Consider the following 47981-nt stretch of genomic DNA (forward strand, 5'->3'; position numbering starts at 1 on the left):
TCGCTGCACAGCCGGAGGTAGGAAGGAGTTTCAATTCTACGGAGTTGACCTACGACGAAGCCATTCGCGCACTGCGGGAGTACGTCGATGAGGCGCACGAATATGGCGTCGCTTACGAAGTGGTTGTAGCTACTCTGGAAAAGCATAGCTTCGGGCTGTCGGGCCGCGGAGCTGTTCGCTTGCTGGAGACCGGCCTAATCATGGGGTACAAAACCGAACGACCGGAAGATTCAGAATTCGACTTGAGGAAATGATTCGCCGCAAAGAATCCACCCGGGACTTATCGACCAAATCGACCACTTCCGCGCGACGCACAAGGTAATCCGATTCCTGAAGCCGGAGCTTCTGGACCTCATACTCAACTGGGCACAAAAGCGGGCAGGAATGGTGACTATACGCAAGCTCGGGAATTCGACGCCAACGGCGCTCCGGGGGCATACAAAATCCTCATCAACACCCTTACATTCCCAATCCTACTGGAGGAACTCCTCAACGGGGTCCGGCAGAACCATACATTTGGTAACGTTTATGAACACGTTCATTGTCACCGATAAACAAGGGCAGATTCTACTACCTCTCCCCGCGCTGGTGCAGCGGCTGGTGTTCCTTCCGGTAGCGTTATGGGTGTTTCGGGAAGTAACAATTAGGCACCCTCAGCCTTTTGGTCTCTGCGTGGCAGAGTTTGAGCGCCTTACTCGTGAGCTAGCACTCGGTTTTGTGGTGAGTGATCTAGATTTTCGGAACTTTCTGAAAGCGGACTTCCAACTACTGGACGGCTACACGACGCATACCACGATCGGTCTCTCCACAGCCCATCATTGACATTAGAATGCGTTGATACGACGCAGTGGGAAATCGTCACGAAATCGGATGCCATAGCGAAGGAGCTACAAGGGAGGGGCTTCAAACGCTGACAAAGGCCACTTGCCACAAAGAGTCTAAGAGGGGCTGATTTTGAGCGCTGGCTTCAAAATCGTCTAGGTGCGACTCGTGGCAACTTTAAGGTTGGAGGAAGGGAGTTTGATGGAGCGGTGGACTCAAGGTGGCTTGAAGCGAAATCGGGCGCTTACTGGGAGAATTACACTCAACCCGGGCCTGGCTTCGACAAATTCAAATCAGATATCGGCTCAAAATTGCGCGTCGCTTCCGATCATGGCGCAAGCTTGGAAGTGCATTCCAATAGTCCCATCCCAAAACACGTTAAAAATTGGCTCAACGAGAAGGGTGTCAGATACTTCGAGCATTAATTGGAAATAATATGTCTGTAGACGCTGGTTTGAGCCTTCAACTGTCCTGTAAAAACGGGTTACGCTCTATTGTTCAAGCGTTGCTCTCCTCCGAGTGGGGACCGCATGCCGAGGGGTGGCATTGTGTCCCGCTCGACCAAGATACGTCAGAATGGACCCTACTTGGAAACAACAGTCGAGAGATTGAAATGTTGTTCAGTGCTAAGATGGCTGCAAAGCAGGTATTTGGAATTCGCCTCTGGTGGAAGGGAGGTGAAACCGGAGGAGAGTTCCTTGTTTTTGAAAGCGGTGAGATCGTCTTCAGTCCTACAACAAACCGAGTTACCCTGGATGGGCGGGTTACGGATGTTTCATGGTACCTCGAGAGGTTGCTTCCAGTGTTCCAACGCAGCCCCGGCGTTGTGGTAGATAACTGGGCTTGGCGAGAGACTAGTTAGCGAGTATTCGCCGCAGAGACAGCAGCCGGCGCTGGCGATGAAATGGTAACGGTGTTTCGCGGCGTTAGCGGACAACACCCTCAGTTCCAAAACGCGATACAAGGCAGGGCGATGCCGTGGGGCGGGCACGCCGACGCTGCACTTCTCAACGCCGGCAACAACCGGAGCATCTTCACGTCATGGAGCACCGATTACTGAACGGCCGTTGACTTCGCATCTCCAAGATGGGCCGGGCGGCGTTGTCTTACGCCAGACCGTGCCCAGGTCATTGTTGATAAGGTCGCCGGACGTCCTCGGTTAATTTGAAGTCCTTCGCAGCGGCCCAGTCAGCGGCGCAACGCCAATTATCCTAAGCCCATGAATAAGGACGAACTTTTGACTTTGTTTGGTCGCTGCGCTCAGGACTCGGTGCTGTTCGCAGTCGCCCAGGAAGCATCAAGGCGGCTCGAAGCTTCCAGCACGGCACGCATTGTCGTCGGAGAGGCGCAACCTTGCGATGAGTTGCTTCGCATCTACACCGGGCGGCTGAAACGCAAGACCGAGCGGAATGAGCAAATCACTGGTCTGAAAGAAACAGTCGAGACGTTCGCCAAGTGCAGTGGCCAACTTCAAGGCGGCTACGTCGAAACGGGTAATGGGCTGATTTATTTTTGGACCGACGCCGCTGGGAACTTGGCGGGTTGCGTGTTGTAGAATCCCAACCGGCTGTCCCGCCAGCGGCTTCCACTTTGGCTGCTGAAGTTGTCACTGCGGTCGAGGTGAAGGGGTAAGGTGCTCTGTCGTGAGATGCTTGCCTGTGCCGGTTCTCTCATGGGTTTCGTGCCATGTGAACCTGCCCCCTGATGTTCACGCTGTGACCGCGCTTTCACGCGTGCGGAATGAGGCCGCTGACTGCTCACGGAAAGTGACCCCGGGGGTGGGTCGGCTGATCCCTTAAGCGGCTAAAGAAAGAGTCAACTGGGGTTGGCGTGACGGGCGACGAAGGTCTGTAAGCAAGATGCCGTTTGGCGGGTTCGTCTGAAATCGTCTCCCGAGCAGTCTTTTGCCATGTGTTTTGAGTGTGACTCAGTGTGGCTTGGCGAGCAACACGTCTCAGATCAAGTCGGAACTACTTTTGATAAATATATGCGTAGCCTGGGAAAAGTAGGCGATTGGAAAATTCTTGAGAAAATCGCCGTAATCGAATGACCGTAAGCGGTGATTTGGCGGCCTCCTATGCGAGATCGCCACGGGGTGATACAGACTGGGGATGAACGAAGCCAACTCCATCCCCCGTCGCGGTCCCGAAGCTCTTGCCCACCGCTTACCCCTCCTTTAGCATCCTGGTCGATCTACGAGCCAATTTTCGCGTGTCGGCTTACAACAACTTCCAGTTCCTCGAATTGCACGGAGGAGGCCATTGGAACAACCGCTGCGCAATCGGTTGTATCGGGTTGTTCGGAGTGGACACCCAGCCCGTGAAATCCGATTGGGGTCGAAAAAGTGGCCCAGAATTGCCCCAGGCAAATTTTGAGCTTGCGTAAGTATGGTGGGCCCAGTTGGATTTGAACCAACGACCAAACGATTATGAGTCGCCTGCTCTAACCGCTGAGCTATGGGCCCAACCAAAATTCTCCTCCCGCCGCTTCATTCCCGCTTCTAGGCTAACTGCGCTTCTCGTCGGCATCGATGAACTCGAAAAAAGTCTGAATGTCGTCGCGCGCTCCCAACCCCGCTTGCTCCTTCCGCAGCTTCAATAAGGCGCGCAAACTCTCGTCGTTCTGGCGACCGTGATTCAACGCCTGTTCCCGGAAGGCGGACTTCTCGGCGTCGGTGCGTTTCACGTTCTTGGCGACCCAGTCGGCTACCTCCCCGTCCGTGATGGTTGCCTTAACCACAGCGATGAATGCCTCGGCTTCGAGGCCCGCCGCGTTCAGCCACGCCAGATCGAATCCCTTCTTGCCTAGGTTGCCTTGATAGTCCGGATGTAGACGCCCGGCCAAATGCAGGCGGATCTTGTCCACGAAGCGAGGGAGATAAATCCAACCCGACATGGTCTCGCGGGGACTTCGTGGATAGATCAGGGTGCTGTCCGACATTGCCTACATAGTTCCGACGGCCCGCCGAACTGTCAATCTCAGGGAATGGGGGGGAGGGGGATGCGGCAGGGCAATTAGAATTGGGATGAGTCTCGTAAGGGAAACGTCACCCAGGTAGGGAGACACTCCGTTGAGCCCACGAGGGCTCCAGGCACCGTTGCACACGGAGGGTTACCCCCGAGGAGGGCCTCCAACCCTAGATTGTCCCACTGCGCTTATCGCCGCGGCTCCTTCAACCCTTTCAAACGTGGGGCATGCATGGGCTCGACGGAGTCTCTCCCTACCTTGCGGTCATGACTGCGTTCACCTCATTCTCAGCCTCTGGGTTTAGGGGGAAGGTTGAGCAGCCCTCTGCCGCTTTTGTCCCGGGACGGAGTCGTAACCCCCGGGATTTTACCCACTTCGAACCATACCTGGGGATGTGGGGTGTGATCATTTCTCGGTGAGGGCGTATCCGCCCCAGGAACGATTCCCGACTCCGTCGGGTCCTGAAAAGCTGTAGAGGGCTACAGCACTCCATAGTCACACCTGGGGAGGTTAAGGTATTACCCGTTCGACGCGGAGCAGGCGGCTGGTGTCGGTGCCCAATAGAGTGAAATACTCCGTAACGGGGAATGCACCCGGGATGCTCTCGATCTCGGTGTAGGGACCTTCCGGATTGACGCTCTCGAGGATTCGATAGGTGGCGCCGGCCAACCCCGGCCAGCTCAATCGCAAGATCTGGCTGCTCCACGGCGACACATCCAAACGGAACGGAACATCGACCGCGAGAGGTTTGGTGTGCATCACCTGCTCCACTGAATTGGGCACCCCATCTGCATCCGGATCCCCGCTCCCGGTTGACGCGAGATTCCCAAAGTGGGAGGCCTCCCAGCTGTCCTCCAGTCCATCGCGATCGCTATCCCGAATGGCGACGCCCGAGACGGTGAGGTCCGCACGCAGCACGTTCCCCACGTTTCCGGGTTCCTGATCGCTCACTTCCAGCTTCCAGGTTCCGGCAGTGGATTCGTAAAAATGGGCCACGCTCGAGTAGGTCCAGTCGGCTGGGCCTGCCGAGGAGTCGTTGTTGAGCCGCTGAAGAATGCTGCGGGTGCCGGATGGTGATACGAGGGTGACGCGTAGATCGCCGCGGCGGGAATGGTCTGTCTGCAGCCGCACCTTCACATGCTCCGAGATCAGGGTGTTGGTGATCTCGACGCTGCAGACCGTCGCTAGGAGTCGAAGTCGAACCCGTAGACTGGAGTTGGTGGCGATCATCGCAGCGAGATCGGTTCCTGCGGAGCGGCCCATCATGACGGCTGGGACTGTCGCAAAATCCGTGGACAGCATTTGCGATCGCTCGGTCGTGCCTTGGTTATTGTAAATGAGCACCAATTGCGCACCGGCAGCGGCACAGTTCTGAATTTTCTCCGTGAAGCTGTTTCCGCCGCGCGACACCAAGGCGGCGCGTCCGGTCAGGGAATCGAGGGGCTGGTTGGCCAGTTCAACGGCGGTGATGGGCAGCAGCGCCGTGGGGACGTCCGCGTGGGCGCCGAAGGTGGCTGTGACGGGGATCGAAGCGAGACCCGCCGGCACGTTCGTGCCCGTTACCTCGACCCGGAGCCCATCGTCGGTAATCGCCTTGGTCGAACCCACATTGGTGGCGAAGGTTCGCGTCACCGTTGTGAGCGTGGGTCGAGAGGTCCACTGAAGAGCCCGTTGCACCGCCGCTCCGGCATCGGGAATGCCATAGCCCAGATTGTAACTGACGCGGAGTCCGGCCCCGTTGGTCAACAAGAGCGGATCCGCCAGATCCAGGTGGCGACTGGAAAGCAATAGCGCCTGCTGCACGTCGCGATAGCTCAGGGTCGGATTGGCGGAGAGCATCAGCGCCACCACTCCGGAGACCAACGGCGTCGATCCCGAAGTGCCGGAGAATCCTGACGTGCCGAACCGATAGTCCGCAGAGTCGTTGAGTCCAACCGACGCATTGGCTCCTGAAAAACCAGTGAGATCGGTAGTCACCAGCGAGGGGAAGCTGGAGTCCAGGTTGCTGCTGAAGCCTTCCGCCACCTCGGCGCTCGGCGCGGCGACCAACACACAGGCGCCTGGGTTGCTGTAGCGCGTGGTCCGGCCGTCGCTGCGAGCCGCGGAGACGGTGATGACTCGGGGATCGACGGCATAGCCGTCCGCGTTGGCATCGGCCAGGCTTTTGCGTCCATTGCTGGAGGCGCGAACGATGAGGACCCCGCGTCCGTCCCGACCACTGAACACCGCATTGCTGATCCCAATCTCCTCCAATGGAGGGATAGGATAGAGCGCTGTTCCTCCCGCCCCCCAACTATGGTTCTGCACATGAACGATATTGGACTGCGCTTCGAACATGGACTTCATCTCGACGGTATCGGGATCGAGAACCGACCCTTTGAAGATCACCCAGCTGGCGAACTTGGCTCCTGGGGCTACTCCTGAGACGCCGCGCTGATTATTGCCCTGTGCCCCGATCAAACCTGCCACTGCGGTGCCATGCGAGGCGGTGCTCAGCGAAGGCCCGGCGTTCGGGGTGCCATCGCCAAAATTAAAATGCGGGCCCAAGGAAAAGGGGTCGGCGAGATCGGGGTGGGTCAGTTCCACTCCGTTGTCCACCACGGACACGAGAACATTCTCCCCTCGGGTAGTGGGCCAGGCCGCGCGAATGTTGAGATCCGCCCCCAGATGCGCCGCTGCGGAGTTTCGGTATTCCAGATGCCATTGCTGGCTGAAATAGGGATCGCTGGGGGCGGGAGCATACAGGTCTTGGAGGCTGAAAAGAGCTCTTGCCGCCGGAAAGCAGGCGATGACCTGAGGGAGGGCGTGTAGTTCCTCGGCTTGGATGGCTGCGATCCAAGCATCAGGGGCTTCGAGAACCCACCATCCGGGGTGGATTTCCCGGGGGAGTCGGAGCGGACGTGTGCCAAGCAGGGGTGCGATGGCGGTGCCTGGAGGGACAGCGAGGACCACTCGACGACCTAGCTCCACAGGTTGATCCGGGCGATCTTCTGGCCAGGCGTAGATCCATTGGGCGGTTTGACTGGTGGGCAAATTGGCCCCGATGCCCAGGGGCGCGACATAGGTTCTGCGCTGTGGTTCGCTAAACTGGAATCGATTGGGGGTGGCGCTTGATGATCGTAACTCGCTAATCATCAAAGCGATAAACGTCCCGACCGCTAGGCACAACTTCTTCATGTCACAACACCGATGGCCGGAACCTAACCCGCTTGGGTCCTCCGTTCCAGGGGGAAAGAGACTAGCTCCCTGCTATCGCCATCGTCAGAAGCCTGCCTCGGCTTGAGTTTTCCGAGGCTCGTCACCTCGTTTGTTGCACGGACGACGGGGGGGAATCGTCGAGCAGGACCGCAACTGACCCTACAAATTCCCTTCACTTTAAGATTGCAGGGGTTCCCCAGCTCACTAACCTGAGTGGCTCGAGTTAGCGGTTAACCGGAATTTATTGTGAATAGCGAATACTGTAAGCAAGCCTTGGCAAAAGTGGGAAACCCCAACGTTCTCATCAACTTGGTCTCGCGTCGTGTGCGCCAGCTCAATTCCGGGGGCGGCGGCCTGAGCCGTCCTCTGATCATGGACACGCAGAACATGGGGGCCGGCGACATCGCCTTGGTGGAACTCATCGAGGACAAGATGGCGTTTGAGACCCCGTTGCTGAGCAAGGCATCGGAAAACGTGCCCAGCAAGAAGCGCAAACGCGCTCCCGGTGCGGCACAGCATCCTAGCGCCGTGCGCTAAGGCCGTGACCTGAGACGCTCGCCCTGTCGCGAGCATCTTCCGGACCCCGATTCTGGCTCGGCAGGGTTAAAACCCTGTGGTGGATTCAGGACCGCGTAGGGCCTTTCAAACCTGCTCCGCGGTCCAATGAGCATCGACACCTCCCTGTGGCTGATATTGTCTCCAATCCGAAGGCTCGCCGCGACTACCACATCTTACACACATACGAGTCAGGTATTGTGCTGCACGGAACGGAGGTCAAAACCCTGCGAGCGGGCAAGGCGCAGATCAGTGACGCATTCGTACGTGTGGAGAAGGGGCAAGCCTACTTGTACAACGCCCACATCGAGGAATATCTCTTTGGAAATCGGGTCAACCATGTTCCCAAGGCGGTTCGAAAACTCCTGCTTCACAAAAGCGAAATCCTTAAGCTCGAGGGGTATTCCGGTCAGAAGGGGCATGCGATCTTCCCCCTCTCTTTCTATTGGAAGAACGGCAAGGTGAAGGTTCTGTTGGGGGTTGGGAAGGGCAAGGCTGAATTTGACAAGCGCGACGACATCAAGGAGCGCGAGTCGGATCGTGAGCTCAAGCGGTTGACCATGAAGCATATGAAGGGTCGCTAGCAGCAACCACCGCCGACGTGATGTGACGGCCGTTGTGAGGTTCGCGGAAACATCATCGCATCACGTCGACGGTGGTTGCTGCTAGACGGCATTGACGAGTGTGGGGTGTGGTAGACCTCTGCCGCTTTCCGGCTCCCCCGGAGGGGGATCCCAGCTTCGCTGGTGGGGACTAAAACGGTAGAGGTCTCCAGAACTATAAACCTCGTCGGACCGGTTCCCGATCAACTCTCGCCCTGCCTTACTGGCGTTTCCCATTCAAGCCCCAACGGAACTGATCGCACTCTCTCGTCTCCGTTTCCCCACCCACTCTCGCTTGAGGGTTGAAATCGCAGAAACGTTTCCCTAGCCTGACCGCCATGTTACGGGTTGACGCCGGTGCAACGTGGTATTTCGTGGCAACTTCGGGGTCCTGAGAACTTTATGAAACGATTTTTGATGCTTCCCGCGGTTCTTCTTGGCGTGCTTTGCTTCGTCACCGGATGCAAGCCCACCGCCTCCACCTCTTCCGGTGCGGCGGATTCCGTCATCAAGATTGGAGAGTTCGCCTCCCTCTCGGGTAGCGAGGCTTCGTTTGGACGATCGTCCCACAATGGCACGCTGATCGCTATTGACGAGCTCAACGCCACGGGCGGCCTGCTCGGGCGGAAAATCGAGTTACTGACCGAGGACAACCAATCCAAGGACGGTGAATCGGCAACTGCGGTGAAGAAGTTGATCTCGCGGGACAAAGTGATCGCAATTTTGGGTGAGGTCGCCTCGGGTCGTTCCTTGGAAGCCGCCCCCATCTGCCAGCAGTTCAAGATCCCTCAAGTATCACCATCGTCGACAAATCCCAAGGTGACCCAGATGGGCGACTACATCTTCAGGGTCTGCTTCGAGGATCGCTTTCAAGGCGGGACCGTGCTGGCCAAGTTTGCTTTGGAGAGTCTGCAGGCCAAGCGGGTTGCAATCTTGACTGATGTGAGCGCGCCCTACAGCGCCGGACTTACGACTTATTTCAAGGAGCAGTTTGTCGCCAAGGGTGGCACCGTCGTGGTGGAGCAAAAGTTCACCAAGGATGACAAAGATTTCAAAGCGCAGCTGACGGCCATCAAAAGTCAAAACCCAGATGCGATTTTTCTTCCCGTCTACTATGGCCCAGCGACTTTGATCGCGCTTCAGGCCCGCGAGCTGGGCATCAAGGTGCCCTTGTTCGGTGGCGATGGATGGGAGGCTCCGGAGTTGGTGCAGGGGCCAGGAGCAGCGGAGGCTCTGGATGGCTGCTTTTTCTCGACTCATTTCGCGCCCGACCAAGATTCACCGCAGGCCAAGGAGTTCGTGAAGAAGTATGAGGCGCGCTTCAACGCCAAACCCGATGCGATGGCCGCGCTGGGATACGACTCGGCGATGGTTCTGGCCGATGCGGTCAAACGGGCGGGATCTACTGAAGGTTCGAAGCTGCGAGATGCTCTCGCTTCCACTAGAGACTTCCAAGGGGTAACCGGCAAGATGAGCTTGGATGCCGATCGGAATGCCCGCAAGCCAGCCGTCATCATACAGCTCAAGGGGGGGAAATTCCTTTACAAAGAAACGGTTAACCCCTGAGCGAGTAGAGCGCGGGCATCCCATTTTCAAACCACCGGATGACGGAATTCTTTCAACAGCTGATCAATGGGTTGTCCCTCGGGGCGATGTACGCGCTGATTGCCCTGGGCTACACTCTCGTCTATGGTGTATTACGGTTCATCAATTTTGCCCATAGCGACGTCTTTATGGTTGGGTCATTTGCCGGCTTCTATCTCGGCCGAGGTGTCGCGGAGGCCTCGCTGCTGAACGGGCTGTTGGTGATGATGGGAGCAATGCTCATATGCGCGGGGCTCGGGATTCTCATCGAAAGGTTGGCTTACCGTCCGCTTCGCAATCGATCCAAGCTCACGGTGTTGATCACGGCGATCGGAGTTTCTCTCCTCCTGCAAAATGCCGGACAGCTCATCTTTGGAGTAAATCCTCGTCCGTTTCCGGAGACATTTCCCTCACGTACCTTTGATTTGTTGGGCGTGGTGATCTCGAGCAAGGATATCGTCGTGCTGACGGTGACCTTGGCGCTTCTTGGTGTTCTGGAGTTTGTGGTGCACCGGACCAAGGTCGGGACAGCCATGCGGGCGGTGGCATTCAACCCTCAGGCGGCGACATTGATGGGTATCAACATTGATCTCATCATCAGCTTTACGTTCGGTTTGGGCTCGGCGTTGGCGGCGGCGGCGGGGATACTCTGGGCCTACAAATTTCCTAAGATTGATCCTTTGATGGGTATTACTCCGGGGCTCACGGCTTTTGTTGCTGCGGTGTTTGGCGGCATCGGCAGTATCCAAGGCGCTGCGCTGGGAGGACTCATGATAGGAGTGATCGAGACTTTGGTCCGGGGTAGCAGGTGGTCGACCTGGACCGAAGCGATTGCGTTCATCCTTCTAATCCTAGTGCTGCTGTTTCGGCCGGCGGGTTTGATTGGTAAACTTCAACCTGAAAAAGTCTGAGATGCTGCCCTACTCCCGGATCCTGTTATTGATCGCGCTCGTCTTGAGCGGGGTGCTGGGGTTTGCGCAGGATCGGATTGATGCGTATTTCGTGGACGTGCTGACCCGCATTGGCATCAACATTGTTTTGGCGGTCAGCCTCAATCTCATCAACGGGCATGCGGGCCAGTTTTCCCTGGGGCATGCGGGCTTTATGGCCGTTGGAGCCTATGTAGCGGCGGCACTTACCATGTTTGCTGGCCCGCTGCTTTTTGGGTCGAGCGCGGCCGGGTTGGGGCCCACCCTTTGGTTCCTATTCGCTTTGTTTGCGGGCGGTGCCATTGCCGCTTTGGCGGGTTTGGTCGTTGGGGCACCTTCTCTTCGCCTCAAAGGCGATTATCTTGCCATCGTGACCTTGGGCTTCGGACAGATCATTGCGGTGATCTTCCGCAACATCGAATCGCTTGGCGGAGCGTTGGGATTGAATGGCGTGCCTGCACAGACCAATTTGTTTTGGGTATTCGCTGCGGCCGCGGTGACCATTTATACCGTCACTTCGATCGTGAATAGTACTTATGGGAGGGGATTCTTGGCGACACACGACGATGAAGTGGCGGCTGAGGCGATGGGTATCGATACCACGCGATGCAAGATAGTGGCCTTCGTGGTCGGTGCCTTCTTCGCTGGCATCGCGGGCGGCCTTTACGGACACTTCAATCTAACCATAAATCCCAAAGGCTTCGATTTCACTCGGAGCGTGGAGATTGTGGTGATGGTGATTGTGGGTGGGATGGGGAACACCGCTGGAGTGATTTTGGCGGCTGCTTTGCTGACTTTGCTGCCCGAAGGGCTACGGGTTCTGGCAGGATATTCATTGCCGTTTCCGGGAACGCCTGAAGGGTGGTCCCTTCGCTGGGTTGGCGAGGCGCGACCATTGCTCTACTCAATGTTGTTGATTGGGCTGATGTTGCTTCGGCCTCAGGGGATTTTGACTTGGCGGCGTCGTCCCGCCTCGGCTGTGTGAGCAATCCTCTTCTCCAGCTCGATCAGGTGACGATCCGCTTCGGCGGTCTGACGGCGGTTTCAGAGCTTGATATCTCCATCGGTGAAGGAGAGTTGATCGGGCTGATCGGCCCGAACGGCGCGGGCAAAACCACCGTATTCAACCTGATCACGGGCGTCTATCGTCCTACTGAAGGTAGCCTTCGGTTTGGCGGTGAGTTGAACCTTGGACTGAAGCCGCATCAGATCACCTCGCGTGGCATCGCGCGCACTTTCCAGAACATTCGGCTCTTTGGATCCCTCTCGGTGCTCGACAATGTGCGGGCGGCACTGCGAATGCACCAGGAACACGGGTTGCTGGCAGCGCTTCTGCGCGGCGGGCGCTTTGCGGCGTCGGAAGCGGCGGTGGAGAAGGAGACGATGGAGCTTCTGGAGATTTTCGGGCTAGCAAGAAGCCGACATTCGCTCGCGAGAAATCTTCCTTATGGGGATCAGCGCCGACTCGAGATCGTTCGCGCGTTGGCTACCCACCCCAAACTTCTCCTGTTGGATGAGCCCGCCGCGGGTATGAATCCCACCGAAAAGCAGGAGCTTATGAGGCTGATCCAGTTTATCCAGGGAAAGTACCGGATTGCGGTCTTGTTGGTGGAACATGACATGCCAGTCGTCATGGGGATCTCCAAGCGAATTGTTGTGCTGGACCACGGGATGAAAATTGCTGAAGGGACCCCGCGAGAGATTCGAAGTAATCGCAAGGTCATTGAAGCCTATCTCGGAGAGGAACATTCCGGTGAAGGAGACTAGTGATCATGTCCCCAGGACGAAGGTCTCGATGCTCGAGGTTCAGGACTTGCGCGTCTCATACGGAGCTATTGGAGCGCTTGGCGGCGTTTCTCTCCAAGTTCAGGAAGGGCAGATCGTTTCGCTGATCGGTGCCAATGGTGCCGGCAAGACTACCCTGTTGCGAACCATCTCTGGCCTGCTGCGTCCACATTCGGGAAAGGTGGTGTATGCAGGTGAAATCATCACTCAGCTTCCCGCTCATCAGATTGTTCGCCGCGGGCTGTGTCACGTGCCGGAAGGCCGCATGGTGTTCGCCAACCTGACTGTGTTCGAGAACTTGAAGATGGGCGCCTATCTCCAGACCGACAAGGGTGTGATTGAGCGGGAGTTGGAGTTTGTGTTTCACACATTTCCCCGCCTGAAGGAGCGCTTGAAACAGCTCGCCGGGACGCTGTCGGGAGGCGAGCAGCAGATGCTGGCGATTGGTCGGGCCCTGATGGGTAAGCCGCGCTGCCTGATGCTCGACGAGCCTTCCCTGGGAATCGCTCCGCTGCTGGTCAAATCCATTTTCGAGAAGATCGTTGAGATCAACCGTGAGCATGGCATCACCATATTGTTGGTGGAGCAGAATGCGAACCTCGCCTTGGAGGTTTCCAGTTACGCCTATGTTTTGGAGACTGGGAAGGTCAAGCTGCAGGACGATTCCAAGACGCTGAAGGCGAATCCGGAGGTTCGGGCGGCCTACCTTGGGGGGGCCTAGGTTTACTTGAGGGGATCGAAATGGCGATCTAACCGGTTCATCGTCTTCACCACATCGAGCATCGCCTCTCCCTGAACCGGCACCACGCTACCATCGAAGAAGGAAAAATTCGCGGAGCGGTTGTGCATGAGGAACATCTCCCCGGCGGTGTTGTACTTATTCACCGGCTCGAACGCGGCATCCGACATGGCAAACGGGTTCTCGTTAACGAAAAGCACTTTCTCGCTGGGAGCCGTTACCCAGCCCAACTTCAGTTGGCCGCGGGTGAATCCGCTGTTCTTGCTGAGCTTGCGCTCGGGGTTGAGATAGCCGTTCAAGCTGTAATTGACCCGCAGCGCCGCCCCAATGTCATCCGAGGAAGGGCACCGGTAAGATTTGAACACCCGAGAATCTGCCTCGTTGAAGATTTCTTCCCGAGGATAGTCGGTGACATAGTTGAAAATCGAACCGGACTCGGCGTGGAAAGGAAATTTGGGGTCGGTCCACTTCGAGGCTGTCTTGCTGGGTAGTTCACCTGGCCCGCCTACGACCCAGTCCGTCGGCCGCTTTTGGTAGGTCTGCTTGGTTGTGGATGGCCCGGTCGTGGGAAGCTCGTCCTCCTTCTCATGCGCATAGGAGAAAACCCCATACGTCAATTGTTTCATGTTGTTGCGACAGACGGTCGAACGAGCCTGCTCTCGGGAGCGAGTCAGCGCGGGAAGCAGTAACGAGGCGAGCACGGCAACAATACCAATCACGGTGAGCAACTCAACCAACGTGAAAGCGTCTCGATAAGCTGCACCTAAACAACTCTTCTTTTCAGAAGAAGAACGACAACTGGTTATGACAGGTCGGTTCATGGTGCTTGGGTTTGTTGATTGCACACATCTTTAGGGAATTAGGTGGAGATTTGCAAGGGATAAGTTTTCACAACTTATCCCCAGGTTGTCCCCTTGCCCAGAACCCTACGGCCCAGGTCGCGGGGATCCTCCTTGCGGCCGTCCACGGCCGCCTTCTGGAACCCCTGACGTCCTGTACCGCTTTTGGACAGCATACATCGGGCCGCCCGCTCGTCGAGTTTAGGGGGTAGGCACCCAATTCGCTGGTCGTTCGACCAAGTGGAGCAGGTTCCCATCGGCGTCAGGGAAGAAAAGCACGCGGCCACCGCCTCCGGCGGGCTTGATAGGCTCGGAGAACACGACGCCGCGCTCCGCCAGATGGGCCTGGGCGGCTTCGATCGACTCCACCCGCAGGGCGAGGTGACGCCACCCCCCCAATCGATTGTAGCCGGTCTCGGGCACACTATGACTCCCGGGGTAGATCTCAATCAGAGCCCCCCCGGGCAGAGCAATCAGGTAAGCCGGCGGATTTTGCCCGTTAGTGTAGACCACGGTGGCTCCCAGGCTGTGTTCATACCAGGAACAGAGCTGAACCGGGTCTTTGCTGGCGAGGCCGATATGCTCCAATGAGAGGTTCATGCTGTCATTCAACATCATCGGCTTCAGGAAGACACGTAGAAATACGATGGTGAACATGTGAAAGTACCAGGCAACCTCGCCGATGCTCTCCCACCCCTGGCGGCCTTGACGGTGTTGGAGGGCTTGAGCTACGTTGCGCGCACGTTCAACAACTTACCTATGCAAAACTTCTTCCCGATCCCTAATGTGATCGAACAGACCGGCCGCGGCGAGCGGGGCTACGACATCTATTCCCGGCTACTGGTCGATCGCATCGTGTTCCTTGGCACCCAAGTCGATGATAATGTGGCGAATGTCATTATCGCCCAGCTGCTTTTTCTCCAGATGACGGATCCTAAGAAGGACATCCACCTCTACATCAACTCTCCGGGTGGGAGCGTGACGGCGGGATTGGCCATCTACGACACCATGCAATTCCTCACGTGTGACGTGAACACTTATTGCATCGGGCAAGCGGCCAGCATGGGAGCTGTTCTCCTCTGTGCCGGCACCAAGGGCAAGCGATTCTCCCTGCCGAACTCAAACGTCATGATCCATCAGGTGCTGGGTGGCGCCGAGGGGCAGGCGAGCGATGTGGAGATCCGGGTCAAATACATGCTCAAGCTCAAGCAGCGCTTGAACAATATCATTTCCAAGCACACCGGCCAGACCTACGATACCGTGGAGAAGGCGTGCGACCGCGACAACTTCATGAGCGCCGAGGAAGCCAAAGCTTTCGGCCTGGTGGATGAGGTCGTGGTTTCCCGCAAAGAAGTTCCTGGTCTGCCGGACAAAACCTCGGTCACATCCTAAACTAAACAAATCCAATGGCGCGACCCTCTAGTATTACCTTGTGCAGTTTTTGCGGCAAATCTCATGCCGAAGTGAAGAAGCTCATCGCTGGGCCTGGCGTTTACATCTGTGACAACTGTGTTGTCCTGTGTAAGAACGTCCTCGACCGCGAGATGGCGACTGAGGTGAAGAAGGCCGCCGCGCCGACTCATCAGGTCCCTAAGCCGCTCGAGATTCGGCGGACGCTGGACCAGCACTGCATCGGGCAGGATCACGCCAAGAAGACGCTATCGGTGGCTGTTCACAACCACTACAAGCGGATTCTGCAGGAGCCGGCCGCCCGGTCTCCGGACGAGGTGGCGCCCGCTCGCCACAACGAGGTGGAGATCGAAAAGAGCAACATTCTGCTGATCGGAAGCACCGGCAGCGGCAAGACGCTCCTGGCCCGGAGTCTGGCCAAGATTCTCGATGTGCCCTTCGCCATCGCCGACGCCACGACTCTCACCGAGGCTGGCTATGTCGGCGAGGATGTCGAAAACATCATCCTCCGCCTGCTCCAGAATGCGGAATACGACGTGAAGCGGGCTCAGCGGGGCATTGTCTATATCGATGAGATCGACAAGATCGCCCGCAAGACCGAAAACGTGTCAATCACCCGCGATGTCTCGGGCGAGGGTGTGCAGCAGGCGCTGCTCAAGATCCTGGAGGGAACGATTTGCAATGTTCCCCCTCAGGGCGGGCGCAAGCATCCCCAGCAGGAATACATCCGGGTCAACACCCAGAACATCCTGTTCATCTGCGGCGGCGCCTTCGTCGGCCTGGAGCAGATCGTGCAGCGTCGGCTGGGCAAGCGCAGCATGGGCTTCCGCGCTGGCGAAGAGGTGAAGAATCACGAGATGACCCGCGAGGAAATGATGGCTGCGGTGGAACCCGAGGACCTCATCTCCTTCGGGTTCATTCCGGAGTTCATTGGCCGGTTGCCAATGCACACCTCCCTGCAGCAGCTCACCGAGGATCAGTTGGTGTCCATTCTGACCGAGCCTAAGAACGCCCTGGTGAAGCAATATCAGAAGCTGCTGGCGATGGAAGGTGTGGATCTGGAGTTCAGTCCCGACGCGCTCAAGGAGCTGGCCTGCCAGGCTCACCGGAAGGGCACCGGCGCCCGCGCTCTGCGCAGCCTCATCGAAAAGCTCATGCTGGAAGTCATGTATGAGGTTCCTAGTAACGACGACATCATGGGCGTGAAGATCAATCAGGCCGTGGTGAAGGGCGAAGCGAAGGCGACTCTGCGTCGCAAGAGCGATCAGGCGGCCGCCTAACTCACACTCCGTCACTCGCGGTTCGTTTTTCAGACCCGGAGGCAGCGATGCCTCCGGGTTTTTTTTATGTGCTCGGCCGGGACGGGAAGGGGCCCGAGTTTTAAACCGCGATGGGCGCAATGGACGCGATGGGGGACCCGGAGGGAAGAGGAATGAGAACTCTTTTTTCCCCTTTAGACATAGCGTCACCCGTTGTCGGAGTCAGCATTACTGAGCGGTCCAGCCGCCGTCGACGGCGAGCATGCTGCCGGTGCAGTAGCTGCCGGCGTCGCTGGCCAAGAAAATGGCAGCGCCCTGGATCTCCTCCAGTCGCCCCCAGCGCTTGAGGGCGGTGGCCCCGACCAGGAATTGCTTGGCTTCGCTGGTTTCGGCGATCGCCGCGTTCATCTCCGTGAGAAACGGCCCTGGACAGATGGCATTTACAGTAATGCCCTGCGGAGCGAGTTCCAGGCTGAGCGTGCGGGTCATCTGGACCACCGCGCCTTTGCTGGAGGCATAGGGGGTGCGGCCCGCGAGGCCCACCAGCCCGAGGGCACTGGCGACATTGATGATTCGCCCGTGGTTCCGCTGTTTCATGAGGGGCGCCACCGCCCGGCAGCACAGCCAGGTGCCCGTGACATTGGTGGCCATGACCTGATGAAACTGTTCCAGGCTCAGGTCTTCGATGGGGCCACGGATGTTGATACCCGCACAGTTGATCAGGATATCGATCTTACCAAACTCGCGTCGGGCGGTTTCCACCATCTGCTCAACCTGAGGCTGCGAGGTGATATCGGCCTGCAAGCCGAGCGCGCGGGTGCCATGGTCCTTGGCTATGCGGCTTGCGGTTCGCACCGCCTCATCTTCCTTCCGGCTGACCACCATGATCTCCGCGCCGGCCGAAGCCAGGCCGGCCGCCATGGCCTCGCCCAGGCCGCGGGAGCCGCCCGTGATGACTGCTGATCGACCCTGGAGCTGAAACTGCTGAATTCCTGGGAGCATGGGGTTTGGGGGAATGGGGACAATTTAAGACTCGGGAGGAAGGAGGAGGAGATTCTCCGGGCGGACATACACACTCAGCGGCGATCCGATCTGCCGCAGCGCCTGCGGGTTTTGCTCGAACGCCTTGATGATTTTCCCTGTGGCGCTCGCGAGACCGTATTGCTCGATCTCTCCCAAATAGCTGAGCTGGCGGATTTCCGTACGGAACGAATTCTGGGACCGTTCGCCGATCTCCACCGCTTCCGGGCGAAAGCCCAGCAGAACGGAGTCGCCTGGCTGGAAGGCCGGCTGGCTGGAAGCTTCGAAACTCCCCAGTTCGGTCGTTACTGAGCAGTGGGTTCCGTTGGATTGCTGAACGGTGCCCGGAAGCCAGTTGGTTTCGCCGATGAAGTCGGCAACGAACCGATTGGCCGGAGAACGATAGATCGTTCGAGGGTCGCCGACCTGCTCGAGGCGGCCATCGCGCATCACGGCCATGCGATCGGCCAGCGACAGCGCTTCCTTTTGGTCATGGGTGACGTAGATCGTTGTGATCCGAGTCTCCTGATGGATGCGTCGGATCTCCTCGCGCATCTCCAGACGCAACTTCGCGTCTAGATTGGACAGGGGTTCGTCGAGTAGCAGGAGGTCCGGTTTGATCACGAGCGCCCGCGCCAGGGCCACTCGCTGTTGCTGGCCGCCGGACAGCTGATTGGGCGAGCGGTCGGCGTAGGGCAACATCTGCACAATGGAAAGCGCTTCGGTCACACGCTGGTCGCAATCCCGCTTGCCGATGCCTCGAGCCTCCAAACCGTAGGCGACATTCTTCGCCACGGTCAGGTGGGGCCAGAGCGCATAGTTTTGAAAGACCATGCCGCTATTTCGCTCATGGGGCGGGACCCCGTTCATCAGCCGGTCTCCGAACCGAAGTTCACCCTCGTCGGGCTGATAGAATCCCGCCAACGTGCGGAGGAGCGTGGTTTTCCCGCATCCGGAGGGCCCCAGCAGAAAGAAAAGCTCCTGGGATTCGATGCGCAGGTCTATCCCGTGCAGGACGGCAGTGCTTCCGAAGCGCTTGGTGAGATGAGTGATGGTAACGTTCACCGGGTTTATGCTGCCCCCGTCTGTAGCGGCTCAAGTTGGGCTTTCCAAGCTCAATGTCAGCGGCGGTCGGCCAGGCCGCGGTACTTCTCCTGAGCCCAGCGCTGCCACGTCACTTTCAATGGCAGCCGATAGGAGTTCGATTTCCAATTGCCTTGCGCGAGAGCCATCAGCTCCGGCTCGGTCAAAGGAGGTCTTCCGAGTTCCTCCACTTCCTGGGGTTTCGTCCCTCGCGCCAGCACGGCCTGCCAGGCGGCCTGCAGCTCGGCATGGGTATCGATAAGCAGGGCTCCAAGCAGGGCTGGAAGCACCTCGCGTCGGTCGCGTGCTAACTTTCCGTTGTATTGGAAGGTCTGGGAGCGCGCGAAGGGCGAACTGCCGATGTTACTGCCCTGGGGGTATCGTTGGTAGAGATCACTCCGGATTGGGAGGCGTTCGATGGAATTGAGGCGCGCTCCCTCAGGATGGCCCCGAGGAAAGAACCACAGTTTCTGCCCGGGTTCACCGAGTGCGAAATGGAGCCAGCGCTGCGCGAGCTTTAGGTTTGGCGCGCCCTTCAGGATGGCGATCGGGTCTGGTGCCAGGGTGGCGAAATCCTCGGGGATGATGAAGGTGAGGTTGGTCTTTCCCGCGTAGGCGACTTGGCTGAACCCGTAGAAATCGATGGCCAGCCCATAAGCCGTTTCCCCGATCGTGACATCTTTGGCCGTCGTGGTCGAAACCCGGTCAAATTTACGCGCATTGCCGGCCATTTGGGTGAGAACTCGCCAGCCCTGGTCCCAGCCATTGAATTGGAGAATTCCCTCGAACATGACCATCATCGTGCCGCTGTTGCGCGGGTCGCCGGCCCCCACCCAACCTTTGAGGCGCGGGTCGGCCAGGTCGGACCAGCGATGGATTTGCGGCAGGCCAAGCTGGGACTGGACGCGCAAGTTCTGCAGGATGCCGAAGCTCGAGATCGCGGCTCCATACCAACGATGTCCCGGATCGTAGAGATCAAGCCCGTGCAGCTTGGCCGGGATTGGCTGCAGTAACTCCGTCGGAAGGTCAACGATTTCGAGCAGGCCTTTTTGGGCCAGCAAGACGTATGGCTCCTGGCCTCCACCGAAAAAGGAGTCGACCCCGATCCCGTTCGGCTTTTTCCCAAATTCGGACTGGATGAATCGCAGGGCCTCCGAGCTGCCACCCACATCACGCCACTCAATTTTCACCCTGGACCCGTGGGTCTTCAAGTGCCAGTCGGAAAAGGCCAGACCGAACTCCTGGCGGATCGACTCGTTGTGGGGGGAGATGACCACCAGGTCGCCAGAGCCCGTCTCGGCAGCGTTGAGGGGGTGGGCGGAGACCGTCCACAGCAGAAGGGCAATGCCTTTGCCAACTCTGGCCGCGCTGATCCAGTTACCGGTCATTTCGCGAGCTCAAGCTGCGCGAGATCATGATCAGACGCAAGAGTTCAAACACGGCCGATGCGAGAGCGGCGACGTAAGTCAGCGCGGCCGCCCCCAGGACGCTGGAGACGCCGCGGAGTTCGTGCGGGCTGATCAGCCCCAGGCCGATCAGCTGCTTCTTGGCGCGGCTGCTGGCGTCGTACTCCACTGGCAGGGTCACCAGCTGGAAGAAGGTCATGGCGGTGAAGAGGGCGATGCCGATGCCCATGAGGGTGGAGCCCCAGCCCCCGGCTACCCGTCCTCCGGCGAGGAACATGCCGATCATGAAGGCGAACATGGCGCCGTTGCTGGCAAAGGTAACCACGGGCACCAAGGCCATGCGCAGGTGGAGCGGGCCGTAGGCCGCCTTGTGCTGCAAGGCGTGTCCGGCTTCATGGGCGGCCACGCCCAGGGCGGCCAGCGATCGGCCATGAAAATTCTCACCGCTCAAGAACAGGGCCTTCTTGATAGGATCATAGTGATCCGTGAGTTGGCCTGGAGTCTCGTAAATTGGCATGCTGCGCAATCCGACGGAATCCAGGATTTGGCGGGCGGCCTGTGCTCCGCTTAGTCCCGATTCGGCCGGGACTTGCGAATAGCGTCCGTACGATGAGGAAAGCCGCGCCCGGGCATAGAGCCCGAGCAGGAGCCCTGGAATGAGCAGTAAGTCCCAGGCGCTGAAGCCATAGCCCATCATAAATGCGAGCATCGGTGTCATATCCGTCGTATCGTCGTATCGATCCCAGGTTTATCGCCCGTCTCGCCTTGAGGGCGCCGGGACTAGTGTGGACTAGATAGTGTCCCCCGCCAAAAAGGCAAGGGGGGAGGCTACCGATTTTTGTAACCGGGAGGAGGGGCTAGGAGTCAGACAGAGGAGCAGTGGGCGCAGGGAACCCGGGAGACGCACCGGGCGCGGCGGGATGAGACGCGAAGAATAGCGGCAGCGCGGTTGGAGCTACGTGAGTCCAACCGCGCGAAAGCAGGCTCAATTGCTGGAGACTTGAACCGGGCTCTTGCGCCATTTGTCGGTGATGGCCCAGAGGTTCTCGGGGTTGACCGATTGGCCGAATGGCAGGTAGCGGGCGCTGCCGTCGACGAAGGCATAGTTGGAGCCGCCCGAGCCCTTGAGGGCGATCGAATGTTTGGCATGGTCCAACTCCTCAAAGTCGTTACCGGCGCTCGACTCCAAGAAGTCCATGTAGAAATGTCGGGAGCTGATCTCCTTTTCTCCATAGATAACGGTTTCGGTCGGGCGGGTGACACCCGACTCGTCCATCTTGGTGCCGTTAATCTGAGAGAACGACCAACCCTTGTCGCGGTTCATTTCCAGATAGTAATCATTCCAACCATTCATGATGTAGCTGCGCGGAGCGGAGTCGGCGATCATGTTCTTGGCGGCCAGCTCGGTATGACTGGCGGGGACCCCGGGTCCATCCGACGGGCAGCGAAGAATCTTCACCTCGTGATAGTCCTCGTACAAAGATTCGGGCCAGGCATTCGGCACTTGGCGGGTGGGAAAACGACCCTCGTGATCTCCGGTGTACATCGCGGTGGCGATGCCCAATTGCCGCAGGTTGTTGAGGCAGCTGGTGCGTTTGCCCGATTCCTTTGCCTTGGAAAGCGCTGGAAGGATCATGCCGGCGAGGATCGCGATGATCGCGATAACTACCAACAGCTCAATCAAGGTGAAGCCCTTGGCCGTTGAGAATGTGGATTTGCAACTTCGCTTCATACGTTTGTTTTCCGTTTTGATTCGATATGGGATCTCGCCTTGGTCGCGAGCGCCCAGGGCTGGTGATGGGTTGCCTTCCGGCGGCTGCTCCCATCTGTTGGCCTCTGCGGATTCGATCTCTCGAATAATCGGCACCCGACACCGTCAACTGAAACTAATATGCAGAAGCGAACGTCCGTCTTGCTGAGCACTGTCCTGTTACTCGCTGTGCTCTACGTCAGCTATTTTACCGACTGGTTTGGTCGTCAAAGTATTCAGATCATTGTTCAACATCGCCCGATCCCCCAGAGGGCGGACCCGGCGAAGAACCTGGATGCCCCGCCCGTCTTTCCTGTTTCGTTTGCCTTTAGCCGCAAGTATGAGCTGACCTCGTTGAAAGTGGTGAAGACGGAGGAGTTGGCCTCGCAGAAGTTCCCGACCCCGCTCTGGCACCTGGTATCTGAGACAAACTCAGGCCCCACCAAGGCCATGGTCTACGGAATCGCTCCGCGCGGCATGCGGCCGGCCGTTGAAGACGCCCAGCCTGAGCCGCTCGTGGCGGGGGTGAGCTACACTCTGTTGGTGGAGGCAGGAAAAATGAAAGGCTCCACCAATTTTGTGCCCCTGAAGGCTACGGTGGCTCGGCGTTAGTCTGCGCTGACCGCGGCCGCTTAAGGATTGCGGCTGCGGTAGTAGCTTTGGCCGGGCTGGGCTGTCGGCTCGATGCGGAGGGGGGAGGCGGCGCCCTCCACGGCGGTGTAAGGTCCCGCAGGTTGCGTGGCCGACTCCAGGGTTCCGGTGAACTGGATGACGAGCGCGGTGCCGTCGCGTGTTGCCTGGAGCGAAGGGCGATTCTGGCCTAGCCCGATGACTCGCAGATTGTCGAACAGGGTATAGTTGTCGACACTTCCCACCGAGCCGAACGAGTCCATGTGCCCGAGCATCAGAGTTCCAGAGGTGTAAGGAGCCGCCGTGCGGGTGAACAGGTTGTTGCCATTGATGAAGAGCGTGATGCTGTCTGCCACCTGTCGGACCTCCACGTCGACCCACTGGCCGGAGGCCGCGCCAGCGGCAGCGTAGGGCGGGCGAGTGAAGACAGAGGCGAACTCGGTGGCAGTCCTGTTCAGGAAGGTGGGGGCAGCCGTGGGATTGCCAAGGTAGCTCACATAGCTTCGGCCGCCGCCGCTCGCACTCCCATCTGTCTCGACTGCGAACCAGACGCCGTCGCTCCCCGCCAGGCCGTGACGATTCGTCGCCGTGCCGCTATGGTTCACGCCAAAGATGGCATGTTCAGTGGTGCCGGCCACCGCCGGGTTGTAGTGCACGAACATGTCGAATCGGACCGAGTAATCGCCGTTCAGTGCCAGGCCGATGGGATAAAGATTCAGCGCGGCGGCCGAGGCGGTGGCGTCGTTCTTGTTCACCGTCGCTTTCAATCCGCGAGTGGTGCCGCTGCCATGAGGTGAGGCGGGTATGCTTTCCGCGCTGTAGTCATGGCTGATTTCGAATTGATAGTCCTCCACGCCATTGGCGGCATTGAAGGAGAATTTCCATTGCCCCGAAACGTCATTGTCGAAGTCCTCGTTGAACAGAACCGTCCCTGAGGGTAGGTCGTCATCGGTGATGGAGGCGCTGGCGGAAGGGTTGGTGGCGGCGACCACATAGCCCTCGCCCTGCTCCAGTGTCAGTGTGACGGATTCCCCGCCTTCGATCTCGGAATCATCCTCGGGTGTGAGAGTGACGATGGCGGTGGTGCTGAGGGCGGGAATGGTCACCGTCAGGTCGGCTGCGGTGTAGTCGGCTCCGTTCTGAGCAGTGCCGCTCAGGGAGAACTGGACGGTCAGGTCGGTGCTCTCATCCCCGTTTCGAGTAACCTGGAAGGTCATGGTGTCCAGATCCTGCCGCTCATAGCTGAGAGCGTCGAGTGCGACCACGCCAACCGAAGTGATGTCCCCATCGTCGGCGATCTCCACCTTTCCGCGAAAGGGCGCGCCGACCTCGTATCCGGATCCGGCCGCCACATCGACTAGCACGGTCTCCAACTTCTCGCCCTTGGCGTCATCGAGGACTTGGACGTCCACCGTCAGAACATCGGCATTCGCTGGAAAGGTGACCGATTCCGGCAGGGCTTGGTAGTCGGAGTCTTTCGTGGCGGTGCCTCGCGTGCTGAGATTCACGGTCAGCGGCTGTGTCAGGTCCCCTCCCGAGCGACGGAGGATCACACTGGCATTGTCTCCGGACGGTTCGGTGGCGGTGGTGTCGCCGTTCTCCGCGGTGACGACGGCGATGGCTGGTCCGTCCAGCGTTTCCACGCGCACATTGTCATAGAGCACGAACGCCAGGTTCGCCGGGGCTGCGATCGAGGGGAAGAGGTCGGTGTAGCCCAGCATGATGTTGCCGGAAGTCCAGGCGGAGGTGTTGCTGCGCCGGGCCATTTGGTAACCGTTCAGCACCCAGATGACTTCGTTGTTCTCCTGTCGCACCTCCACCTCGATCCAGTGCTTACCGATGGATCCTTGGGATTCGTAGGCCGGGCTGGGAAACATCACCGCCAAGGGATGGTCGGCGGGCAATGTAAAATTCTCCTGTTCGATCCCGCCGGCGCCATCCCGGTCCAGGAATCCCCCGGCGGCGCCCTGCAATTCAGTCAAGGCTGCGCCGGGCACTCCCTCGTAGGCTCGATAATCCCGGTTTGCACCACCTTCACCGGTCGCGGCAAACACCAAGCCATCGGTGTCGGTGCCGAATGGCCAGGTCACCTTGTCGCCGACATGGTTGATGCCAAACAGGCTGAACTCGGTCGATCCCGTGCCCCCGGCACCGAAGGCGCCACCCGGATAGTTTATCCACATGTCGAAACGGAGGACGAAATTCCCGCTGAAGCTTTTGTCTTTGGGAAACACCGTGACCGCCGCGCGATCTTGGATGTCATCCGCTTTGTTCACGGTCAGGCGCAGGCCCCGGGTCGAACCTCCTGAAGAATGGGGGGCGGGGGGTATCCCTTGGGTGCTGTAGTCAAAGTTGAAGCGAGCCTCGAAGTCGGAAGGTCCGGTTTCAGCGCCATCGAACACCAGCCAAGCTGCCGAGCTGTCAGCCTCAAAGTCATCTTGAAACACGGTGGCAGCGCTAGCATTCCAGGCCCACGAGCTGATGGCCAAGGCAGGCAGAAAAGTGAGCCCTTGACGGATGGATCCGGGGAGATTTCTGATCATAGCAGGGTTTGGTTAACGCAACATCAGTTAAAGGACACGACTCAAAGACACGACCCGAGAAGCTAACTTGGAGCGAAAGGCCAGGTTCGGGGAGCACCCGCGAGGTCCACGGCTTTTAACGATCCACGGTTTTTATCAGGGATCGGGCGGCTTCTGACAAGGCAAAACGGCCAGGTTTGAGGCGGCAGGGGGACTCGGCTTTAGCAGGGTTCTTTGCCGAAGTATTTAGCCACGGCCTGGCTGCGGGACCGAACGTGCAGGCGCTCGTAGATGCTTTTGACGTGGCTGTTGACGGTGGAGAAGCTGATGCCCAGCCGTTCCGCAATTTCCCGATAAGATGCCCCTTTGGAAAGCAGTTCCAGAACCTCGCACTCCCGCGGGCGGAGCAGGGCGGTGACAGCTTCGCCCTCCGGGCGGATTTCCTGAAAAGATTTCACCACCCTCCGCGCGATCTCGGCGGTCATCGGGGCTCCGCCGGCGTGAACTTCTTCGAGTGCCGACATGATTCGAGTGGGTTCGGATCTTTTCAGCAGGTAACCGCTGGCTCCCGCCTTGAGCGACTCGAAGATTCGGTCGGTGTCTTCGTACACCGTCAGCATGAGAAACTGAGTCTGAGTGCACTGGGGTTTCAGATGACGGACACATTCGATGCCCGACATTTTGGGCAGGTTGATGTCGACCAGCGCCACGTTAGGCCGGCTCTCTGGAAGGAACCGGAGCGCATGCTCGGCATTGGGATGAACCGAGACGCACCGAAAGCGTGGGAATCCTCCCAGCAGGGTTTGCAGGCTGTCCCTCAGACCAGAGTCATCCTCAATGATCGAGACAGTGATTTTCGGTGTTGGAAGGTTCACGGAATAGCTGGAACTCATGGTACTGCTGGGGTGAGGTTGGTGAGAAAAAGTGTTCATCATCTGGATCCTTCCGTGGGGAGGGGAAACCGGACTTCAATCCGGGTCCCTTGCTTTTTCCGGCTGTCGAGATCGAAAGAGGCGCCCACGCTTTCGGCACGCTTCCTCATGTTGGCCAGTCCATTGCCTGCCCCGGCGGCGTCCGCGATGTTGAAGCCGTCGCCGTCGTCGCTGATGACGACGCGGCCCTCCTGTGGACCGTGGCTAAACTCAAGCCGGATGCAGTTGCCGCCGCTGTGCTTCACCGCGTTGTTCAAGGCTTCCTTGGATACCAGGAACACGTTGTGACGAAGCTCGGACGTCAGTGGAAGCGGCGGGATGTGTGGGGGCATCTGCAGCTCGAAGCGCAGGCCGGACGGGGTGATGAGATCCTGGGCGGACTGGACCAGGTAGCCCGCGAGTTGGTCGAGCGAGTTCTTGCCCGGGCTGACCGCCCAGACAATCTCGTCCAGGCTGCGCACCGCATCCCGCGCGAGGGCGGAGATCTTGGGGAGTGGGGACCCTTCCCCTGGGTTGGCTTGGAAGCCAGGCGACTCGATCGCCTGGCTAATCATGCCCAGCTGGGTGAGCCGTGCGCCCAGATCATCGTGCATATCCTTGGCGATGCGCGCGCGCTCTTTTTCCAGGGCGTGCTCCTTTTCGAGCTGTAGGATTTTGCGCTGGGTTTTCAGACGATAGGACTGAACCGCCATCACGCTCGCCACGATTCCCAGGAGGGACAGGCTCGCGAACCACCAAGTCTGGTGAAAGTAGGGCGCTATGGTGAAGGTTAGATGACGGTCGATCGGTCCCCAGCGCCCGTGACTGCTGCAAGCGCGGATCTGGAATTCATAGGTGCCGGGGTCCAGATTGGTGTAGTGGGCGATTCGACGGTCTCCCGCGTCCTGCCAGCCGCGATCATGGCCGATCATGCGGTATTGGAAGCGCACTTTGCTTGGGTCGCCGAACGAGTTGGCCGTATAGCGAATCTCCACGACTCCAGCCTGGCCGGCGGGAAATTGGAGATGGAAGGGTTGTTCAGGCCTGGCGCGCTGCTCTTGCCAGCGGCCCTCGCCGGATCGGACCGTGGGAGGATCCCGATCTGCTCCGTCACCGTAACGTATGACCGCGTTGGCGATGACCTGCTCGACGACCACCGAGGGTCTTCGCTTGTTGACGAGGAAGTCTTTAGGATCAATTCGGATGAGCCCGTTTCCGCTGGGGAACCAGAGGAGGCCGTCGCGGGATTTCCAACCGGCCGGCTGCGAACCACCGTTGGTCTCAGCGCTTTGCATGCCCTCGGATTCGCCAAAGGGCATCGAGGTGAGGGCTTCCAGCGTCCCATCCGCCACCTCGCGGGCATCGTCCTTGGAGATTCGGTAGATGCCCCGATTGCAGCTGATCCAGTAAGAACCGTAATCGTCGGCCACAATTTGATTCACCAGGTTGTCATAAAGCCCCTCCTTCCGGGTCAAGGTGCGGAAGCTTCCGTTGCGGTGGCGGGCCAGACCGGACGAGGTTCCGATCCACAGGGAGCCGTCCGGTTCCTCCAGAAAGGCGGAGATCTGAAGGTCTTTCAGACCTTCTTTGCGCCCAAAGTTGGTGAATGTTCCGCCGGTGTAACGGGAGAGTCCATCGCTGTAGGTGCCGATCCAGAGGTTGCCCGCCGCATCCTCGTGGAGGGCCCGGATATCATTCCCGGGCAGCCCATTCGTTTTCGTGAAGTGGGTGAGCTTCTCGTTCGACCAGCTGTAAAGCCCATCCAGCATGCCGAACCAGACAGATCCGTCACGACGTGTGAGGATGCAGCGGGTGTTCAGGTCGTTAGTTGCTTGCAGGCTCAGGCTCGACCGAGGACCGGGGTCCCATCGCGTGCCGTTGAAATGAAACAGTCCGTAGCCCGCGTACCCCACCCAGATGCCTCCTCGAGGGTCGGGGACCACCGAGAAGACGAGCCCGTTGGGCATCGAGGAAGGGGGTGGGCCAAACGGAGTCAGCTCATTCTGGTGCCAGCGCAGCAGGTTCCGCGAGCTGCCCATCCAGATCGCCCCCTCGCTATCCTCACAGACCGACCACAGGTTATTCTGCAATCTGCCACCGGGTGCGATCAGCGTGGCGATGCGATGCTCCTTGATAAACAGCAACCCGTCGAAGCTGGTTCCAGCCCATAGATTGCCCTCGGCGTCCCGCATCAGCTTCTCCACGGAAGTGAGCCCTGGATGCCGGTGAACTCCAATTTCCTGAGGCTCTTCCCCGGACTTACCAAAAATGGATTGGACCAGCCGCCCGTCCTCGGCGGTCCACACTCGTCCATGACCGTCGTCCGCGATGGCGAACACCGTGTTGGTGAGAATACCCCCGGAAGACGTTTTGAATCCGCCGATCAGCCGGGGCAGGTCGTTTTCGACCTTGTAGGCTCCAAATTGGCCGCCGAACCGAATGCTGCCGTCGTCGGGATCTTTGTAGAGGTAGTGGACCCAGCCCACCGCGTTCGAATAGTCAAACACCATGACGGCCCGGTCCTCCCCCGGGGTCCAGCGCATGACGCGGTATCGGTCCGCCAGCCAGACCCGGCCTCGATCATCTTCCGCTAGCATCCGGACCGAGCGGACCGCCGGTTTGAAGTCCAGTATGAGGGTCTCCTTGGCTCCGTTCTGATCGAAACGCAGGACCGCACCGTGAACACCCACCCACACCCCTCCCTCTTTCGCGGCGCAAACTCCGGTGGGCTGATACTTTCCCAGTTCGGGTCCTCCGGTAATGAACGCCGTCCAGGTATGCTCCTGCCGGCGCAACAGTCCATTCCGAGCGCAGACCCAGATCGCATGGTCCCGATCTTCCGCCATGCCCAGGATGTGGTCGTCGGTCTCCACCATCAGCGGAAGGCTCGATTTTTCAAACACCGTAAATCGGACACCGTCGTAACGGGCGAGTCCAAAAACCGTTCCTACCCATACATAGCCATCATGGCTTTGCATCAGGCAGGTGACGTGGTTCTGCGGCAGCCCTTGCTCCACCTTCCACTGCTGCACTCGGTAGCGGGTTGTTAGGTCTCCAAAGGGATGGGTGCCATCGGTTTGCAGCGAGAAATCAATCGACCGAGGACTCTGCCCCGAGACGAGTTGCCCCCAGGCGAAGAGAATCGCCAGAAACAACGGGATTTTGAACCTCGGAACCATGGGCGGTAGGGTGATAGCAGAAATTGCCGCCCCGGCCAACAGGATTCTCGGTCGGAAATCTCCGCTTTCCTGTCGGCAGGCTTTTGTGTTTAGTCCCGCCAGAAATGAACAAAACAGCGCTCCTCTTTGCCGGCCAAGGAGCCCAAGCCGTGGGCATGGGCAAGGACCTCGCCGAAAAGTACCCCATCGCCCGGCAGTGGTTTGACCGAGCCAATTTGGCTGTCGGTTGTGACCTGGCTCGCATCTGCTTCGAGGGTCCGGAATCCGAACTGACCCAAACGGAGAACGCCCAGCCAGGAATTTTCCTGGTGGGATGGATCGCCTATCAGCTCCTGAAAGAACGGGTTCCGGGGTTCGAATTCCATGCTGCCGCCGGTTTGTCGCTCGGAGAGTTTACCGCCCTCACGGCCGCGGGAGCCATGTCCTTCGATGATGGAATCCGAGTGGTGCGTCAACGGGGCCGCTTCATGCAGGAAGCCTGTGAGGCGACCCGCGGGGGGATGGCCGCCATTATCGGACTGGATGAGGCCAAGACCCGGGAGGTCTGCGCCCAGGTGGGCGTCACTCTCGCGAACTTGAACTGCCCCGGCCAGATTGTGATCTCCGGGGCCGCCGACTTAATGGACAAAGCCTGCGAAGCGGCCAAGGCGGCGGGAGCGAAGAAAGCCATGACCCTCAAGGTGGCGGGCGCTTATCATTCCCCGTTGATGGCGGTCGCCCAGCCGCGGCTGCGGGAAGCCATGGGCGCCCTCACGCTCCACGCAACTCAAGTCCCGGTCATTTCCAACGTGACAGCGCAACCCCATGGCGACCCCGCCAGCATTGTGTCGACGGTTGTGGATCAGGTCACCGCTTCAGTTCGCTGGGAGGAGTCGATCCGTTACCTCATCGCTCAGGGATTCACTCGGTTCGTGGAACTGGGGCCGGGTAAGGCGTTGAGCGGTTTTATGAAGCGCATCGACGATCAGGTGCAGATCTTGAACGTGGCGGACACGACTAGCCTGGAGGTTGCGGTTCAAGCATTGAACTCGCCGCAGGGTTGAACTGGCGCCCGCGCTCAGACATTCTCAATTTCACAAACACAATTATGTCCATTCTCTCAAATCAAGTTGCGGTCGTCACCGGGGCGGGCCGAGGTATCGGTCGTGCCATCGCTCTTAAATTCGCCTCGGAGGGGGCTAACGTGGTCTGCGTCTCGCGGACTGTGGAAAATTCTGAAAAGGTGGCGAATGAGGTTCGGGCCCTCGGCCGTACTGCTTGGGCACTGGCGGTGGATGTGTCGGATGGCCCGGCGGTGGCCGCCGCAGGCGAGAAGATTCTCGCGGAGGCGGGGCGCGTGGACATCCTGGTCAACAATGCTGGCGTCACTCGGGATGGCTTGTTGATGCGCATGAGCGAGGCCGACTGGGATGTGGTCTTGGACACGAATCTCAAGGGGGCCTTTCATTTCACCAAGGCTTTTACCCGCTCCTTGTTGAAACAGCGGAGCGGACGCATCATCAATATTTCTTCGGTGATCGGGTTGATGGGCAATGGTGGGCAGGCGAATTATGCAGCCAGCAAGGCCGGCCTCATCGGTTTTACCAAATCAGTGGCCCGCGAGTTCGCATCGCGTGGAATCACCGCGAATGCGATCGCCCCTGGCTTCATCGAAACCGACATGACGGCGGAGCTGACCGACGAGCTTAAAGCTGGCATTCTGAAGCAGATACCGATGGCGACATTGGGGCAGGCCGAGGACATCGCGGGAGCGGCTCTTTATCTCGCCAGCGCGGCCGGCCGCTACGTCACGGGGCAGGTGTTGACCGTGGATGGCGGCATGGTCATGTGAAAAAGCACTCGACACGGTCCTCCCCCATCGATAGACACAACACGATTTTCGACCCAAAAATCATCATGATCGGCATTTCGGTGCAGCAGTCCCTGTTTTTAGGCGGGTCGATTGGTTGGAAACAGGGCTTGACGGTCAGTAGAACGTGACTTAGACAGTCGCAAACTTGTAATCGGAGAGACTCATGGCTGAGAAATCGATTGAGGAAAGAGTTAAGGCGATCATCGTCGAACAATTGAACGTGAACCCGGATCAGGTCACGCCAGACGCCAAGTTCATTGAGGACTTGGGGGCGGACTCCCTGGACACGGTTGAGTTGGTGATGGCGCTGGAAGAAAATTTTGGCAACGAGATTCCGGATGAAGAAGCCGAGAAGCTGCAGAGCGTTGGCGATGTCGTGAAGTACATCGAAGACCTTCAGCGCAAGTAGGACCTGGCGACTTTGACCGGGGCAGCCATGGCGGAAAAGCCAGGCTGCCCCTTTGATTTCATGTCGAACTCCCCGTTTGATCGTCGTGTGGTGATTACCGGCCTGGGTGTGGCTTCACCCTTGGGTAATCACATTGATGAACTTTGGAAAAACGTCATCGAAGGCCAGTGTGGCATCGACCGGATCACGCTGTTTGACGCCTCGGCGTATGACACGCAGATCGCGGGTGAGGTCAAGAACTTCGATCCGTTGCCGGCGTTCCCCGGTCCCAAGGATGTTCGACGAGCGGATCGTTTCAGCCAGTTCGGCATTTTTGCCGGCTGGATGGCACTGAAGGACTCCGGCTTGGATCTCGAGAAGGTGAACCGGGATGAGGTCGGGGTTTTCCTGGGATCAGGAATCGGTGGCTTGCATACCACCGAGGAACAGCATCGGATTTTGCTGGCCAAAGGTCCGGGCCGGCTTTCCCCGTTCATGATCCCGATGTTGATCCTGAACATGTCCTCGGGTCTATTTTCGATGTTTCACAAGCTGCGCGGGCCCAACGTGGCGACTTGCTCGGCGTGTGCGACGGCAACGCACGCGATCGGCGAGGCCTGGCGGACGATCAAGATGGGTGACGCCCAGGTCATGTTCGCGGGCGGGACTGAGGCGACCATCGTGCCCCTGGGCATTGGCGGTTTTTGTGCCATGAAGGCCATGAGCCGGCGCAATGGGGAGCCCAAGCGGTCTTCGAGGCCTTTTGATGTGGACCGTGACGGCTTTGTCATGGGCGAAGGTGCCGGGGTGGTGGTCCTCGAGGAACTAGAGCATGCCAAAGCGCGCGGGGCGCGGATCTATTGCGAGTTGGTGGGCTACGGGAACACCGCGGACGCCAACCACATGACCTCCCCGGCCCCGGAAGGCGAAGGGGCCGCTCGCTGCATGCGGATGGCCCTGCGTAGCGCTCGCCTCAATCCGACGGACATCTCTTACATCAATGCGCACGGCACCTCCACCTCGCAGGGTGATGTTTGCGAGACGCAGGCCATCAAGACCGTGTTTGGGGAGCATTCCCTTAAGCTGGCGGTTAGCTCGACCAAGGGCGCGACGGGCCACATGCTCGGGGCTGCCGGCGGGGTTGAAACCGCGATCTGTGCCAAGGCGATGGAGACCGAAATTGCGCCGCCGACCCTGAATCTGGACAACCCGGACCCGCAGTGCGATCTCGACTATGTGCCGCACACTGCCCGGCCGATGCCGATCCAGGCGATTGTGAACAACTCATTCGGATTTGGCGGGCACAACGCCAGCATTGTTCTCAAACGGTTCAACGGTTAGTTCGCGGTTGGTCCCAATGGGTTGCAGAGTGCGGCCAGGCGGCCCGTCCTCGCCTGTGGTTCAAGACCTTCGGTCGTCTGTTGAAACAAGCTTTGAAACCAATCATACAGCCCATTGCCCTGACCATCGCCGGCTCGGACTCCGGAGGTGGAGCCGGCTTGCAGGCGGATCTCAAAACCTTTGCCGCGCTCTCCGTGCACGGGACCTGCGTCACCACCTGTCTTACGGCGCAGAATCCGGAAGAGGTGGCCGCCATCCTGCCGACCCCGCCGGAGTTCATCCAAATCCAGCTCGAGACGCTCTTTGCGGAATTACCGCCAGCCGCGGCGAAGACCGGGATGCTCTACTCGGAGGCGATGATTCGACATATCTCCGCGTGGTGGGAGGAAGACCCTCGGGTGCCGCTCGTGGTGGACCCGGTCATGGTGGCCACCAGTGGTGCCCGCTTGCTGAAGCCGGCGGCCATGCGAAGTCTGATGTCGCGGCTGTTTCCCCAGGCGATCCTCATCACCCCCAATCTCGATGAGGCGGAGTTGATTGTGGGAAGGAAGATTCGCGATGTGGAGGGTTTGGCCTCGGCGGCTCGAACCGTGCATGATCGTTGGGGATGTGCTGCCCTGATCAAGGGAGGCCACCTTAAGAATCAGGTGGAGGCCATCGATGTCCTTTTCGATGGACGGAAGGAGTATCTGCTGCGGGCCAAGTTTATCCGTGGTGTTGCCACCCATGGCACGGGATGCACTTATTCGGCCGCCATCACGGCCTACCTTGCGCGGGGGTTGTCGTTGGTGCAGTCGGTCCGTCAGGCGAAGGTCTTCGTGACGCGGGCGATCCGATACTCAACCACGGTGGGGGATCATATGGTGCTCAATCCAACCCGGGCTGCGCAGCCGTAACGCCGGATGAGTGCAGACCCCCAGCCCTCTCCTGAGCCGCCCCCTTCGGAAGTGGGGAGTGCAGCGGAGCCTGGTGAGTATTGGCGCTGGTGTCCGCGCTGTGGGCAGGAATTGCAGAATGAGAAGTGCAAGCTGCGGTGCGCGCGCTGTCACTATTTTATGAGTTGCTCGGATTTCGACTGAACTACGAGCCGTTCTCGAGGAGTTCGTCCACCCGCAGCAGCTTCTTCAGTTCGGCGAAGGGCATGGCCGCGTTCGCCACGTTATCCACCCGGCCTTCCTCAAGCCAGGCACGCGTCAAGTCTCGAACCGCCTTGCCAGTCACCATGAGCGACTCGACGGGCGCCACTGCAAACTTGTAGCCCATTTCTCCGAGCCGGGCTAGTGGGACGATCGGTGTGGCTCCTCCGGTCAGCATGTTTGCCAGCATGGGGATTGGCAGGCTTCGGGGAACTTTCTCGAGCTCTTCCAAAGATTGGGGCGCTTCCACGAATCCGGCGTCGGCACCTGCGTCGACGCAGCGGCGAATGCGCTCCAAGGCCTCATCGAGGCCCAGGGTTTGACGGGCATCGGTCCGAGCGAAGATGACAAATTCTGGATCGCGGCGTGCCTGCACCGCGGTTTGGATTCGTTGCGCGAACTCTGCGGCTGACACCACGGGTTTGTTCGGAAAATGTCCGCATCGTTTGGGCGTCACCTGATCTTCGAGCAAGATTCCCGAAGCGCCGGCAGCTTCGAACAACTCGACGGTACGGCGAACGTTCTGGAGATTGCCATGTCCCGTGTCCCCATCCGCGATGATGGGAACCGGGATTCGGGCGGTCATGCGCCGCACGGCGTCGGCCATCTCGGAGACGCTGATGAGGTTTAGATCGGGCAAGCCCAGCAGGGAGGCGCTGGTGCCGAACCCGCCGAGAAACAAGCATCTCAACCCGGACTGCACCATGACGAGCGCTGAGAAGACGTCGTGGGGCGCGAGGGTAGGGACGATGCCTGGCTGAGTCATCAGCAGGCGCAATTGTTGTCTGGGCGACAGAGCTGGGACCATGGAAGCATCAGGTAGAAGGTTGAGTTCGTGAGCGTGAGCTTGAGCGCGAGCTCGCCTCCCGGAGAGCGTTGGCAACCTGGGAGACGGAGATCTGAGTCATGCAGCGGAAGTCGATCGGACACTCCCGCAGAAAGCAGGGGGAGCAGCCGGGCGGCTGAGGGCTTTGGAGCAGTCGATGGATCCGATGGTCGGGGCTCCCGGGACCGGTGAGCGCGGCCGAGGTGCTGCCAAAGGGCACCACCACCGGCGTGCCCAAAGCGGCGGCGACGTGCATGGGGCCGGTGTCGTTGGTCAGGACAGCATCGCAGAGACTCAAGCCCGCCATAAGCTCGCGGAGCGTGGTCTTGCCAGCCACTGGAATGACCCGGCTGTCTTGTCTATTTGGCTGCATTGCTTCGACGATCGTGTCGCCAATCGACCGGGCCAGAGTCTCGTCCTGTCCGCCACCGAAGAGGATAAAAACACAGGGGCCTTCCCTGGCCATTTCGGTGGCCACGGCCGCGAATCGCTCCGCCGGCCAGCGCTTGGCCGGACCGTATTCGGCTCCTGGATTGAGTCCGATCCAGCGCGTGGTGGGATCCACAGGAAGCGGGGGCGACGCTAGGAATTTTTCCTGGAACTGCTGCCTTTCCTTCTCGCTCACCCGCAAGCTGGGTGCGAGAGGCTCTGCCAAGGCGCCCAGCATCTGGGCAAGATGCAGGTATTGATAGATATGGTGAGCCGAAGCCGGGACCGGCGTCGGGGGTAGTGATTTAGGGGGTGTCAGCGAGCTTCGGATTTCTTGGACCGAGCGTTTTCGCATTCGAATCTCACTCGGGCGTCGGGGACTGGCATGCGTGAGCAGCCAGCTTCGACCGTTACCCGAGTAACCCACCCGTCGAGGGATTCGGCTTAGCCAGAGCTCCCAAGCGGAGCGGAACGAGTTGGGCAGAACGATCCCGAGATCGAACCTTCGTGTTCGCAGATGGCGGGCCACGGCGAGCGTGGTATCGTGGGGGGCGATCATCAACACCTCGTCGACCGCGGGGTGTTGCCACCAAAGCTCGGCCAGTTTTTCGGGGCACAGCAGCGTGATCGATGCCTCCGGGAAATGTTCCCGGATCCGGCTGATCGCCGGGGTGGTCATCACCGCGTCACCCAGCCAATTCACACCCCGGATCAGGAGGCTCTTGATCTGGGTCCGGTCGATGGTTGGACCGCTGGTGGACTTTGGGTTCATCCGGCCGATGGTTCCTGGGGTGGAGGGTTCGAGGGGGAAGGAGCCGTGATGGCGCCTCGGCGAGGCTTCATGGGTTTCCATCGATTGTGCACCCAGAACCAGTTGGCGGGGTCCCGATGAATTGCCTTTTCGAACTGAACGTTCACCTCGCGCATGATGTCCTCCACCGGGCGCGCCCTGCCGTCGATGTGGGTTGGAATGAACGGGCTGACCTCCACCTTCCAGCGGCCGAGCCCTATTCGGTAGCAGATCGCCACAAAGAGCGGCGCCCGATAGCGTAGGGCGAGGACTGCGGGAGCAGGATTAGTGGAGCAGGTGCGGCTCAGGAACGGCAACGCGATGCCGCCATCGCCTCCGTGCTGATCGGCCAGTAGACCCAACAGAACGCCGCCTTGGTTCAGGGCCGCTTTGAGGGCGGCGGCTCCCGATCGACGCTCGTAGAAAGTGCAGCCGCTGGTTGCCCTCAACTTTCCGAGCAGCCGATCCAACCCCGGCTGCCGCAAGCCTCGGAACGTGGCAGCGGGGTGAAATCCGGGGACGAACCGGCCCATGTGAGCGTAGATCTCAAAGTTTCCGAAGTGGCCGATCGCCCCGACCGCTGAACACCTCGGCTGCTCCCTGTGCAGGGCTTGCAGGGCCTCGACTCCGGTGAATTCCAGGCAGCGCGAGATCTCTTCTGGCTTCATGGCCGATGTCTTAATGCCGCTGCAATAGGCCTCGCCGATCCGCTTGAAGTTCTCCTGGGCCAGGGCCTGAACTTGTGACGCGCCGAAGGTGGTTCCGAAAGCGGCCTCCAGGTTGCGCTGGGCAACTCGGCGGTGGCGAGCATCGAGGTAGTAGGCGAGCTGGCCCAGGCCGCGTCCGAGTCGGGCTGCCCAGGGCAGGGGGAGGAGTTGGATGAGGCGGATCAATCCTAGAGCCAGCCAATAGAGCGCATGATCAGCCATCAGCGGAAGCAGATTTGCCGGACACACTCGTTGAAGTCCTTGGCCCCCTTCAGGATCTTGATCTCCACCCGCATGAAGTAGATGGGAAGGTCGCGGCGATCAACTTTGGGGAATCGAACGGCATCCTTTTGAGTGGTGATGATGGCTGCCGCCTGGCGTTTCTTGCTGCGGTTGATGGCGTTGAGGATCTCTTGCTGGGTGAAGCGGTGATGATCGGCAAACCGCTTCGAATAAACCAGTTCGCCACCCAGGCGACTCAGGCTCTTTTCGAAGCTGTGCGGCTGGGCGATCCCGCTCAACGAAGCAACCTTGAGTCCCTTAATCAAGTCCAGACCGTGCTGTTCCCCCGTAAACACATCCTCAAAATAGAGGGGATGGTGTTCGCATTCAATGATGCCGGCGGATGGGTTGTGCTTGGCAATCCGATTGCGAAGCTCTCCCGTGTTCCCGTCGCTCTTGGTAATGAAGACATAGCTCGCCCGGCTGAGATGGGAGGGCGGTTCGCGCAGCGTGCCACGCGGAAGCAGGTGCTCGTTTCCGAACGGTTGCTGGTAATCGATCAACACGATATCTTTGCGACGTCCCGCAAGGCGCCAATATTGGAACCCATCATCCAGGAGTAGGGTGTCGCAACCGAACTTCTCGATGGCGTACCGGCCACTCTTCACCCGGTCCTTGTCCACGAGCACCACCACATCCTTGAGGTTGGAGGCGAGCATGTAAGGTTCGTCTCCGGCTGTCTCGGAATCCAATAGCAACGACTTTCCATCGGAGACGACTCGCGGTGGAGTTCGCTCCTCGCGTAGTAGGAACTTGTTAATCAATCGTTTAGACAAGGGTGGTGGCTTCGAGCGATAGCCACGCGAAAGAATAGCGACCGTGCGGCCTTGGTTCTGGAGCTCGCGGGCAAATTTCTCGACCACCGGGGTTTTTCCTGTGCCCCCCACCGTGAGGTTTCCGATGGCGATGACTTGGATGCCTAGAGTGGAATCGCGGATGATCCGGGTTTCGTACAAGAATCTCCGCAGTTTTACCGCTCCCGCGAAAACGAAGGACAGCGCGAACAGGAGCGCGCGTGCGACGGCCGCACGTTTGCCCGGTCTCTCCTCGAGAATCACCTCCAAGATGAAGGTCTCAAGATTTTCTGTCCAGGTCCGTAAGGTTTCGCGCATGCAGCGGGTTCAGTCTGCCAAGGCGATGGGGCAGGAGGCAAGAAACCCTGCTGGAGTTCCGCTCGACTCGATGCGGGGAGGCGCTTCTCGATCCGACGGGTCCCAGCTGAAGGTGCGTCCTGAAACTCCGGTTCAGCCAGCGTGATGCCCATGAACGGGATAGGACAATCTTCTTAGTCCGAGATTAAGTTATTGAAGTGGAATTGCTCGGCGGGTGGGGGGAATAATTTGCCGCTGTTTGTAGTTTTGGTGAAGAAGGTGGGGCAGTTGGAGTCGGGATGAATCGTTAGGATGAGCCCTATTTATCGAGGTTTTTATCACAAACGCTCCTAGGTAGATTCTTCCAAAAAGGTCTTGCTATTCTTTCCCGATTTTTATACAAATACACCATCACTCTAGATCGACAGGCTCACTCAACTGCGGTAAGGCTGGACGTGATCGGCGATGGCGCGTTTGGTTTTTTGTTGTTGAGAGAGCCGGTTGGATGGTGCAACCGATGGCCCGGTTGCCTGTTCATTCACTAAAATCGTGCACGAACGGTCAGAGACGTAAACAACCAACATCGCCATGAAGTAGAAACCATGAAGAAAATCCTTCATATTAGTATGTTATCGCTGCTGCCTATGGGCTATGCATGGGCAGACTCGGTATCAAACTTAGCGAACGAAAAGTCTACCCTGTGTAAGCCTTTCGTCGTGTCTGAAAGTAATCTGTTCGCTGGTGGGTTCACCACTGGCAACTTTGCAGGCGGATATGTCTTGGATGACGTATTCTTGTCGGTCATCTCGGCCACTTATGCGGCTGGGGCTACCGATGCCAAAGGCAGTGGCACCTTCACCGTTCAAATCTGGGACTCCAACGGATCCGCCCCGGGAACGGTTTTGGAAACACTGACTGGCTTCGGCAAGAAAAAGGACGTAGGCGGTCAGCTCACCACTGGGCTGACAACTTACTCTTCCTCCGGTCTGACCTTGGCTGCCAATACGACGTATTGGATCTCGGCCACGGTTGTGGGCGGGGATGACCTCACGGTCGCTCTCGAGCGCACCGCCAACAAGAGCGAGTATTCCAATCCTCCGGGCTGGAAGATCATCGACCAGAGCTATGTGTTCGAGAATGGAAAGCCCCATATCGACGACACCTGCGTGCCTTACCTGAAGGTAACGGCTGTCCCGGTTCCAGAACCCTCCTCGATCGCCCTCTTGGGTCTGACGGGCGCTGGGCTTCTGTTCCTGGCTCGACGCAAGAGCTAATCAGTACCGCAAGGTTTAAATCAGAGCCGGACCGCAAGGTCCGGCTTTTTTGTTTCTGGCACCGGTTCTCTTTGTGTTTCTGCTTGCCTCCCGTGCGGGGGCATCGAATGGTTAGCCATGGACCAGCCTGATCAACTCCGCGAACTCTTTCGAATGCAGCAAGCGCTCAACCGGCGTATCGGGGTCAACACTGAGGGCATGGACACGGAGGAGAAGACCAAGTGGATTCTCAACTATTGCCGGGCGATGTCGCAAGAGATGGCCGAACTCACCGATAGTGTCCCTTGGAAATGGTGGGCCAAGTATCAGAAGTTCGACGAACAGAATGCGCGTGTCGAAGTGGTGGATCTGTTCCACTTCTTGATCAGCATGGCCCAAGTTCTCGGCATGAGCGCGGACGATGTCTTCCAGGCCTACGTCAAAAAGAACGAGGTCAATTTCAAGCGTCAGGAGACGGGATACACGGAGAAGGATCACGGGGATTCAAAGCACATTTAGACCCGTCATGTCTGGCTCTCGATCTGTCCCGGTTGTCCGATGCGGAACGAAACCGCCTGCGGTTTGGCGTCGGGAGCTTGCCGAAGTGCTGATCAGCAAGGCGCGGATTGCTCGGCGCGTGGCGCACTTGGCCCAGGAGGTGCAACGGGATTTGGGCAAGCAAGAGCTGGTGGTGGTCGCGCTTCTGAACGGCACGGTGCTTTTCCTGGCGGATTTGATCCGTCATCTGTCAGTCCCTATGCGGTTGGATTTCATCGGGGTGTCCAGTTACGGCAATGGCCGCAGCTCCGGGAATCTAACCTTCACCAAGGAGTTGCGTCTGGATGTGAAGGGGCGTCAGGTGCTGTTGGTGGACGATATTTTGGATACCGGCCGAACGCTCGGTGAGGTTCGCCGTCGGCTCCTGAAGCTTCGGCCGGCTAGCCTGAGAATTTGTGTCTTTCTGAGCAAGCCTTCACGAGGTCAGGGGCGGATCGAGGCGGATTATACCGGGTTTCAGATTCCGGATCAGTTTGTGGTTGGGTATGGAATGGACTTCGCCGAGCGGTATCGAAACCTGCCGTTTGTGGGCGTGCTCAAACCGAAGGCACTCCCGGGATCGGCCGTTCGGGCATAGACCCATCCATGGCCATAGATCAGGAGCTTCAGCGATGCGTGTGAACGTCCATTTTTATTCCTACTTCCAGGATTTAACCGGCTGTGCGGTGACGGCGGAAGAGTTGCCGCCAGCCGCTTCGGTCGGCCACCTGTTGGCGCGTCTCGCGGAACGGTTCCCGCGGTTCGGTGAGATGGAGCGCTGCCTGTTGATCGCGGTCGGCGTCGACTACCAGGATCGAAGCTATGTGCTTCAGGAGGGCGACGAGGTGTCGTTTTTTCCGCCGGTTCAGGGTGGTTGATTCGGCTCGTGCACCCGGCGATCCTAACGAAGAACGAAAGTTGCCCATGCATCACGTATTGAGTGTTGGTTGCGAGCCGATCGATGAGCCGAAATTGGTGAGTGAGCGTCGCCTGTCGAAGGCCATGGGGGCAGTGGTCTATTTTTGCGGGGTGGTGCGCGGTTCCGAGGGCGAGGCTGCGATCAGTGGTCTACACTACGAGGCGTTCCAGGCGATGGCTTGCCATCAATTCGAGCTGCTATTCGCTGAGGTCGAGACCCGCTGGCCGGTTGAGTCTATCCGCTTGGTTCATCGGATTGGGCCGGTTCAGGTAGGGGAAGCGTCTTTGTGGGTGGAAGTGATCGCCCCCCACCGGGGAGAAGCCTTCGCCGCCTGCCAATATCTCATCGACGAGATGAAGAAGCGGGTTCCGATCTGGAAGAAGCCCCTTCCGATTTGAGCATCGATTTACATTGCCCGCGCAGCCCCAGCTGGCAAAAGATTCTCCCCACAATTGCTTTTCAACATTAGCGCATGACGCATGAACACTGTTACCTCGCTCCGAACCATCACTAAGAACACCAAGAGCCTCGTTGAGGCCACCCTGGCGGAAACCGGCGGGCTCTTGCGCCTGGCTCCATGCTGGGTGCCCCGATCCTTTCTCCAACCCGGCAAACGCCTCAAGCTGCATCCCGATGATCTGTACGCCTTCGGCTTGAACCGGGGCGGCATCGACGAGCGCTGGTTTGCTTCGACCACTCCGGCGGCGAACGAGAATCGGACTCCCGATGAGGGCTTCAGCTATTGCGTCGTGGGCAATCAGCGGTTCACCCTGGCCAAGGCGGTGGAGGATTGCGGCGCTACCTTGATCGGCAGCCGGCTGTGGAAGAAATACGGCAAATGGCCGGTCTACTCAAAGTTCTTCGACAACATGGGGCCGATCCCTCATCACATGCACCAGTCGCAGAAGCAAGCCGCTCTCGTAGGCCAAGAGGGAAAGCCGGAATCCTATTATTTCCCGCCTCAGCACAACAACGTCGGGAACAATTTCCCCTACACATTCATGGGCCTGGAGCCCGGTACCACCAAGGCTCAGGTCAAGAAGTGTCTGGAAAACTGGAACCGGGGCGACAATGGCATCCTGGATCTCTCCCGTGCCTACCGATTGAAGCCGGGGAGCGGGTGGCTCATTGGGCCTGGGATTCTGCATGCGCCCGGCAGCCTGTGCACGTACGAGCCGCAATGGGGCAGCGATGTGTTCGGAATGTATCAAAGCCTTGTCGAGGGACGGGAAGTCCCATGGAGCCTGCTGGTCAAGGACATGCCCAAGAGCAAGCACAAGGATCTCGACTTCATCGTGGACCAATTGGACTGGGACGCGAACGTGGATACCAAGTTCAAGGACAACCACTATCTGGAGCCCGTGCCGGTGGCGGACACTCGCAGCGAAGGATTCGTCGATCGCTGGATCGTGTATGGCAACATCAACGACGAGCAGTTCTTTACTGCCAAGGAATTGACGGTCGAACCGGGAACCAAGTGCACGATTACGGACAAGGGCGCCTATGGCTTGATTACTGTGCAAGGCAAGGGGCGCATGAACCGCCTCGCCTTGGACTGCCCGAAATTGATTCGATTCCACGAACTTACGGAGGACGAGGTGTTCTGCACTGAGGAAGCTGCCAAGGCAGGCGTGACGTTCGAGAATACCTCGGACGTCGAGCCCTTGGTCGTGTTGCGTTACTTCGGACCGGATGTCAATCCGGATGCCCCGAAGGTGGGCGCCTACCGCAAGAACAAGTTCTAAAGCCCTGCCGTGGCCGAGCGAGTCAGCGCGGGCTTGGTGATGTATCGCTTTCGCCGGGGTGAGTTGCAGGTTTTCCTCGCTCATCCCGGCGGACCCCGTTTCGCCTTGCGGGATCATGGTTACTGGACGATCCCGAAAGGGGAAGTGGAGCGGGGCGAGCCGCTTCAGGAGACCGCCATCCGAGAATTCCGCGAGGAGGTGGGGCTGGAGCCGCGGGCTACTACCCGTTTCATTGACTTGGGCTGGATTCGGCAGAAAGGCGGAAAAATCGTCCATGCTTGGGGGTTTGACGGCGACTGGGATGAGCGTCAGCCGGTGGTTAGCAATACGTTTGAGATGGAGTGGCCACCGGGGTCGGGAGTGAATCAAGTGTTTCCTGAGGTGGATCGTGCGGCTTTCTTTCCGCTTTCCGAAGCCCGGGTGCGAATCAAACCGACGCAGATACCCTTGATCGATCGCTTGGAAACGGCACTTAAACCTTCCTGAGGATGAAAACGGCAACCAAGGTCTCTTTGACCAGTCTCGTCAACCATTGCAACAGGTTGCTGAACACCGCCGGGTGCCAGGACTGGGAGGGAGCTGTGAATGGGCTGCACGTGGAGAACCGGGGCGGCGTGACTCGCATTGCGGCGGCGGTGGATGCCACGTTGGCGACGGTTCGACTGGCGCGGCAGGCCGGTGCGGATCTGATGGTGGTCCATCACGGCCTGTTCTGGTCACCTTCCCACCCTTGGACCGGTAAGCGCTATGAGTTGCTGCAGGAGCTTCTAGCGGGAGACCTGGCCGTCTATAGCTCCCATCTCCCCTTGGATGCGCATCCCAAGTTGGGAAATAATGCGGGACTCTGTCGAGCGCTGAAGCTGCCTGGCTGGAAGCCATTCTTCTTCGAGAAGGGCCAAAATATTGGCGCGCTGGCGGTCGCCAATCTTAGCCGTGCGGAATTGGCCAACAGGCTGAAGTCGGTGTTGGGGGAGGCCCCTAAGTTGCTGCCGGGGGGCGGCGACCGATGCCGTCGCATCGGCATTGTGACCGGCGGGGCAGGCGCGGAGCTCAAGAAGGCCGCTCAGGCGGGGGTGGACACTTTCATCACCGGCGAAGGCCCCCACTGGACCTATGCTCTGGCCGAGGAATTTGGGTTGAATGTGTTCTACGGCGGCCACTACGCCACGGAGACCTTCGGGGTCAAAGCCCTCGCCGCCTACTTATCCCGGCGATATCGAGTCCCCTGGACCTTTATCGACCATCCCACGGGTCTCTGATCTCGGGGTGACGCCAGTGCTGCCCTACCCCGACACCCTCCCAGGACGTATTTGTCGTAGGCTCCGTTGAGGAGACCACTAGTTTGCGCCGCTGACGGCTGCCGGTTCCTTCGCCTTGGGCTTGGGCTCCTTCGGTGTGCTGACGGGATCCAGCGGGGGAACCGCGATATCATAATAGCCAATGAACATCTCGTCGGTCGTCTGCTCGCCGAAAACCACCCATTGCTTGGGATCGGGATTGGCCGGGTTGCCGATCGAGTTGTCAAATGTTCCTGAGCAAACGAGTTGGGCGCCGGCAGGGACCGAAATAGGCTCCTTAAGCTTGTAGAGCGACTGCCAGGCGAAATCCCAGCGGGGCACGGAGAGCAGAGTCTCTGACTTGCCATCGGGGTAGATCAGCTCGTATTTGAAGGAAGCTCCACGGACGTGCATGTGGGGGCTCAAGTTGTGGAGGACCGCCGGCTTGCGAAACTTGTAGCTGGCTTTTGCTGGATAATCCCGAGCCCCCGGTGGAATGCCTAGGTCTTGCTGGGTGACGGCCCTGGTTCGAAGCTCATATTGAGGTTTCTCCTTGGAGAGATACAGGCCGAGTTGGGTGAGATCACGCTCCTCCTTGCCGGCGGCCGCGTAGTGCATCTGGAAAACGAATTTGGTTCCTTTGGGCAGAAACTTGGCCGTGCCCTCCGGGAAAGGAACCGGCTCGGCTCCCGGAACAAATCCGGCGAAATAGCCCGCCGTCCCTGCATTTTGACGGGGTTCGATGGACTTCAGCGCTTCTGGATATTTCACGAAAATCAACGCATGATGCAGCACTTTGGAATTCCCCGGCTTGATTGACGTGGCTTTCACCCAAGAATCCTCGGCAAGCGGCGAATCGATGACGAAGTATTGATAGGGAATGACACCGGTCGCGGGTACCACAAATTCCTTCGGCATGGAAACCACCACATCGGGCTTGCCCAGCGGCCATTCGGCAGGAGTCGGTGGCTGGTGAGTGGCCAGCGGATCCTCTCCCTCTCCGCGTGGCGATCCCTGAGCAATCCAACCCAGAAGGGTTTGCGTCTCCTCAACGCTGAGGAACCTCGGGTTAGCAAAGTGTCCGACCTGAGGATCGGCGGGCCATGGGGGCATCCGCTGCTCCAAGAGGACTTCCCGGATCATGGCTGACCAGCCCTTGACCTTCTCGTAGTTGGGCATGGTAAAGGGGCCGATGTTTCCGGGACTGTGACAGCTTACGCAGCTCTTCTGCAGGATGGGAGCCACGTCTTTGGTATAAGTGATCGAGGCTTTTTCGGCCGGGGCGGGATAGGTGATGGCGCAGCCTCGAACTTCAGTTTCCGGATGGGTCACCGGCTTGTCGGCCAGGCATTCGCGGAGGGCGTCGGCCAGCGGCGTCTTCTCGGCTTTCGGTTTTTGCGTCCCATAGCCCAGCCGGTCATCGATTTGTCCGCGATACACGACTTTCCAAGTCTTGGTATCGATCGCGATCGCCTCAGCAGTACGATGGATGTTCAGGTTCTTCGAGACCCATTGGCCCCGGTCGAGAAGAATCGGGAAATCGATGCTGAACTCGGTTGCCTCTTTCTGCACCGCCGCCCGGTCGTCCTGCGGATTTGAGTTGAGGATCCAAAATTCTACCCCCTGGCTGGAGAACTCCTTCTCCAGTTCGTTGAGGGTGCCAATGCTTTGGCGCACGATGGGACAGCCGTTTCCTCCTACAAACAGCACCACCAACCGGGCCTGCTTCTGACGGTAGAGCTCTCGGGATGTGCCGGTGTGGTCGATCAGATGAAAATTGTCGACCTTCCCCGGCGAGGTCAAATCGCGCGCCCCCTGCAGGTTCGTAGCGAGTGATATCCCCAGGCACACTCCGGAGAGCAGGCGGGGATTCAAGGGAAAGAGTGTTCTGATTGTCATCATAGCTCGTAGAAGATTCTTCGTCAGAATCCGCTTAATCTATAGGCGGGATTGAGTGGTTTGGCGAGGGGGAATTAGCCAGGCGAGTTCACCTGATGTTTTCACGGCCGCCATCGGATCCTCACCCGACAGGGCTAGTTTCCTCTCGACGCGGGTAACTGGGACGCCTTTCGGATCGGGTGGTTAAGTTGGCACGAGATTCCAACACCCCCCATTCCGAAGGGTTTCCGCCGCCCCCGGGTCGGGAGCTAGGCTTCTCCTATCTTCCGCTTCAGATTTGAGTGGAAATTACCCAAGGGAAACTCGTCATTCTCAACCAACCCGATCCATTTGGCAGGGTCCGCCTCGTTGTCGATCAATCGTCCCTCTCGCTTCCAACGGGAAGCCACGTTGGGCCGAACATATTTTGTGATCAGGTCATGGGCTTCGATCCAGAACGTCAGCTTCGAGCAGGTGGCGCCTAATCGGTAGAGCGAGGCGATCTCACGCCGGAGTTCTTCGATTGACGACGGTAGTTGTTCCCAGGCAATGCGCAGGGTGTTGTCGCACCATTGCAGGACGTCCTTTTCATGAAGAAATGCGAAGAGAAGCTGTCCGGCCAGGCCGTCGTAATTCTTGATCCGGCTACCGACGATGGGGAATCGGAACAGGCGGTCCAGCAGGATGGCGTAGGGAACGTACTCCGCGAAATGGAATCCCTCCTTGGCCAGGTGGTGCGCTTCGCTGAAGCTGCGAAGATCGACCCGCAGTTCCTCCAGGGCATACATCCAGAAGGGAGCGCGCTGGCGGATCATGAACGGGTCGAAGGGCAACTCCCCCAGACTGTGCGAACGATCATGGATCAGGTCCCAAAGGGCGACCGTATCCTCCAGGGTAGGCAGGGAACTGAGCAGGCATTCGAGATTGGGTGGGGTCGGCAGGCTGACGGCTTCGATCGCGTGCTTCGCATAACGCTGCAGCCGCAGCGCTTCTCGGTCGCAAAAGATTGTGGCGAAGTGGTTTGAGCTCTTGCCGGCGACTGCGATGGTTTCCGGGAAAAGGACGGCGCACTCGCTCTGATATCCTCGGGTGTGATCCACTAGGTGTCCGGGCGCGAATTTCGCGTTGGGATAACGCTCGCGCTCCAGCCGGGCCAGCCAGTCGGGCCAGGGCATTCGCATGATCAACGTCTCAAAGCGTGTCTGCAGCGAGGCATTCGGTGTGTACAGCGGGAAAAGCACGAAATGCTCAATCTGGTCTTGGCGATGCCGTTCGGGATGGAAGGCCGACAGCGATTTCTGGAAGTCGGGTTTGCGGTATCCTTCGGAGCGCCAGCGGTCCAGATCCTCGCGCAATTGTTCGAGGTATTCCTTTTGATGTGGGAAAAACTGGGCCAACTCGGGGAGGTGACCAAGGATCTGCTCGGTGAGCTTGCCGGCTGTTTCGTGGAATGAGGCGGGCACGCTTCCATCGGGCTGTTGCAGCAGACTCAGCCCATTCACGCTTTCGCGCATGGACTTCCAATGACCGGATCTCGCGGCTTCGCTGGGGGGCTTGGGCAAATTATTGCGTTGGAACCGGGGGACGGCCAGCCACTGGAAGCAATTCAGCCAGAGTGCTTGATGATTGGGATCGGTCAGATAGTCATCGCCGAACAGCAGAGAGTCGGTCACCAGGAGCACTCGGCCGTCCTCAGCCTGGCTAGCTCCCAAAAGTCCCGCCCGGGCCGGATGGGCTTGGGCCGACGCCTGGAGAACGATTTCCGCGGAACCCGAGACAGTAATATACCCAGCCTGATAAAAGCAGACGGTGCTCACTCCCGTGGTCAGCGACCGACTCAAAGGAGAGCCGGAGGCCTCGCTCAAAACCCAGGTGGGATTGCGGTTGGCGCAACGAACGCGGTCCAACACCGTGCCATTCCGAATCGTCAGGCCAAAGGGCTCGAGCAGCTCGTTGAGATTATCCCCGTACTTGTCATGTTCATATTCCGTGATCACCAGCAAAGCCCCGCCGCGCCTGACAAAGTCCTGAATATCTCGGATCTCTTCGGGGCTCAGTCGCGGCGAGTTTTGGCTGACGGTTCTCTCCCAGCGCGGGTCGCAGGGATGGACCAGAGCCAGAATGTCGACTCCCTCCAGTCGATCCCTCGTCAGGGCGTGATGGAGATTTCTCTCCACCAGGAAGCCTCGCTCCTTCAGAAGTCCGGCTGCGGCCTGGTAGGAAGAGTATTCCGGGTAGTCCGGGCTGATCTCGATGGCCTTCTCGCGCGAAGTCGACCAGCTCTCATTGTGGGTCTCATCAAAGAGAACCTTCACCCGGCGAAGCTTTGAGTCGCCATTC

At 58.9% G+C, this 47981-nt stretch carries 45 protein-coding genes and 1 tRNA gene; 26 read left to right on the top strand and 20 right to left on the bottom strand.

Features of this window, described 5'->3' with window-relative positions; translation table 11 throughout:
* The first annotated feature begins 44 nt into the window (after positions 1-44).
* The 3 genes from JNN07_16275 to JNN07_16285 all read left to right on the top strand — a co-directional run bounded on the left by JNN07_16275 (position 45) and on the right by JNN07_16285 (position 2377).
* Positions 45-254, top strand: a complete 210-nt coding sequence (locus tag JNN07_16275) for a hypothetical protein (GenBank protein MBL9169298.1) — start codon at positions 45-47, stop codon at positions 252-254.
* A 274-nt stretch (positions 255-528) separates the two neighbouring features.
* Positions 529-822 (top strand): hypothetical protein, encoded by a 294-nt coding sequence (locus JNN07_16280; GenBank protein ID MBL9169299.1) that lies wholly within the window; start codon positions 529-531, stop codon positions 820-822.
* Between the two features lie 1219 nt (positions 823-2041).
* Complete coding sequence (locus JNN07_16285; protein MBL9169300.1) at positions 2042-2377, top strand: hypothetical protein; 336 nt, start codon at positions 2042-2044, stop codon at positions 2375-2377.
* An 833-nt stretch (positions 2378-3210) separates the two neighbouring features.
* On the opposite strand, the gene JNN07_16290 is transcribed toward JNN07_16285, so the two are convergent.
* From JNN07_16290 to JNN07_16300, 3 genes are all read right to left on the bottom strand, one after another.
* Positions 3211-3286 (bottom strand) — tRNA-Ile (locus tag JNN07_16290).
* Positions 3287-3327: 41 nt separating this feature from the next.
* Positions 3328-3762 carry a DUF5069 domain-containing protein gene (locus JNN07_16295; protein ID MBL9169301.1) on the bottom strand — a complete coding sequence of 145 codons (435 nt, stop codon included), beginning with the start codon at positions 3760-3762 and terminating at the stop codon, positions 3328-3330.
* A gap of 537 nt (positions 3763-4299) precedes the next feature.
* A complete protein-coding gene (locus JNN07_16300) occupies positions 4300-6966 on the bottom strand; it encodes a S8 family serine peptidase (GenBank protein ID MBL9169302.1) in 2667 nt (888 codons plus the stop codon).
* A 267-nt stretch (positions 6967-7233) separates the two neighbouring features.
* Between JNN07_16300 and JNN07_16305 the strand changes: the two genes are divergently transcribed.
* The 7 genes from JNN07_16305 to JNN07_16335 all read left to right on the top strand — a co-directional run bounded on the left by JNN07_16305 (position 7234) and on the right by JNN07_16335 (position 13163).
* A complete protein-coding gene (locus tag JNN07_16305) occupies positions 7234-7524 on the top strand; it encodes a DNA-directed RNA polymerase subunit omega (GenBank protein ID MBL9169303.1) in 291 nt (96 codons plus the stop codon).
* Positions 7525-7670: 146 nt separating this feature from the next.
* Positions 7671-8126 (top strand): SsrA-binding protein SmpB, encoded by a 456-nt coding sequence (gene smpB / locus JNN07_16310; protein MBL9169304.1) that lies wholly within the window; start codon positions 7671-7673, stop codon positions 8124-8126.
* A 420-nt stretch (positions 8127-8546) separates the two neighbouring features.
* Positions 8547-9710, top strand: a complete 1164-nt coding sequence (locus JNN07_16315) for an ABC transporter substrate-binding protein (GenBank protein ID MBL9169305.1) — start codon at positions 8547-8549, stop codon at positions 9708-9710.
* 38 nt (positions 9711-9748) lie between these two features.
* Positions 9749-10639, top strand: a complete 891-nt coding sequence (locus tag JNN07_16320; GenBank protein ID MBL9169306.1) for a branched-chain amino acid ABC transporter permease — start codon at positions 9749-9751, stop codon at positions 10637-10639.
* A gap of 1 nt (position 10640) precedes the next feature.
* Positions 10641-11642 carry a branched-chain amino acid ABC transporter permease gene (locus JNN07_16325; GenBank protein ID MBL9169307.1) on the top strand — a complete coding sequence of 334 codons (1002 nt, stop codon included), beginning with the start codon at positions 10641-10643 and terminating at the stop codon, positions 11640-11642.
* Positions 11639-12424 carry an ABC transporter ATP-binding protein gene (locus tag JNN07_16330; protein MBL9169308.1) on the top strand — a complete coding sequence of 262 codons (786 nt, stop codon included), beginning with the start codon at positions 11639-11641 and terminating at the stop codon, positions 12422-12424. The genes JNN07_16325 and JNN07_16330 overlap by 4 nt, the downstream gene beginning before the upstream one ends.
* A gap of 28 nt (positions 12425-12452) precedes the next feature.
* Positions 12453-13163 (top strand): ABC transporter ATP-binding protein, encoded by a 711-nt coding sequence (locus JNN07_16335; protein ID MBL9169309.1) that lies wholly within the window; start codon positions 12453-12455, stop codon positions 13161-13163.
* A gap of 2 nt (positions 13164-13165) precedes the next feature.
* On the opposite strand, the gene JNN07_16340 is transcribed toward JNN07_16335, so the two are convergent.
* Together JNN07_16340 and JNN07_16345 are read right to left on the bottom strand one after the other, a co-directional pair.
* On the bottom strand, positions 13166-14002 hold the full coding sequence (locus JNN07_16340) for a type II secretion system protein (GenBank protein ID MBL9169310.1): 837 nt from the start codon (positions 14000-14002) through the stop codon (positions 13166-13168).
* A 219-nt stretch (positions 14003-14221) separates the two neighbouring features.
* A complete protein-coding gene (locus tag JNN07_16345) occupies positions 14222-14620 on the bottom strand; it encodes a VOC family protein (GenBank protein MBL9169311.1) in 399 nt (132 codons plus the stop codon).
* Between the two features lie 159 nt (positions 14621-14779).
* Between JNN07_16345 and JNN07_16350 the strand changes: the two genes are divergently transcribed.
* Complete coding sequence (locus JNN07_16350) at positions 14780-15412, top strand: ATP-dependent Clp protease proteolytic subunit (GenBank protein MBL9169312.1); 633 nt, start codon at positions 14780-14782, stop codon at positions 15410-15412.
* Positions 15413-15426: 14 nt separating this feature from the next.
* Positions 15427-16710, top strand: a complete 1284-nt coding sequence (gene clpX, locus JNN07_16355; GenBank protein ID MBL9169313.1) for an ATP-dependent Clp protease ATP-binding subunit ClpX — start codon at positions 15427-15429, stop codon at positions 16708-16710.
* A gap of 207 nt (positions 16711-16917) precedes the next feature.
* Here clpX and JNN07_16360 read toward each other — a convergent pair whose 3' ends face one another.
* From JNN07_16360 to JNN07_16380, 5 genes are all read right to left on the bottom strand, one after another.
* Positions 16918-17691, bottom strand: a complete 774-nt coding sequence (locus tag JNN07_16360) for a 3-oxoacyl-ACP reductase FabG (GenBank protein ID MBL9169314.1) — start codon at positions 17689-17691, stop codon at positions 16918-16920.
* A gap of 24 nt (positions 17692-17715) precedes the next feature.
* Positions 17716-18774: an ABC transporter ATP-binding protein gene (locus JNN07_16365; protein MBL9169315.1), complete on the bottom strand. Its 1059-nt coding sequence runs from the start codon at positions 18772-18774 to the stop codon at positions 17716-17718.
* Positions 18775-18830: 56 nt separating this feature from the next.
* Complete coding sequence (locus JNN07_16370) at positions 18831-20180, bottom strand: ABC transporter substrate-binding protein (GenBank protein MBL9169316.1); 1350 nt, start codon at positions 20178-20180, stop codon at positions 18831-18833.
* Positions 20170-20892 (bottom strand): zinc metallopeptidase, encoded by a 723-nt coding sequence (locus tag JNN07_16375; protein ID MBL9169317.1) that lies wholly within the window; start codon positions 20890-20892, stop codon positions 20170-20172. The genes JNN07_16370 and JNN07_16375 overlap by 11 nt, the downstream gene beginning before the upstream one ends.
* Before the next feature lie 291 nt (positions 20893-21183).
* A complete protein-coding gene (locus JNN07_16380) occupies positions 21184-21930 on the bottom strand; it encodes a DUF1559 domain-containing protein (GenBank protein ID MBL9169318.1) in 747 nt (248 codons plus the stop codon).
* Between the two features lie 159 nt (positions 21931-22089).
* On the opposite strand from JNN07_16380, the gene JNN07_16385 reads away from it, so the two are divergent.
* On the top strand, positions 22090-22560 hold the full coding sequence (locus JNN07_16385) for a hypothetical protein (protein MBL9169319.1): 471 nt from the start codon (positions 22090-22092) through the stop codon (positions 22558-22560).
* Positions 22561-22580: 20 nt separating this feature from the next.
* Here JNN07_16385 and JNN07_16390 read toward each other — a convergent pair whose 3' ends face one another.
* From JNN07_16390 to JNN07_16400, 3 genes are all read right to left on the bottom strand, one after another.
* On the bottom strand, positions 22581-25121 hold the full coding sequence (locus tag JNN07_16390) for a hypothetical protein (protein MBL9169320.1): 2541 nt from the start codon (positions 25119-25121) through the stop codon (positions 22581-22583).
* Between the two features lie 200 nt (positions 25122-25321).
* Positions 25322-25993, bottom strand: coding sequence for a response regulator transcription factor (locus JNN07_16395; GenBank protein MBL9169321.1), 672 nt, complete (start codon positions 25991-25993; stop codon positions 25322-25324).
* 38 nt (positions 25994-26031) lie between these two features.
* A complete protein-coding gene (locus tag JNN07_16400; GenBank protein ID MBL9169322.1) occupies positions 26032-29190 on the bottom strand; it encodes a hypothetical protein in 3159 nt (1052 codons plus the stop codon).
* A gap of 104 nt (positions 29191-29294) precedes the next feature.
* Between JNN07_16400 and fabD the strand changes: the two genes are divergently transcribed.
* The 5 genes from fabD (at position 29295) to thiD (ending at position 33667) form a co-directional block, all read left to right on the top strand.
* Positions 29295-30233, top strand: a complete 939-nt coding sequence (fabD, locus tag JNN07_16405; GenBank protein ID MBL9169323.1) for an ACP S-malonyltransferase — start codon at positions 29295-29297, stop codon at positions 30231-30233.
* A 44-nt stretch (positions 30234-30277) separates the two neighbouring features.
* A complete protein-coding gene (gene fabG / locus JNN07_16410; GenBank protein ID MBL9169324.1) occupies positions 30278-31021 on the top strand; it encodes a 3-oxoacyl-[acyl-carrier-protein] reductase in 744 nt (247 codons plus the stop codon).
* 184 nt (positions 31022-31205) lie between these two features.
* Positions 31206-31451, top strand: a complete 246-nt coding sequence (gene acpP / locus JNN07_16415; protein ID MBL9169325.1) for an acyl carrier protein — start codon at positions 31206-31208, stop codon at positions 31449-31451.
* A 60-nt stretch (positions 31452-31511) separates the two neighbouring features.
* Positions 31512-32771 (top strand): beta-ketoacyl-ACP synthase II, encoded by a 1260-nt coding sequence (fabF, locus tag JNN07_16420; protein MBL9169326.1) that lies wholly within the window; start codon positions 31512-31514, stop codon positions 32769-32771.
* Positions 32772-32863: 92 nt separating this feature from the next.
* A complete protein-coding gene (thiD, locus tag JNN07_16425; GenBank protein MBL9169327.1) occupies positions 32864-33667 on the top strand; it encodes a bifunctional hydroxymethylpyrimidine kinase/phosphomethylpyrimidine kinase in 804 nt (267 codons plus the stop codon).
* 184 nt (positions 33668-33851) lie between these two features.
* Here thiD and JNN07_16430 read toward each other — a convergent pair whose 3' ends face one another.
* The 5 genes from JNN07_16430 to JNN07_16450 form a co-directional block, all read right to left on the bottom strand.
* Positions 33852-34715: an isocitrate lyase/PEP mutase family protein gene (locus JNN07_16430; protein MBL9169328.1), complete on the bottom strand. Its 864-nt coding sequence runs from the start codon at positions 34713-34715 to the stop codon at positions 33852-33854.
* A gap of 7 nt (positions 34716-34722) precedes the next feature.
* Complete coding sequence (gene waaF, locus JNN07_16435; protein MBL9169329.1) at positions 34723-35934, bottom strand: lipopolysaccharide heptosyltransferase II; 1212 nt, start codon at positions 35932-35934, stop codon at positions 34723-34725.
* Positions 35931-36881 carry a hypothetical protein gene (locus JNN07_16440; protein MBL9169330.1) on the bottom strand — a complete coding sequence of 317 codons (951 nt, stop codon included), beginning with the start codon at positions 36879-36881 and terminating at the stop codon, positions 35931-35933. Before JNN07_16440 ends, waaF begins: the two co-directional genes overlap by 4 nt.
* A complete protein-coding gene (gene lpxK, locus JNN07_16445; protein MBL9169331.1) occupies positions 36881-38053 on the bottom strand; it encodes a tetraacyldisaccharide 4'-kinase in 1173 nt (390 codons plus the stop codon). Before lpxK ends, JNN07_16440 begins: the two co-directional genes overlap by 1 nt.
* A 413-nt stretch (positions 38054-38466) precedes the next feature.
* On the bottom strand, positions 38467-38652 hold the full coding sequence (locus tag JNN07_16450; GenBank protein ID MBL9169332.1) for a hypothetical protein: 186 nt from the start codon (positions 38650-38652) through the stop codon (positions 38467-38469).
* A 96-nt stretch (positions 38653-38748) separates the two neighbouring features.
* Here JNN07_16450 and JNN07_16455 point away from each other — a divergent pair, with 96 nt between their 5' ends.
* The 8 genes from JNN07_16455 (at position 38749) to JNN07_16490 (ending at position 43745) form a co-directional block, all read left to right on the top strand.
* Positions 38749-39306: a PEP-CTERM sorting domain-containing protein gene (locus JNN07_16455; GenBank protein MBL9169333.1), complete on the top strand. Its 558-nt coding sequence runs from the start codon at positions 38749-38751 to the stop codon at positions 39304-39306.
* Positions 39307-39423: 117 nt separating this feature from the next.
* Entirely contained in the window at positions 39424-39804 is a 381-nt protein-coding gene (locus JNN07_16460; GenBank protein ID MBL9169334.1) for a dUTPase, read from the top strand.
* An 85-nt stretch (positions 39805-39889) separates the two neighbouring features.
* Positions 39890-40420 carry a hypoxanthine phosphoribosyltransferase gene (hpt, locus tag JNN07_16465; protein MBL9169335.1) on the top strand — a complete coding sequence of 177 codons (531 nt, stop codon included), beginning with the start codon at positions 39890-39892 and terminating at the stop codon, positions 40418-40420.
* 34 nt (positions 40421-40454) lie between these two features.
* Positions 40455-40700, top strand: coding sequence for a MoaD/ThiS family protein (locus tag JNN07_16470; protein ID MBL9169336.1), 246 nt, complete (start codon positions 40455-40457; stop codon positions 40698-40700).
* 46 nt (positions 40701-40746) lie between these two features.
* A complete protein-coding gene (locus JNN07_16475; GenBank protein MBL9169337.1) occupies positions 40747-41139 on the top strand; it encodes a molybdenum cofactor biosynthesis protein MoaE in 393 nt (130 codons plus the stop codon).
* Between the two features lie 81 nt (positions 41140-41220).
* Positions 41221-42486 (top strand): hypothetical protein, encoded by a 1266-nt coding sequence (locus JNN07_16480; GenBank protein MBL9169338.1) that lies wholly within the window; start codon positions 41221-41223, stop codon positions 42484-42486.
* A gap of 39 nt (positions 42487-42525) precedes the next feature.
* Positions 42526-42972, top strand: coding sequence for an NUDIX domain-containing protein (locus JNN07_16485; protein ID MBL9169339.1), 447 nt, complete (start codon positions 42526-42528; stop codon positions 42970-42972).
* Positions 42973-42974: 2 nt separating this feature from the next.
* Positions 42975-43745 (top strand): Nif3-like dinuclear metal center hexameric protein, encoded by a 771-nt coding sequence (locus JNN07_16490; GenBank protein ID MBL9169340.1) that lies wholly within the window; start codon positions 42975-42977, stop codon positions 43743-43745.
* Between the two features lie 78 nt (positions 43746-43823).
* Here JNN07_16490 and JNN07_16495 read toward each other — a convergent pair whose 3' ends face one another.
* Together JNN07_16495 and JNN07_16500 are read right to left on the bottom strand one after the other, a co-directional pair.
* Complete coding sequence (locus tag JNN07_16495; protein MBL9169341.1) at positions 43824-45665, bottom strand: redoxin family protein; 1842 nt, start codon at positions 45663-45665, stop codon at positions 43824-43826.
* Between the two features lie 245 nt (positions 45666-45910).
* On the bottom strand, positions 45911-47981 hold a 2071-nt coding region (locus JNN07_16500; protein ID MBL9169342.1), incomplete at its 5' end, for a hypothetical protein.

This window comes from Verrucomicrobiales bacterium (assembly GCA_016793885.1).
Lineage (GTDB): Bacteria > Verrucomicrobiota > Verrucomicrobiia > Limisphaerales > UBA11320 > UBA11320.

Coding starts and splice junctions, on each gene's coding strand:
- JNN07_16280 (MBL9169299.1), top strand. CDS start 529: ATGAACACGTTCATTGTCACCGATAAACAAGGGCAGATTCTACTACCT.
- JNN07_16285 (MBL9169300.1), top strand. CDS start 2,042: ATGAATAAGGACGAACTTTTGACTTTGTTTGGTCGCTGCGCTCAGGAC.
- JNN07_16295 (MBL9169301.1), bottom strand. CDS start 3,762: ATGTCGGACAGCACCCTGATCTATCCACGAAGTCCCCGCGAGACCATG.
- JNN07_16300 (MBL9169302.1), bottom strand. CDS start 6,966: ATGAAGAAGTTGTGCCTAGCGGTCGGGACGTTTATCGCTTTGATGATT.
- JNN07_16315 (MBL9169305.1), top strand. CDS start 8,547: ATGAAACGATTTTTGATGCTTCCCGCGGTTCTTCTTGGCGTGCTTTGC.
- JNN07_16320 (MBL9169306.1), top strand. CDS start 9,749: ATGACGGAATTCTTTCAACAGCTGATCAATGGGTTGTCCCTCGGGGCG.
- JNN07_16325 (MBL9169307.1), top strand. CDS start 10,641: ATGCTGCCCTACTCCCGGATCCTGTTATTGATCGCGCTCGTCTTGAGC.
- JNN07_16335 (MBL9169309.1), top strand. CDS start 12,453: ATGCTCGAGGTTCAGGACTTGCGCGTCTCATACGGAGCTATTGGAGCG.
- JNN07_16340 (MBL9169310.1), bottom strand. CDS start 14,002: ATGAACCGACCTGTCATAACCAGTTGTCGTTCTTCTTCTGAAAAGAAG.
- JNN07_16345 (MBL9169311.1), bottom strand. CDS start 14,620: ATGAACCTCTCATTGGAGCATATCGGCCTCGCCAGCAAAGACCCGGTT.
- JNN07_16350 (MBL9169312.1), top strand. CDS start 14,780: ATGCAAAACTTCTTCCCGATCCCTAATGTGATCGAACAGACCGGCCGC.
- clpX (MBL9169313.1), top strand. CDS start 15,427: ATGGCGCGACCCTCTAGTATTACCTTGTGCAGTTTTTGCGGCAAATCT.
- JNN07_16360 (MBL9169314.1), bottom strand. CDS start 17,691: ATGCTCCCAGGAATTCAGCAGTTTCAGCTCCAGGGTCGATCAGCAGTC.
- JNN07_16370 (MBL9169316.1), bottom strand. CDS start 20,180: ATGACCGGTAACTGGATCAGCGCGGCCAGAGTTGGCAAAGGCATTGCC.
- JNN07_16375 (MBL9169317.1), bottom strand. CDS start 20,892: ATGGGCTATGGCTTCAGCGCCTGGGACTTACTGCTCATTCCAGGGCTC.
- JNN07_16380 (MBL9169318.1), bottom strand. CDS start 21,930: ATGAAGCGAAGTTGCAAATCCACATTCTCAACGGCCAAGGGCTTCACC.
- JNN07_16385 (MBL9169319.1), top strand. CDS start 22,090: ATGCAGAAGCGAACGTCCGTCTTGCTGAGCACTGTCCTGTTACTCGCT.
- JNN07_16390 (MBL9169320.1), bottom strand. CDS start 25,121: ATGATCAGAAATCTCCCCGGATCCATCCGTCAAGGGCTCACTTTTCTG.
- JNN07_16395 (MBL9169321.1), bottom strand. CDS start 25,993: ATGAGTTCCAGCTATTCCGTGAACCTTCCAACACCGAAAATCACTGTC.
- JNN07_16400 (MBL9169322.1), bottom strand. CDS start 29,190: ATGGTTCCGAGGTTCAAAATCCCGTTGTTTCTGGCGATTCTCTTCGCC.
- fabD (MBL9169323.1), top strand. CDS start 29,295: ATGAACAAAACAGCGCTCCTCTTTGCCGGCCAAGGAGCCCAAGCCGTG.
- fabG (MBL9169324.1), top strand. CDS start 30,278: ATGTCCATTCTCTCAAATCAAGTTGCGGTCGTCACCGGGGCGGGCCGA.
- acpP (MBL9169325.1), top strand. CDS start 31,206: ATGGCTGAGAAATCGATTGAGGAAAGAGTTAAGGCGATCATCGTCGAA.
- fabF (MBL9169326.1), top strand. CDS start 31,512: ATGTCGAACTCCCCGTTTGATCGTCGTGTGGTGATTACCGGCCTGGGT.
- JNN07_16430 (MBL9169328.1), bottom strand. CDS start 34,715: ATGGTCCCAGCTCTGTCGCCCAGACAACAATTGCGCCTGCTGATGACT.
- waaF (MBL9169329.1), bottom strand. CDS start 35,934: ATGAACCCAAAGTCCACCAGCGGTCCAACCATCGACCGGACCCAGATC.
- JNN07_16440 (MBL9169330.1), bottom strand. CDS start 36,881: ATGGCTGATCATGCGCTCTATTGGCTGGCTCTAGGATTGATCCGCCTC.
- lpxK (MBL9169331.1), bottom strand. CDS start 38,053: ATGCGCGAAACCTTACGGACCTGGACAGAAAATCTTGAGACCTTCATC.
- JNN07_16450 (MBL9169332.1), bottom strand. CDS start 38,652: ATGAAGGATTTTCTTCATGGTTTCTACTTCATGGCGATGTTGGTTGTT.
- JNN07_16460 (MBL9169334.1), top strand. CDS start 39,424: ATGGACCAGCCTGATCAACTCCGCGAACTCTTTCGAATGCAGCAAGCG.
- JNN07_16470 (MBL9169336.1), top strand. CDS start 40,455: ATGCGTGTGAACGTCCATTTTTATTCCTACTTCCAGGATTTAACCGGC.
- JNN07_16475 (MBL9169337.1), top strand. CDS start 40,747: ATGCATCACGTATTGAGTGTTGGTTGCGAGCCGATCGATGAGCCGAAA.
- JNN07_16480 (MBL9169338.1), top strand. CDS start 41,221: ATGAACACTGTTACCTCGCTCCGAACCATCACTAAGAACACCAAGAGC.
- JNN07_16485 (MBL9169339.1), top strand. CDS start 42,526: ATGTATCGCTTTCGCCGGGGTGAGTTGCAGGTTTTCCTCGCTCATCCC.
- JNN07_16490 (MBL9169340.1), top strand. CDS start 42,975: ATGAAAACGGCAACCAAGGTCTCTTTGACCAGTCTCGTCAACCATTGC.
- JNN07_16495 (MBL9169341.1), bottom strand. CDS start 45,665: ATGATGACAATCAGAACACTCTTTCCCTTGAATCCCCGCCTGCTCTCC.